We start from the raw sequence: 56955 nt of genomic DNA on the forward strand, positions 1-56955 counted from the left end.
ACAAAAGTAAAGGAAATAAGATAATAAATAGATAATTATACTTAACTACAAGTAAAAAAGACACTCTTTTATTTCCAAAAAAATAAAAAAGAGCCAACTTACTAAGTTGACTCCATTGAGCTACTCATTTAAAGTAGCTATTTCATCAATTCCTGTCCACTTTCCCAAGCTTGACCAACTTTCTCTCCAATAGCATAATATCTACTTTGGAATTGATCAAATACAAAAGCATTTAATTTGGTAGGATCAACTTTTCCGTTTTCATCAAGAACTTTTTCATCTGCTAGAACATTGACAATTTTAACTAAGACTCTAAAACCATAAACCGTATTTTGACATTCAACAACTTCACATTCTAAAGTTAATGGAAATTCTTCAATAACTGGAGCAGCGACTTTTTGACTGTAAATAGCTGTTAATCCACTTCTTTCAAACTTATCATCCATATTATTTCCTGAAGCTATACCAAAGAAATCGGCTTCTTTTAAATGTTCCACATCAGCAATACTTAAAGTAAAAGCCTGACGTGCTTTAATATTCTTAGCTGTTTTATGTCTTTCACTAATATTTAAAGCAACCATATCATGAGAACAAATACCACCCCATGCCATATTCATAACATCGACTTTATCATTTTCATCATAAGTTGCAATCATTAATACAGGCATTGGAAATACATATGGCTTGACTCCTAAATCTTTTAACATTATTTATTCTTCCTTTTGATTGTAGAATGACTATAATTTTATTATAATGCAGGTAGAAATAAAAACAAGTACCCACATTTATGTAAGGTACTATCTTAGGAGAAAGCTATGATTAAAAATTATATTGAAAATGCAAATTTTGAAGATACTGGATTTAGTTATACGTTATCATTTATATCAGGAAAGTATAAAATGATTATTTTATATTGTTTGATGGAATATAAAACAGTTAGATTTAATGAACTACAAAGATATATTAAAAAAATATCTGATAAAACATTAAGTCAGAATTTAAAGGAGTTAGAAAAAAATCAGCTTATACATAGAGAGGTTTACCCACAAATACCACCAAAGGTTGAATATTCACTAACAAAGCGTGGTCAATCTCTTATGAAAGTTTTAGATCAGTTATGTATTTGGGGAGAAGAACATCGTGATGAGAAGTCATTATGATGTTTTTTGTGTATTTTAGCCATCAAAAAAAGCAACTTATCTTTAAAAAATTGAAAATCATGAAAGAATTATTAATAATAAGTATAGAAAGAAGTGATCATATTGAAAGTTTATATTGAAAAAGGAAAAAGTGAAGAAACTGAGGTATATGTTTATTATAAGAAAATGGACAAAGAAACAAAGGACTTGATTGATTATGTCAATCAGCGCATACAGACGGTTGTGGGATATCAAAATGATCGTATACATCGCATCTTGATTAAAGATATTTATTATATTGAATATGTTGATGAAAAGACATTTCTTTATTTAGATCATGATGTATATTTGTCTCATAAGAAACTATACGAATGGGAAAAGCTGTTAGAAGAGAGTTCATTTATCAGAATTAATAAATCAACGATTTTAAATATTCACTATCTCAAGTCAGTTCGACCATTATTGAGTGGAAGAATGGAAGCAAAGCTTATGAACGGTGAACATCTGATTATTAATCGTCATTACTTATCAGCATTTAAGAAAAAGTTTGGCTTATAGGAGGAGTTGTATGAAAAATAAATTTATTCAGATGGTTTTGATTAATTGTATTTCTTATACAGTTTTATCTTTTATTATTTCAATATTATCTTTCTTTCCTGATAGGGTCATGGAAGCAAGTCACTGGACTTATTTATCATTTCTGATTGTCACAAGTGCTATTTCTATTTTAATTACATTGACTTCATTGATTCCTATAGATTCCTTTTGGTTTGAAAACTTTGTTATTCTTATCGACATTTTCATAGGAGTTTATGGGATTGGAGGAGGTCTCTTTCATTGGTTTCCATGGCAAATACTTTATATTATTGAAGTAGGTATGATTGCTTTGTTAGTAGGTATCGTAACAGGAATTTGTATGTATTTTCATGAAAAATCAATTGCTGATAAAATCAATAGGAAGCTGGAGGACATTCATCATGGAAATAATAGAAGTTAAAAATTTGAAGAAATCTTTTGGTAGTATAAATGCTGTCAAAGGCATAGATTTTCAGGTTCATCAAGGACAGTTGTTTGCATTTTTAGGTTGTAATGGAGCAGGAAAAAGTACAACCATTGATATGCTTTGTACCTTTTTAAAACCAGATGCAGGAGAAGTATGGATTCAGGGCCATCAACTACAACATGAAGATGAAGAAATTAGAAAGTCCATTGGAATTGTATTTCAAGATGGCTTATTAGATGATTTATTGACGATAGAAGAAAATATGAAAGTACGAGCTGCACTTTATGGACTGAAAGGAAAAGAATTACAAAAAGCCATAAACGATATCATGAACACAATGCATATTGAAAAATATGCTCATCGTTTATATGGAACATTATCGGGTGGTCAGAAGAGAAAATGTGATATAGCCAGAGCTTTTATACATCAGCCACAGATTTTATTTTTAGATGAACCAACAACAGGTTTAGATCCTCAAACACGCCAAGAGGTATGGAATACAATCTATAATTTACAGAAAAAATATCAGCTGACAATCTTTTTAACAACACATTATATGGAAGAAGCTATGTCAGCCGATTATGTCATCATCATGGATGAAGGAGAAATTGTTGCAAGAGGGACTCCTTTTCAATTACGCAAGCAATATACAAGAGATAAATTAACAATGATTTCTAATCATCATTTTATTCAAGAATGGTTAAAAGAGAAAAATATTCAATATATTCAAAATGGAACGGAAATCACAGCTTTTATTCAAAATACATTTGAAGCATTACCCATTTTAAATCATTGTCAAAAATATATTGAAGATTTTGAAGTTACAAGAGGAAGTATGGATGATGTCTTTATTCAAATAACTGGGAAGGAGCTTCATATATGATTATATTTGCATCAAGGGTTTTAAAAATCTATTTGAGAGATAAAACAGCGGTTTTCTTTTCATTATTATCATCATTTATCATTATTGGTCTTTATATTCTTTTTTTAGGAGAAACATATAGTTCTAGTTTTGAACAAATAGGAAATATCCATCAGTTGATGGATCAATGGGTTATGGCAGGATTGCTAGCAACAACTTCTGTTTCAACAAGTGTTGCGACATTGAGTGTCATGGTGGATGATCAATATCAAAAAAGACAAAAAGACTTTTATTGTACACCTATCAAGAAAACAGCATTAGCTGGTGGTTATTTTATGGCATCTTTGATCATTAGCTTTTTCCTTTCACTTATTACACTTTTCTTTGCTCAAATATATATTCTTATTAATAAAGGGAACTGGTTTTCATTTTCAGTTTATATGCAAATAATTGTTATTCTTTTATTGACAGTTCTTATGAATAGTAGCATGATGTTTTTTATATCATCTTTTTTTAAAAGTAATCATGCTTTTTCAACAGCAACATCAATTATGGGAACGTTGATTGGTTTTTTAACAGGTATTTATATTCCTATTGGAACTTTGCCAGAGATTATTCAATGGGTTATTAAGATTTTTCCAACGTCACATGGAGCAGTATTATTAAGGCAAACTATGATGAATTCAACGATGAATCAAAGTTTTCAACAGTTACCTCAAACAGCTGTAGTCGAATTTCAAAATATCTTAGGTATTACTTATCAATTTGAGAATATAACTTTAACTCCAATATGTCACTATTTTTATTTGATTATCTTTACTATTATCTTTTTTATAGGAGCAGTTTATATACATAGTCGCCAAAGACAATAATTGATTTGCCTATTAACATCAATCATTTTATAATAAGAATAAGAGAACAATAGGTAAGGAGAGAAGAAAATGAAAACATATTTAGCTTTAGATGTTGGTGGAAGTTCAATTAAATATGCTTTAATTCAGAAAGATTCAACAATTTTAGAAAAATCTAGTGTCCCAACACCAATGGATACAATGGATCATTTTGTAGAAACAATAGGTACCATTTATGATCAATACAAAGATCGTATTGAAGGTATGGCTATTTCTATGCCAGGTATTATCAATCCTGAAATAGGTTACGCTTTTACAGGTGGAGCATTACGATATATTGATAAGATGAATATCGTAGATATTTTAAAAGAAAGATGTCCAATCAATATAACGATTGGTAATGATGCAAAATGTGCAGCCAATGCAGAAATTGGATATGGGAATTTGCAGGATATACAAGATGGCGCTGTTGTTATTTTAGGAACAGGGATTGGAGGATGTCTGATTAAAGATCACAAAGTGCATACTGGAAGACATTTTAGTGCTGGAGAGTTTTCTTTTGTGAAAACAAATTGTTTAGATGGTATTAGTTGGGACTATGCATGGTCTACACGTAATGGTATTAAAGGACTATTGGAAAGAGTCCAGGAATCATTAGGAACTAATCAGGAATATACGGGTATAGAAATCTTTGATATGGCTAATCAAGGTAATGAGAAAGTCATTGAAGGTATTAGTCAATTTTGTAAAGAAGTGGCTACTCAAATCTTTAATGTGCATATTATTTTTGATTGTGAAAAAGTTGCGATTGGTGGAGGTATCAGTGCACAACCATTATTAATTGAGTTAATTAATAAACATTTTGATAATATTTTTGATCATTTAGGATTTGATGTTTATAAGCCAGAAATTGTTCCTTGTCATTATCGTAATGATGCCAATTTAATTGGAGCATTATATCAGCATATTCAAACATTTCAATAGATAAGAAAAGACAATGTTCATTTCACAAAGCATTGTCTTTTTTTATCGATATAATAAATCAGATATCCTAAACATAAACCAATAAAATTTGTGATAATGTCAGTAATATCAAAAGTTCTAAATCCAATACAAAATAAAGAAAATATCATCTGTAATGATTCAATACCTATGATTGTCATCAATCCTATGAGCGTTGTTTTTATAAATGAATATTGAAAAGACAAAGGGACAAGGAATCCAAAAGGTATAAACATAAATGTATTGAGAATAACATTTGTAATGGCACCACCATAATGATAAATAACATCACGAAAAGGAAAAGTGAAATTATGAACAGTAAAATGATGAAAATGATCAAATTGGGCATATTGAAAATCTAAAGGTAATAATGTGACAAATAAGATACCAATGATATATACATAGAGTAAAGTCCTATAAAAAAGGACTTTTTGTTTTTGATACTTTAAATATATAAAATAATAATAAATAGCTATAAAAATAATAATTTCAATAAAAAATTGAATCCAGATGGCAGATGTCCAGTTTCTTTGTGTTATTAACAAAAAATCACCTCATAAAAATATAATGAGAAGTTATATATAATATAAATATTTGATTTTATGGTTAATTATGTTAAATTATGTTAAAAAATAAAGAAATTAATTATATTTATGATATACTGAATATATAAGAACATATATTTATTACATAAAGGTGAAGGTTATGAAAAAAAATATTAAAATTTGCGGTTTGTTTATTTATGATTATGGGCGTTGTTGCTTGTGGAGGAACGTCAACTGAAAAACAGGAAACTGTAGTGAAGAACTTTTTTGATTATTTAAAAGCAGGAGATATTGAAAAGATTTCAACAATATGTACTGATGATAACAGTGACGTTGATGATTTACTTTCAATCATGGAAAGTTTAGAAGCGTACATGGATGTTGAAACATATGGTCAAACATTTGTAGACGAAGCGAATAAGTTTGTTGATCATGTTTTTGCCAATTATGTGACTTCATATGAAATTAATAGTGTAGAAGCAGATGGGGATAATTATTTGGTTATTGCTGATATTAAAATGAAAGATTACAATAATATAGATATTGATTCAGATACAACAACTATTATTAATAATTATCAGCAGGAACATTTAGACGAATTAAGTGAGCTAGCAGGTGATCAACAAGCGATGATGGAAAAAGTTTTTGCTGATTTAGCACCAGAAATCTTTGGAGCAATGACAAAGAAGATAGATGAAGCTGAAGCTATTGATACACAATTAAGATTTACTTTAGTTCCAGATGGAGAGAATTGGTTAATTTCTACAATTGAACAAAAAGAAGCATAAAACAACATAACTATAAAAGAAACTATTGAGGCTCTCAATAGTTTTTCTATGCCAGAAAAAGATTTCTCTTCATCAATGAAGTTGATATAATAATAAAACTAGGAGGATTCAGACATGATAAAATGCATTGTATGCGATTTAGATGGAACATTAATAAAAAAAGATGACGCTATTGAGGAACGAACTTGTCAGATATTAAAAAAATGTATTGAAAATGGGATAGAGTTTATTATAGCAACTGGTAGAGATATTAATATGGTCATTGATTTTTTAGAGCGTTATCAGTTAGATTGTGACTTGATCTTAAACAATGGAACACAATATTGTAATAAACAACAGACATTCAATGAAATTTATCCAATGGATAATCAAGCATTTCAAAAGATATCTACAATTTTATCATCATATGGTTATTTATTAGCGATACATACAAATCAAGGGAAATATTCTTTTGTAGATGCAGATGATTTTTGGGATTATCACTATAAATTATTGTTAGCTTCAAAGGATTATAAGGATTCATTACCAAAAAAGACTTTTACAACAAGAGAAGGATATTTAAGAGATTTTCATTATGCTAAGGATGCTCATGAGATCATTCAAAAGAATATTAAAGTTTTAAAAATAGATGCTAGACATTTGGATGCTTACTCTATTCAAGGGGTTAGACAACAACTAAATATAGATGGATTAGATATCTCATCATCTTTTGAAGATAATATTGAAATTACGAGTTCAATGAGTAATAAAGGTAAGTTATTAGAAAAAGTTATTGCAAAAAAGGGATATGCTTATGATGAAGTTGCTGTTTTTGGTGATGGAGAGAATGATCGACATATGTTACAAATGTTTCAATATTCTTTTGCACCTCAAAATGCATCTTCATCAGCTAAGAATGCTGCTCATTATTTGTTGACTTTAACAAATGAAGAAGGAGCTGTTTTTGAAGGATTAGAACAATTACAACAATTAGGTCTTTTAGCGATTTAAAGTTAAAAAATTTCAAGCAATAAAGTTGACGAAAAATGGAAAATTGATTATCATAAATATGGATAAATAAATCCATATTGAATAGGAGGAAAAAAAGTATGGCAAAATTTGTATGTACAGTTTGTGGTTATGTTTATGAAGGAGATGCAGCTCCAGAAAAATGCCCTGTTTGTGGTGTTGGTGCTGATAAATTCGTTGAACAAAGTGGTGAAATGACATGGGCTGCTGAACATGTTGTTGGTGTAGCACAAGGTGTTAGCGAAGATATTATTAAAGATTTACGTGCTAACTTTGAAGGTGAATGTTCAGAAGTTGGTATGTATTTAGCAATGGCTCGTGTAGCTCATCGTGAAGGATATCCTGAAGTTGGTTTATATTATGAAAAAGCAGCTTGGGAAGAAGCAGAACATGCAGCTAAATTTGCTGAATTATTAGGAGAAGTTGTGACTGATTCTACTAAGAAAAATCTTCAAATGCGTGTAGAAGCTGAAAATGGAGCAACTGCTGGTAAAGTTGATTTAGCTAAACGTGCTAAAGAAGCTAACTTAGATGCAATCCATGATACAGTTCATGAAATGGCTAGAGATGAAGCTAGACATGGAAAAGCATTTGCTGGATTATTAAAAAGATACTTTGGAGAATAAGCAAAGAAATCAGTATTGCTAAGCATTACTGATTTCTTTTTTTTTGAGAAATACAATGGAGATAGTTACAAAAGATATTATTAAAAGTGGATTAAGAGAATATAATCGTCAAAAATTCAACATGCTCACTCAAAAGATTTAGCTGTTTACTTAGTTGAACATGATCAAATTGTAGGAGGATTGATTGGATATACCCATGGAGATTAGCTTTTTATAAGGTGGTTATGGATTTCACCCTTATTAAGAAGACAAAATAAGGGAACAGAAGTATTATGAAAAGCAGAAGCAGTTGCGAAAGAGAGAGGCTGTCAATATAGTTTTCTAGATACATATGAATTTCAGGCATCAGATTTTTATATGAAATGAGGTTATCAGGAAATCTTCAGTATGCAAGAACATCCTGCAACAGGTAAACACTATTATATGAAAAAATCACTTATTTAAAATTTTTTTCAAGATATGTTATTTAGCTTGTGATTTGAATTCAATCTATCATATAATATACTTATCGAATAATTATAAATTAAGGGAGGAAATTATGTGAAAAAAAATGGAATTTTAGATGTTAAGTATTCTTTAACACAAATTCTTTACTTTGCATCATACAGTGCTCTTATGGGATATGCATCTGTATATCTATTAGATCGAGGTGTGTCGAATTCTTTAATTGGAACGACTTTGGCATTGGTTAGTATTATTGCAGTATTTACGCAACCTATGGCAGCCTCAGCAGCTGATAAAAAAGTGATTAGATTACAACCATTAATTATTGTGATATTAGCTTTAGCCGTCATATTGTCATTAGGTCTGTATTTCTTTAAATTACCAACAATAATATTATTATGTGTGTTTGTTGGAGTTGTCACATGTATGATGACAATTCAACCATTATTAAATTCATTAGCATTTCTTTTTGAAAAATATGGTATTGAAGTGAATTATGGATTAGCTAGAGGATTAGGAAGTGCTGCCTATGCCCTTGCATCTGCTGTGCTGGGTTATCTTGTAGAAGATTTTGGAACAAGCATGATTCCATTATTCTATATTATTGGAAATATCTTATTAATTGTCGTTGTCTATACATATGTTGTACCAAAGAATCAAGGACATGTTGTACATCGTGAAGAGAATCAGCATGAAGAAGTTAAACAGGAACAATTATCATTCTTTCAATTTTGTTCAATATATAAAAAATTTATGATTTTTGTTGTGGGTGTTATTTTAGTTTTCTTTACACATACAATTATTAATAATTTCTTTATTCAAGTCATTACTCCTATTGATGGAACTGAAAGTCAAATGGGAATCGCTGTATTTATTGCTGCAATTGTTGAATTACCAGCTATGGCTATGTTTAATGTTATGCGTAAGAAAATAGATTGTTCAACATTATTAAAAATATCTGTGATTATTTTTGGATTGAAACACTTATTAACTTTTTTAGCAACTAACGTCTTTATGGTTTATGTTGCACAAGTTTTACAAATTGGTGCTTATGCTATCTTTATCCCTGCTAGTGTTTATTATGTTAATGAGGTTATTTCTAAACCAGATCTTGTTAAAGGGCAATCTATGGTTACAGTTGGAATTACAGCCAGTGGTATTATTGCTAACCTTGCAGGTGGAATCTTATTGGATACTATTGGTGTTCATGATTTATTAATGATTGGTGTTGTTGTATCTGTTATTGGAGCTTTGATTGTTTTTATGTCTATTGAAAAGAAAAGAGCTTCTATTGAATAGATCATAACGAGCATAGAGAAATCTATGCTTTTTTTATGCTTGTTAAGCATTATAATGAATAGATTATAAGTATTAGACATTAAAAAAAGACTTTTATATAATAGAAAAGTCAAAGGATGGTGGGGATATGTTTTCAAATCGTGCATTAAAAGAAATGATTGTTCCACTTTTTTTCGAACAATTATTAGTTATGCTAGTAGGGATAGCAGATACTTTTGTTGTCAGCTTTGTGGGAGAGGCGGCTGTATCTGGTGTTTCTTTGGTCAATATGTTTAATACAATTTTTATTTATCTGTTTACAGCATTAGCCTCAGGTGGTGCTGTTATCATCAGTCAGTATATTGGCTGTGAAGATCAAAAAAATACAGTGAAGTCATCCAGCCAGTTGCTTATGTTTTCTACTGTGTTTTCTATTATTATAGCTATTATAACATTGATATTTAATCGTCCATTATTAACGCTTTTATTTGGAAAAGTTGAAAATTCTGTTATGGAGGCTTGTGTAACTTATTTAAGAATATCAGCCTATTCTTATCCAGCCCTGGCTATTTATAATGCTGGAGCTGCACTTTATCGCAGTATTGGAAAAACCAGTACAACGATGTATATTTCTTTGATTTCCAATTTTATTAATGTCATTGGAAATCTAATTGGCGTTTTTGTTTTGGATGCAGGCGTTGCTGGTGTTGCATATCCTTCTTTAATTGCCAGAACTTTTTCAGCAGTTGCGATTACAGTTCTCTGTTTTTCAAAAAGCCGTTTTGCTCATTACAGTAAAGAATGGATTTTGAAATGGGATGGACCTATGTTAAAAAGAATTTTAAATATTGCGATTCCTAATGGAATTGAAAACGGTATTTTCCAGCTTGTTAAAGTTGCATTAAGCAGTGTTGTCGCTTTATTTGGAACTTATCAGATTGCAGCAAATGGAATTGCTCAAAGTATTTGGTCATTAGCGGCACTGATTGGCTCAGCGATGGGACCAGTCTTTATAACTGTGATTGGACAGTGTATGGGAGCCAATCAGGTGGAAGAAGCAGATTATTATTTTTATAAACTGATGAAATTAACACTTGTGTTATCTATTATCTGGAATGTTCTTGTCTTTATCATTACACCTATTTTTATGCAATTTTATCAGGTTTCAGAAGAAACACGACAATTGGTTATTATCCTTGTCTTCATTCATAATGTTTTTAATACTGTTGCCTTTCCATTTTCAGGACCATTATCAAATGGACTCCGTGCTGCTGGTGATGTCAAATATACAATGGTTGTTTCCATTGCTTCAACAGTTTTAGGAAGATTAATTTTCTCATTGATCTTTGCGATAGGATTGAACCTAGGAGTCATTGGTATTGCCTTAGCCATGTGTCTTGACTGGTCAATGAGAGGGATTATCTTTTATATTCGCTTTCGTTCAAAAAAATGGACAAAGTTTAAAGTTATTTAAATCTTCTTGTGATGAGAAGATTTTTTTTATAAAATAAAGATAATAGAAAAGAGGCGATCATATGATCAAAGATATCGTAAAAGATCAATTTTTTTTACAACAAAAATCAATAGATGCCACAAAGGAAGATTTACCTGTTGTTCAGGATTTATTAGATACCATTCAGGCTCATGAAACTTGTGTTGGCATAGCAGCTAATATGATAGGTGAATTAAAAAATATTATCGTTGTCTATGATGGAAAACAATATCTTGTGTTGATCAATCCGCAGATGATACAGACACATAAACCACTCTATACCTGTCAGGAAGGATGTCTATGTCATGATGGTTTGAAAGAAACAAAACGTTATGAAAAAATAAAAGTGAAATATTTAGATCAGGACTTTCGTCCAAAAATCAAAACCTTTGATAAACAAACAGCCCAGATTATTCAACATGAAATAGATCATTGTCAGGGGATTTTAATCTAATGGAAAAGAAAAACTGGTTACATAGATTAAAAAATATTGGACCAGGAGCCATTGTTGTGGCTGCTTTTATTGGGCCAGGAACGATCACAGTTTGTTTTTCGACAGGGGCAAGTTATGGATATACTTTATTGTGGGTGTTATTATTTGCGACAATTGCAACAATTATTTTTCAGGAAATGGCAGCCAGATTAGGCATTGTTACAAAAATGGGACTTGGTGAAAACATTCGTGAGAAAATTTCTTCTCGCACAATCAAAGCCATAGTATCAGTCATTGTTGTGATGGCTATCTTTGTAGGGAATATTGCTTATGAAACAGGTAATATGACAGGAGGTGCTATGGGTATAGCAACATTGCTTCCTCATGTCCCTATTTCATCCATTGCCATTGTTATGGGAATTATTGCTATGATTTTATTGTTTTCTGGAAGTTATCAGTATATTGAAAAGTTTTTAACAGCTTTGGTTTTTGTGATGGCTTTTACTTTTATTTTAACGACTTTTTTATCAAAACCAGATTGGAGTCAAATCATTGCTGGTTTTATACCAAGTTTTTATGATGTAGACTGGTTAAGTGTTGTTGGCCTTGTTGGAACAACAGTTGTTCCTTATAATTTGTTTTTACATTCTTCAAGTGCTGCCCAACGTTGGCAGCATAAAGAAGATCTCAAAGATGCCAGATTAGATACTGTTTTGTCTATAGGATTAGGTGGGATTGTATCTATGTGTATTGTGATTGTTTCGGCAACCAATTGTGCAGGTATTGAGATAGAAAGTGCCAACGATTTATCATTAGCATTGCAGCCAGTCTTAGGAAATTTTGCAAGCTATTTAGTTAGTATTGGATTATTTGCAGCTGGGTTGACTTCAACGATTACTGCCCCACTAGCAACAGCGTATACCACATGTGGTATTTTAGGAATTGATCAAGATATGAAGTCTATACAATTCCGTAGTATCTGGTTTATAGTTATTGTATGTGGAATGTTTTTCATTCTTGTTAATCAGTCAACACCAACTGAATTAATATTGATTGCCCAAGTTGCCAATGCTATTATTTTACCCATTATGGCTATTTTCTTGATGTATTGTATGAATCATCCCCAACTTGGACAATATCGCAACCATCTTTTAAGTAACTTAGCTGGTATTATGGTATTGTTCATTACGATTGTTTTATGTATTCAAAATATTATCAAGATTATTTAAAAACATGTTATAAATTCTATAACATGTTTTTTTCTTGGATAAATTAATATAATTTTATTGGTGTTATTTGTATAATATTGTCGGCTTTAAAATAATAATGTTTCAAAAGCAATAATTGCTTCACCAAAGAAAGTATTAGGACGATTTAAATCATGTGAAAATGAGTCATATTGTTCAATAACGATTGGTAATGTAGAAAGCTGAATAATAGGGGATTGAGGATTACCAATAAAGCTAATAATAGGAACATGATTATGATAAGCCGTTTCAATCATTTCGTTTAAGCGTGGTGTTTTTCCTGAAAAAGATACAACAATAAAAATGGTATTATCAAAAAAGTGCTGACTAAACATTTCCATATGGACAACACACATTGTAGAATAACCTAAAAGGGTTAAGCGTTGTTGCATATATTCAGCAATAGGAGCAGAAAAGCCTAAACCAAAAACAATAATGCGTTTAGAATGATCTTGGAGTAAAGATTGGAATTGTTGATAAAAAGAACGATATTGTTCATGATAGTTGATAGTATGATTATCCTTGGTAGATGTCAGATGATAAATCATATCACTATAACCATCAAAACCAAACTTCTTACAAAGTTTATAAATAGTAGAAGTACTGGTATAGTTATCTTTTGCCATTTGACGTATACCAATTGACTTGAGTTCAATAAGATGTTCTTGGATATAACTCACAATTTGTTTCTCTAGATTATTTAATTCAAATTTTTCTGATAAATGCTCAATATTCATAAAAACACCTCCAAAACTATTATGTCATATTCAAAAGAAAGGAGCAAGAATTCATGGCTAAAAAAATGTATGACCCATGGTCAAAAATGACAACAAGAAATGGTTATGCTGGAGATGAAGTAATTTCTGCTTTACAGAAATCTATTCGTAGAGGTTTAGAAGAACAGGCGTGTATGTTTGCTTATGAACTCTATATTTCATCACCTCAATTAGAAGAAAAATTATGGAGAAGATTATTAACAATTTCAGTAGAAGATATTGGTATGGGAAATCCAATGGCATCTGTTGTTGTGAATAATTTATATCAGATGAGTAGAGAATTTGATTATGCTGATGGAGATAGACCTATCTATTTCATTCATGCCATTAGATATATGTGCCAATCTGAAAAAGATCGTTCAAGTGATTTATTGAAAAATATCTGTATCAAATCTTTTGCAATGGGGAAATTACCAGAAATTCCTGATTATGCATTAGATAAACATACACAACGTGGACAGGCAATGGGAAGAGATTCATTCCATTTCTTAAATGAAGCAAGTCGTGTTTATCCACAAAAAGAAGTTGATAATGACTATAAAGAAAGATATGCAAAGATTTTAGAAGAATATGATCCAGAAAATGTAGTAGATACAGCATTTACATTTAATGGATGGCAATTTTAAAAGGGAGAGTAAAAAATGATTAGTCGATTAGAACAATTATTATCACCGCTTGGAAATAAGTTAGGAAATCAAAGACATTTACAGGCTATTTCTAATGGGATGATGATGTCACTTGCATTGATTGTTGTAGGATCAATATTTTTAATTATCGCCAATCCACCAATTAATTTAGATATCGTGGATATGAATACAGGAAATATTTTCCTAAAAGCTATGATTGCCTGGAAGCAATGGGCTGTTGCTAATTACAATACAATTACAATACCTTATACCATGACAATGGGATTAATTGGTTTAGTCACAGCATTTGGAGTTGCTTATTGTTTGGCTGAAAGCTATCAAATGAAACCAGCAATTAATGGCATTATTTCTATGTGTGTATTCCTTATGATTTCTGCTCCTGTTACTGATGGACAATTATCAATGACTTATCTAGGAGCAGATGGTTTATTTGTCGCATTAATTATTGGTTTAATTTCAGTTGAAATTTGTCGTATTGTTGGAAATAAAATTGTCTTTACATTTCCAGAAAGTGTACCAACAGCAGTCACAAACTTTGTGAATTCATTATTACCATTAGCAGCTAACATTATTATTATCTATGGTTTAAATCTTGTTTTAATGGGTGTTAGTGGTCAATCATTACCACAGTTTGTTATGAGTATTTTAACACCAGCTATTTCAGGTGTTGATAATGTTTGGGCTTATATGGGAATCTTTGCCTTTTCAAATATTTTATGGTTATTTGGAATCAATGGATCATCTATCATTTTCCCAATTGTGTTCACATTAGGAATTACAAACTCAGGATTAAATGCAGAATTGATTAATGCTGGACAAAGTGCAGAACATATCATGAACTTACAGATGTATAGATATGCAGTTCTTGGTGGTGGAGGAAACACTTTAGGTCTTGTCTTGTTAATGTGTTTCTCTCATGTAAAACATTTAAAAACAATTGGTCGTTTAAGCCTAGTCCCAGGTATTTGCGGAATCAATGAACCCGTTATTTTTGGTGCTCCAATTGTATTAAATCCTATTTTAGCGATACCATTTGTTTTCATGCCATGTATTTCTATTGGTTTAGGATATCTTGTTCAAAGCATTGGTCTTGTAAGCATGGGATATATTGTTGATCCTTCATTTACACCATTCTTTGCACAAGGATTCTTATCAGCATTAGATATAAGAAATGTTATTTTCATGTGTGTATTGATTGTTATAAGTATGGTTGTGTATTATCCATTCTTTAAAGTCTATGAAAAATCAATAGCTCAAAAAGAAGGTATTGAAGAAAAATAATAAGAAAAGAGATTTCATTCATGATGCTCATGTTTGAAATCTCTTTTTCTATCATAATAGTTTATGACTGTTTTTGTAATTGTTTAATCATTTGAAATAATTCTTGAGGTGTTTCTTTTTTATCTGATAATATCCAATAATAACAGATTTGAAAATAAGGGATTGTATGATAAATCATAAAGTATTCTTTATATTGATGAATGAAAGGATTATTTGATTGTTCTAAACTATTTAAGATACAATGAGTATTATATTTTGCGATATAGGGAAGTAAATTCCACTTTTGTAATGCCAGTAAAAGGGCAGTATTTTTATCAAAGAATTGTATAAAATCTAAGATAGCCTCATCACTTGTAAAATAGGAAATATCAATATATTTATTTTGAAATGCTTTTTGATGAGCTTGTCGATAGGCTTCTTTTAAAACATCTTCAACAGATTGGTAATTATTATAAAAAGCATTTCTTGAAACATGAGCTTTTGTGACTAAAGATGTAATTGTGATATCCTCAATAGATGTCTTTTGTAATAAATCAATAAGTGCCTCAGTAATCTGTTGTTTAGGATAATTTGCTTTGTTCATGACAATCACCCATTTCATTATATCAAATAACAACAAAAATGCGAAGAATGTCCTTTTTGACTTATACTTATTGATAAAATATAAAGAAAGATTTATAGTGCATATAGGAGGATAGAAAAATGAAAGATTATTTTGGATATCAAGGACAAATCGCAGTTGTGACAGGTGCAGCTTCTGGGATGGGAAAAGCAACAACAGAAATGTTAGTGGACTTAGGAGCAAAAGTTTATGCATTAGATTGGCAGAAAGTAGAGGTAGATGGAATTGAAAAATATATACATGTTGATTTAAGTCAAAAAGAGTCTATAGATCAGGCATTTCAAAAGATTCCTGACCATATTCATGCTTTCTTTGGTATAGCAGGAGTTTCGGGAGCAAAAAATGATTTTATAACAACTTGTAAAATTGATTTATTATCTAATCAATATATTTGTGAAGAATATTTAATTCATAGAATGCAAAAAGGTGACGCTATTGCATTTATGACATCTACAGGTGGTAATGGATGGGAAAGAGAAGATAATAAAGATATTTATTTACCAGTTATTCAAGCATCTGGATGGGATGGAAAAGTTGCGGCTATAGAAAAAACAGGTATGAGTCAAATGCCTGGAACAATGGCATACCCATTTAGTAAATTAGCTATGAATTATTTAACAGTCTATTTACAATCTACATTTGCATCTCAAGGTATAAGAGTAAATGCTGTATTACCTGGGTCAACAGATACAGGTATGAAAGATGAATTTACACAAATGGCTGGTGGTGAAGAAGCTTTATTATCTCATTGTGGTTATGCAAAACGTCTGGCTACCAGTGAAGAAATGGCTATGCCTATCGTCTTTTTAAATAGTGTAATGGCTTCATATATTTCTGGTGAACATTTAATTGTTGATTTTAGTCAAACCAGTGAAGAAATTGCAGGAATTAAGCCAGTAGGACAAGTGATTTCTTTAAAAGGAATATTAGAATATATGAAAAATATGTAATCTTCATTTATAAATGTTATAATTGTAATGACAGTTATAGCATTTTATTTTTCGTTATATAAGTGAATGGTGATAATGATGATTATAGATAAGGTTAATGATATTATTAATGGACATACAAGTAAAAATTCATTATATGTTTTTTGTGTTTTTATTAAGGAAAATATTGCAAAGATTCCTGGAATGACTATTGAAGATATAGCAAAAGCATGTTATATATCAAAAGGACAAGTTTCAAAGTGTATTCGAAATCTAGATTATCAAAATTATGAGGAATTTATATATGAATGTTATTCATATTTAGATTCCTTAGAAAGAAGGCAGCTTTTCATTGATAAAAAATTATCTTTAAAGGAAAACATAAGCATTTTTTCTGATAATTTTCTTAAAAATATACAGTACACTCAAAAATATTTAGATTATACTCAAATAGAAGAACTTATTAAAAATATAAAAACTTCCCGTAAAATTTACTTATATGCTCAAGGGGATGCACGATCACTTATTTATAATATTCAAAGGGAATTGAATATATATCATATCAATACAATTATTTGTGACGTAGATTTAAAAAAAGAATATTCTTTTACAAATCAAGATTTACTTATTGTTATAAGCATAAATGGAGATACTTTTCACTATGATAAAAGAATTATTCAAAGACTAAGAAAAACAAAAGTTAATAAATGGTTGATTACATGTCAGAATGATATCAATTTCTGTGAAAATCAAATTTTTATACACTGTTTGCATTTTTCTTATCATGTATATATGATGAGATATATTATTGATATTATTCTTCTTGGTTTACAAATATGAGTTTCCTTTTTGGAAACTTTTTTTGATTGTGCTTATTTTTTTTATATGATGATTACAGGAGGATGTTATATGTATAAAATTTCAAGTGAATTACTCTATGTTTTCGCTATTTTGTTATTGGGGTTTGGTGTTAACTTAATGTCAATAGCTAATTGTGGCATGTCAATGATTGTTTGTCCAGCATATATTATTAGTCAAAAATATAATCATTTAACATATGGACAAGCAGAATATTTAGTTGCGGGATTTCTATTTGTTATTTTTTGTATCGTACTACGAAAGTTTCGATTAGCTTATTTAAGTTCGTTTATAACAGGTTTTTTATATGCAACTACGGCTGATATTTTAAAATTCATATTACCAATATTTCAGGTAACTATATCTTCTTTGGTAATACGTATGATTTGTTTCTTTTTGGGTATGATGATATCTGCTTTAGCAGTAGCTATGTTTTATGAAACATATTTTTATCCACAAATTTATGATTTCTTTTGTAAAGTATTATCTAAGAAATATAAAATATCATTGAAGTTATTCAAAACATGTTTTGATTGTACATTTTTAATGATTTCACTATTCATGTCTTTGATATTATTTAATGATTTTGTAGGTATAGGGTTAGGAACAATCATTATGGCAATATGCAATGGAGTATTGATACAATTTTTTCGTACAAAAGTTTTAAGTCATTTTATTTATATACCAAGATTTAAAAAATTATCATATTATTTAAACAATGCATAAAGGAGGAAAAGTTATGGGATTTAAAGAAGGATTTTTATGGGGTGGTGCAACAGCTGCCAATCAAGTTGAAGGTGGTATTTTCGAAGGTGGACGTGGTTTAGCTAATGTCGATTTGATGCCGTATGGTCAAGATCGTTATGCTATTGGAACAGGAGAAAAATGGATTAATCATATTGACAATCACTATTTTCCAAGTCATCAAGCTGTTGATTTTTATCATCATTATAAAGAAGATATTGCATTAATGGCAGAAATGGGATTTAAAGTTTTTAGAATATCCATTGCATGGACACGCATTTTTCCACATGGTGATGAAGAATCACCTAATGAAGAAGGATTAAAATTTTATGAAGATGTATTTAAAGAGTGTCATAAATATCATATTGAACCATTAGTGACAATAAATCATTTTGATTGTCCTATGTATTTGATCAACAAATATGGAGGATGGAGAGATAGAAGAATGATTGATTGTTATGTTAAATTAGCAAAGGTTCTATTGATAAGATATAAACATTTTGTAAAATATTGGCTAACTTTTAATGAAATCAATATGATACTTCATTTTCCGTTTGTTGCAGCAGGACTAAGATTTAAGGATGATGAAAATAAAATACAGGCTATGATTACCTGTGCGCATCATGAATTAGTTGCTAGTGCACTCGTCACAAAACTGGCTCATGAGATTAATCCACAAAATCAAATTGGATGCATGTTAGCAGCAGGGTCTTATTATCCAGCAACATGTAAACCTGAAGATTATTGGAAAGCTATATGCGATAATCGAGAAAGCTATATGTTTATTGATGTTCAATCAAGAGGCTATTATCCTCCATATGCTTTAAAATGGATAGAAAAGAATCAAGCTACCATTCCATTTATGAATGATGATAAGAATTTATTGATGGAAAATACTGTTGATTTTATAAGTTTTTCATATTATTCATCAAGAGTTTCTAGTTCGACTCCTGATAGTAGCTGTCAAACTGAAAGTAATATATTTGCATCTGTTATAAATCCATATTTGAAATCGAGTGAATGGGGATGGCAAATTGATCCTTTAGGTTTAAGAATTACTATGAATGAACTTTATGATCGTTATCAAAAACCATTATTTATTGTTGAAAATGGTTTGGGAGCTAAAGATATTGTAGAAGAAGATGGAACAATTCAAGATGATTATCGCATTCATTATTTAAGAGAACACATTAAAGCGATGAAAGATGCTGTTGACAAAGATGGTGTTGATTTAATGGGATACACAACATGGGGATGTATAGATTTGATTTCCAATGGGACTGGTGAAATGGAAAAAAGATATGGATTTATATATGTAGATAGAGATAACAGGGGAAAGGGAACGTTCAAAAGGTTAAAGAAAAAATCGTTTGAATGGTATAAAAAAGTCATTGCTACAAATGGGGAATTATTATAAAAAAACATGTCACTAGTACATGTTTTTTAATTATATAAAATACTTTGATAATATTCTTTTGTCTTTTGTTCAAAAGATTGATTCATATCCATTTGTTTTTCAATGATTTGTGATTCCATCTGTTGAATTTGATCTTCTTGAGGAGCATGGTCACTGGCAATGACGCTCACTGTAGATATTGTTGCTTGAGGAAATTGTTCTTGGAGATGACGAATCATTTCATTGATTTGATTTTGAATTGTACTTTTAACATCATTGAGTAAATTATCAATAATCAGTAAAATCATATGTATAAAAGGATAATCCTTATCCACCACAACATAAGCACCTAATGCTTGTTGGTGATTCATAGAATTTAATGGGAATTGTTGTGTCATGTCTATTTTTTCAACAAAGTATAATGGGCTATAAAAAACGTGGTCTTCTTTTCGTGTTAAAAATGGTTGATCTTGATCTGGCTGAAGAAATAACATGTCTTTATATAATGAAAAAATAACATTATCATTATAGATAGGTGTTAATTGCTTAAAATCCTCTATTCCTTTGGATAGAGTTGTGTACATATCATTGCTGTATTTCATTTTTTCAACATAATCATGTATATCTTCTTGAGAAATCATATCAAGATATTCATAAAGTCTTTTCATAACCTCACCTCAATCATGGAGTATAGCATAAAAGTCATGTATATGAAAGAAGAAAACAGATATAAATTTTAAAAAATAATGATTGACTCTAAACTTCACTTTAGGGTTATGATAGAATAGAATAACAAGGAGGTTTTATCGTGAAAACAAAGAAATTAACATTTGGTGCTATGTGTTTAGCTATATCTTTATTATTACCACAAGTCTTTCATATCATTGGTATGCAACAGGCTGGTTCTGTTTTTCTTCCAATGCATTTACCTGTTTTTATTGGTGGAATGTTACTTGGACCTATCTATGGCTTATTTTTAGGAATCTTTGCTCCATTGACGAGCTTTGTTGTGACAGGAATGCCTTCTGCTGATCGTGTTCTTTTTATGATGAGTGAACTGGCAACTTATGGGACAGTCAGTGGTCTGTTGTTTCATCAGTTCCATTTCTCTAAACAGAAATTTGGTTCTTTGTCTGCCTTAGTTCTTTCCATGATTGCTGGTAGAGTTGTTTATGGTATTATGATTTCTATAGCAACATACATTTTTGGCATTCCTCTTGGTGGTATTCCAGCTGTCATTGCAGCAACAACAACGGGTATTCCAGGTATTATTATTCAATTGATTTTTGTACCAACTATTGTCATGGCGATTGTTAAGGGAGGATATTTTGATGAAGTTGCAGCAACTGCAAAAAAAGCTTAATGAAGAAGGATTATCATTAATTGCTGATAGACAGGGAGAACTCTATACATCAAAGCTTCATGGCATAGGACCTATTATAAATCCTATGAAGGAAGATATATATTATTTTGAAGATGCAATCGTAGTTGATAAAGTCATTGGAAAAGCAACTGCAATGTTACTGATTTTATCAAAAGTGAAATACATTTATGCCTATGTCTTAAGTGAAAAAGCCAAAGAAATATTGGAATATTATCATATCAGTTATGATTGTGAAAAAGTTGTTCCTTATATTATCAATAGAACACATGATGGTATGTGTCCTATGGAAAAGACTGTTTATGATATGAATGATTTAGATGAAGCTTTTATAGCTTTAAAACATAAACAAAGTGAATTAATGAAACAATAATGTAAAAGCATCGCATTTGGATGCTTTTTTCATATAGACGACATCACTCATAGTAAGCTTTCACGTCATGATAATTATCCTTTGTGAATAATATCGTATAAAATGATTTCAGACAAAACATATCTATTATATAATAGAAATATAAAGGAGTTGTTTCATATGAAAAATAAATATGACTATCCTCGTCCACAATTATATCGAGAAAGCTTTCAATCATTAGATGGAGAATGGTTATTAAACCATCAGACTATCCAAGTTCCTTATCCACCACAAGCTCCTTTGTCTTGTTATCAAGGGGAAATAGGTGAACATCTTCATTATCAAAAGACATTTATATTAGATGATCATATGCTTGGAAAAGAAAAAAGTATTCATTTGCATTTTGGTGCTGTGGATCAAATCGCAAAAGTCTTTATAAACTATCAATGTGTAGGAGAACATCAAGGTGGATATTTGCCATTCTGGTTTGACATTACATCGTTTATTCAAGATGGAGAAAACCTTTTAGAAGTTCAAGTCACTGATCAGCTATCTGATCTTTATCCTTATGGCAAACAAAAGGAAAAATCAGGTGGTATGTGGTATACACCAGTATCAGGTATTTGGCAATCTGTCTGGCTTGAAGCTGTACAATCACATTACATAAAAGATTTAAAAATAACCCCATCTTTAGATCAGATACATCTACATATTGAAACAACTGCTGATCACTATCAAGTCAGTATTGTCGCAGATGAATTATTTTTAAAAGAAACATTTCATGATAAAGATATTGATATAGACATACCATCTTCATATCGTCATTTATGGACTCCGGAAAATCCATACCTATATAAAATATTTATAGATACGGATAATGATCATGTAGAAAGTTATTTTGCTTTAAGAACAGTAGAGGTTAAAAATCAGGATATTCTATTAAATGGAAAGCCTATATTTATACATGGGGTTTTAGATCAGGGCTATTTCCATGATGGACTATATTTGCCTCATCAAATGAATGAGTATGAAAAAGATATTTTAAGAATGAAAGAATTAGGATTTAATTGTCTAAGAAAACATATTAAAGTTGAACCTGAAGCTTTTTACTTTGCCTGTGATCAACTTGGAATGTTAGTCATACAAGATCATGTTAATAATGGGCAATATCATTATATCAGAGATACAGTTTTACCAAACTTAGGATTCAAATATCGCTTGGATCGTGTAAGAGGGAAACAACTTCAAAAATATATATTTCAAAAACATATGTTGGACACATTGAAGCATTTATATAATCATCCTTGTATTATTGGATATACTATTTTTAATGAAGGATGGGGTCAAATTCAAGCTGATGACATGTATCAATTATGTCAAGACTATGATTCATCTCGTTTTTATGATGCCACTTCTGGCTGGTTTCATCAAAAATTAAGTGATGTTCAAAGTGAACATGTTTATTTTAGAAACAAGGTATTAAAAAATAAACAAAATCGACCTATATTATTAAGTGAATGTGGTGGTTATACAAGAATTGTCGATCAGCATGTCTATTCTTCTCGTCATTATGGTTATGGAACAACCCATAGTGAAGAAGAATTAACGAATCAGATGATAAAAATGTATGAAGAAATGGTGTTACCATCTATTGATCATGGCTTATGTGGATGTATTTATACACAATTATCAGATATAGAAGATGAAATCAATGGTTTATATACATATGATCGTCAAGTATGTAAAGTCAATAAACAGCGTTTATTGAAGCTACAAAAACAAATTCAAAAAACATTTGAGGAAAAGAAAAGAATATAATGATGTTTATTCATTATATTCTGATACATTTTCCTTTTTTTCATTTTGAATATAATATTGAGTATCTTTGATAATATCTGCGAGTGTGATGCTTTTCAATTCATTTTCTAAAGCTTTTTGAACTTGTATTAATTTGTTATCCAATATATGATGAATATTTCTACCTACTGGACATTGTGGATTAGGATTTTCATGAAAATGAAATAATTCACCATTTTCAATACAGTCAACAGCATGATAAATATCTAAAAATGTAATATCTTTTGGATCTTTAGCTATTGAGGCACCTCCACTACCACGTTGCACATGAACAAGACCAGCATTTCGTAACTGAGATAATATTTTTCTAATAATCACTGGATTTACATTGACACTTTCAGCTAAAAAATCACTTGTTATTTTGGTATCTTTTTCAAAAGTATCGATACAAGAAAAAATATGTACAGCAATAGTAAAACGACTTGAAATTTGCATATCTACTCCCTCTTTCTTTTCTGTTTTGATTATATAGGGCATTTGATGTAATGTCAATGTTTACAATTACAATATTTGTTCCATCATGATTTTTAAAGGCGTCATACCACATTTTTCATAGAATTTCATTGCTGATTCATTTAAACACCAGACATTTAACGTCACATGATAATAATGTTGCGTTTTCGCATAGTTTAAAACATATTCATAAAGCTGTTTTCCAATATGCTGACCACGACATTTTTCATCTACACATAAATCATCAATATAAAGTGTTTTTTTATTTTCATAATGATGTTGTTTTATACAAAAGACGTATCCAAGTATTTGATGAAGATGATCTTCATAAACAAAGATTGGTCTTGTATCATCTTGTATGACTTGGATAAGTTGTTCATCTGTATATTTTTTACTTCCATGTTGGAATAAATCAGGTCGTCCATCAGCGTGTACATTATTAACTTGAAATAATAAATGATTAAGACTTGCTAAGTCTTGTATTGTTGCTTCTCTAATCATAAAAATCCTCCAATCTTTATTTCTATTTGTCAATATGATATTATGATTATTAATAAAAATCAAGGAGGTATCATATGTTACATCAAGGAACAAAGCGATTAGAGAGTCAGCGTTTTATTTTACGTCCGTTTCAAAAAGATGATGCCAAAGCAATGTTTGAACGTTGGGCAAGTGATGAAGAAGTGACACATTTTTTAACTTGGAAACCACATCAGAATATTCAAGTCACACAACAGATTTTAGACGATTGGATTAAACAATATCAGAATTTGAATTATTATAATTGGGCTATTATTATCAAGGATTATGACCATTTACCTGTTGGCAATATATCAGTTGTAGAAGTGAATGAGAAAACTCATTTAGCTGTTATTGGATATTGTCTTTCACGCCAATATTGGCATCAGGGAGTCATGAGTGAGGTTCTGGATAGAGTCATTGATTTTCTTTTCAATGAAGTAGGCTTTGAATGTATTCAATCTCATCATGATCCTTTAAATCCGCATTCTGGACAAGTTATGTTGAAATGTGGAATGACATATGAAGGAACTTTGAGACATAGTGACTGGAATAATCAAGGGATTGTAGATGCATGTTATTATTCCATTTTAAAAGATGAGTATAAAAAGAAAGGTTAGACTTTCTTTTTATATAAAGTCAATATCATATAAATAGTAAAGGTTTATCCTTAGTGTTATAAAAAAACACCAATGATGATATCTTTAACATTGATGTGAGTATGAGTTGGAATATTTATTTAGAAAAAAGAAATTAAAAACACAGAAATACTACTTCTGTGTATAAATATGATGATTTTCATATAAATGAATATGTGCCGGTAAAGAATGATTAAGGACTCTTTTGACATTGAGGCCATCAGAATTTTCATAAAATTGTTTAGCTAAATGATAAGGAGTACCACCCATCATTTTACGTTGAATCAAGCGTTTCTTTAGCTCTTGAATAGGAGCTTCAATAAAAAGAGAATCGTCAAATAAAGTATGAATATCTCTCCATTTCTCCTCATTGAGTAATAAGTAATTACCTTCTAAAAGAACTATTTTTTGACAGATATGAATTTGATCTTCAACAGGATTATGCAAAACTCTGTCATATATAGGAAAATCAATATCATTTGTTTGCATATCTTTTATCTTATTAATGAGTCTATCCACATCAAAAGTTTCTGGACAACCTTTGACATCTTTCATGCATATTTTTTGTTGATCTTTAATGATATAATGCGTATCCAAATAATCCTGATAACGATGAAAGCCATCCATGCCTAAAGCCTGTAAAGGTGTCACATTAGAAATATTTTGTGATAAATATTCAAGAAATAGTGAAAGTGTTGTTTTTCCAGTTCCAGGCGGAGCAGCTAAAAGAATCAATAATCTTTGATTCTTTTCTTTTTGCATTTGTGTCCATTTTTTCAATAAAGGAATAAATATATTTTGAATGTTCTGTTCATCAAATTGAGCCTTTATAAGATGTCCATTGACATTAAGTTCATAAGTTTTCATAAGTCCTCCTAAGGAATAATAATTTTTCTTCTCTTTTTATGACAAGTTTTTTCATAAAGTAAAGATTGTATATTCATCTTGATGAGTTCATTACGACGAAAAGATAATGAATGGATTGTCTGTTTTTGAATATCAAAACAATAAAGTTTTGTGACACAATTGATAAAAAGATAATGATAGAAATCATGAGGAACATCTTTTTGGATTAAAAATGTTTTTAAGCTTTCTTGAGATAAATTATGACAGTGAGAAAAAATATAAAGTCCATTATGCAAATATCTTTCATACTTTTTACACTTGATAAGTTTACGTTCAATAGCATCATCTATTTTTTCAAAAACAAAATAAATGTTTTGATCATCATGATCAAAGGGTGTCATATCCAATGTTTTATATAAAGGTTTTTTCATATCAGCAACCGCTTCTTCAGGTGTTAAAGCCTGAGTGACTTCTATGCCATGATGATAAAGAGGAATACGCAAATCAGGACGATCTGATAATAAGATGTCTTTTTCATCAATATCAAAGAAAGCAGCTAATGTTAAGGCAGCATATTTTTCAAAATAATTTTTACTATAAGTTTCACTCATTTGGACACCATCCTTTCTTCTATTATCTCATAGAATACAGGAAAACTCTAGAATCTATGCTATAATAAAAAAAGATGGGAGATAAAAATATGTGTGGAAGATATTATTTAATCAAAAGGATATATGAAGTTTTAAAAGATATGGAGATGGATGTTGCTTCATCATTACAAGTGACAGGAGATTGTAGGCCTCATCAGATGTTGCCAGTCATCATTCAAGAAGGAAATCATTGTCAAATAAAAATGATGCAATGGGGTTATACAATCAATTCAAAACTGATTATTAATGCCCGTAGTGAAACGATTTTAGATAAGACATTATTTCGAGAAGATATTCAAAATCGTCGTTGTCTTATTATAGCGAAAGGATTTTATGAGTGGGATATTCATAAACATCAGATATCTTTTGAACCAATGGAAGATATTTTATTGATGGCAGGCTGTTATAATAAACAAGGAGAATTTGTTATTATAACAAAAGAGGCTAATGATGTGATGCAACCTGTTCATTCGCGAATGCCAGTTATGTTATCACCTTATCAGATCAATAGTTGGTTTGATCAACAAAGCTATCAAAAATATCTTCAGTGTGAAATACCTTTTCATATTGTATCAGGCATCTTACAGCAATCTTTATTTTAAGCAAATGGATTGCATTTTCATAGCAGAGGTATTATGATGAAACAAAGGAGTGAAGGAAAGATGTTAGAAGTTGGAACAATGGCCCCAGATTTTACTTTATTAAATCAAAATGGTGAAGAAATATCATTAAGTCAATATCGAGGACAGAAGGTTATTTTATATTTTTATCCAAAAGATAATACACCTGGATGTACAAAACAGGCTTGTGGATTTGCACAATTATATCCTGATTTTGTCAAAAAAGGAGCTGTTATTTTAGGTGTCAGTAAAGACAGTGTCAAATCTCATAAAAAGTTTGAAGAAAAATATCAGTTACCATTTACATTGTTATCAGATCCAGATTTGGTAGCTATACAAGCTTATGATGTATGGAAAGAAAAAAATATGTATGGTAAAAAGGTTATGGGAGTTGTTAGAACAACATACTTGATTAATGAAGAAGGGATTATTGAAAAGGCATATACAAAAGTCAAAGCAGCTCAAAATCCAAATGATATGTTAGAAGTTTTAAACGCATCTTTATAGATGTGCTTTTTTTGTTATAGACTAGAAACAAGACTTGAATTTCTTTATAATAAAGCATATAAGGGGAGGAAGACAAATGATTCGATTAATTGCGACGGATATGGATGGCACTTTTTTAGATTCACAAAAAAAGTTTGATAAATCTTTTATAGATTTGTTTTATCAAATGAAAGAGAAAAATATAAAGTTTGTTATAGCGAGTGGAAATCAATATTATCGCCTATATCAAAAATTTTTACCTCTTAGTGATCAGATGTATTTTATTGCTGAAAATGGAAGTTATATTGCAAAAGGAACAACAGAATTGCATTGCGATGTGATTTCATATCAAAAAGTGAAAGAAATGGTACATATTTTATCACAATACCAACGTATTTTTATCATTCTATGTGGGAGAAAAGGTGCTTATATTTTAAAAGATTATTTTGCATATAAAAATGAAGTCAAAAAATATTATTGTGCTTATTCATTTATAGATTCTTATGATGAGATTCATGATGATATTATGAAGATTGCCATCTATGATAAAGAACAGCATATTCAGGATTTGTTGGATGAGATTCGTCAACAGTTACCAGATGGCGTTAAGATTGTTACATCAGGAAATGAATGGATGGATATTCAAAATCAGCACATGCATAAAGGGGTAGGTATCAAATTTTTACAAGATACATACCAGATTAATCCAGATGAATGTGCAGCCTTTGGAGATCAAATGAACGATTATGAAATGTTGCAGGAAGTCAAATATGCTTATGCTATGTCAAATGCAGTAGAACCTATTAAAAATATTGCTTATGAGGTCATTGGATCAAATGATGAGCAAGCTGTGCTCAAGAAGATTCATGATATTTTAGAAGAAACTGAGGGAAAAATGAAGAAAGTAGAATTTGAACGTATGCAATCCGTTACAGTTGGATTTGGTGGAATAAAAGGAAGTAAATATCAGTTTGAAGGCATTGAAGAAAAAGTTAAGCAACGTATCTTGGATGGCTGGACTTATCTGGGGTATGTTCCAATCATAACGAGATCAACAAGAGATGTTGAAACAATTTCTCTTATTTTTGAAAAAGAGGAGACAGCATGAGTCAACGTATTCTAGATCGATTAAATGAAAACTATCATTTAAGTGAAAATGATCAGGTCATTGTCACATATCTGCTGGAACATTTAGAAGAAATTCCACAGCTTTCATCAAGAGAACTCGCCAAAAGAACTTATACCAGTGCAACAACAATCATTCGTTTTATTAAAAAATTAGGATATAAAAATTATAGTGATTTTAAATATCATATCGTTTTGATGTTGAAAAATATGAACTTAGATAATTATGATATCTTTTCTGGTGAAGATATACTTTCTATTTCACAGAAAGTAAGCCAATTAGAAAATGATACGATTCAAAAAACGAAAGATTCTTTAAATCAAAAGGATTTACAGGATATTGTTTCATCTATTGAATCATAAAAATATGTTGATATTTATGCTAATGATACAAATTCAACGATTTGTTATTATGCTGCGCATATTTTCAGTCGTCTTGGTATCTTTGTTCAAGTTTATAAAGATACAGATTTACAGATTAATCATGCTTTAAACATAAAAAATAATTATGTGATTATGATTGTGAGTAAGCATTCTCGAAATCCTTATCCCATTGATTTATGTCAAACTTTATTACACAGACATATTCCATTTATCGTTTTTACAGGACAAAATCAAAATCGTTTATCCCAAAATGCAACATATACGATTCATACACCTTTTGATCCACAATCATCCAGTATTCAAGAGTGGGTTTTTTATACATCTTTAAAATATATTTTTGATTTGATTTATAGTCTTTTATATTCTATGTCTTATGAAAAAACAAAAAAATACGAACAACTTTATGATCAAATCTTTTTTAAGAATCTGTAACATTGTTGCAGATTTTTTATGTTTATTTAATGAAATTGGTTGACAATGTTCCTCAATCATGAACAGGTCTTGTATTTAAAAATGAAAGACTTTATAGTGGAACTATCAAAAGAAGGAGGAATCAAAATGTTGAGGATTTTACTAGCATGTGCAGGTGGTATGTCGACAAGTCTGCTGATGAATAAGATGAAAGAAGAAGCAGAGCAAAGAGGTATTGAAGTCAGTGTGGATGCTGTAGGTGAAAAAACAATTGGTAATCACATAGGTAATTTTGATGTTTTATTGTTAGGTCCACAAGTCAGATATGTTTTAAAGAACGTCCAAGATGTTGTTGGTGACAAGGCTCCATTTGATGTGATTGATATGCGTGATTATGGAACAATGAATGGTGCAAAAGTTTTAGATCAGGCAATCAAGATGTATGAATCATTTTATCATAAGAAAGTGGGGAAATAAGATGTCTTTACCAAAGGATTTTTTATGGGGTGGCGCAACTGCGGCACATCAGTTTGAAGGCGGTTATTTAGAAGATGGAAAAGGGTTATGTAGTGGAGATGTTGTCACAAGTGGAGATGGTAGAAATGGTATTCAAAGACGAGTCACTTATACTTTACCAGATGGTGAATATGGTTCACAATTTGTCTTTCCTTATCAGAATTTACCACAAGATGCAAAATTATCTTGTCATGAAGATGAGTTTTATCCAACACATGAAGCCAGTGACTTTTATCATCATTATAAGGAAGATATTGCCCTTATGGCGGAAATGGGATTCAAATGTTATCGTATGTCCATCAATTGGGCAAGAATATTACCAAATGATGATGATGAAATTCCAAATGAAAAAGGTTTAGAATTCTATGACCGTGTCTTTGATGAATGTTTGAAATATCATATCGAACCAGTCGGGACTTTGTTACATTTTGAAACACCAGTTTCGCTCATCAATAGATATGGAGCATGGATTGATCGTCGTTGTGTTGATGCATTTGTCAAATACTGTGAATTTGTGATGAAAAGATATCAGCATAAAGTCAAATATTGGATGACATTTAATGAGATTAATAATATGGAAATTCTACCTCTTTATGCTGGAGGATTATTAAAAAATGATGATCAGTCTAAAGCCACTGCGACTTATCATCAATTCATTGCAAGTGCAAAAGTTGTGAAAATGGCTCATGAAATTAATCCTGAAATGAAAGTTGGCATGATGATTGCTTATACAGCAGCATATGCTTTGACTTGTCATCCACGTGATGAATTGAAATTGATGAAAGACAATCAGATAAGACATTTCTATTGTGATGTACAATGCCGTGGTCATTATCCACAATATAAGTTAAAAGAATATCAAAGAAATGGAATTCATTTGCCTGTTTTAGAAGGGGATCAACAAATTTTAAAAGAAGGGACAGTTGATTATATTGGATTGAGTTATTATTCAAGTTCGTGTGTCAGTGGTGATGAAAAGCAGGAAACGACATCTGGTAATATGACAACTTCCATCATCAATCCATATTTAAAAACAAGTGAATGGGGTTGGCTGGTTGATCCTGTTGGATTGCGTATTGCCTTAAATCAGCTCTATGAAAGATATGAATTACCATTATTTATTGTAGAAAATGGTTTAGGTGCTATTGATCATATGGAAAACGGACAAATCCACGATACTTATCGTATTGAATATTTAAAAGAACATATTTATGAAATGAAAAAAGCAATAGAAGAAGATGGTGTAGATTTAATGGGGTATACACCATGGGGATGTATTGATGTGATTTCTGCTGGAACAGGAGAGATGAGAAAAAGATATGGTTTTGTATATGTGGATAAAGATGATAGTGGAAATGGAACAATGAAGCGTTATAAAAAAGATTCATTTTATTGGTATCAAAAAGTTATACAGTCAAATGGAGAAGAAATATAAGATAAAGGAGATGTGTGAAAATGGCAAAAGTTAAAGTGACAGTTATTGATAAGAAATGTTATCCAGAATTACAGAAGAAATATTGTATGGATCCAGATGTAGGACTATGTCCAATGTTTGAAGTTGGACAAGAATTTATCATTGAAAAGGGAAATGGAAAAGATGATTTCTGGCATATGCTAGATGGCAAATTTTGTAGTGAAGCATGGGATTGTGTCAGTCGTTATATTTATGCTGGACTTCAGGGTGGTTCTATTATGAAAGATTGGATGAGACATGAAAACGAAATGATTGCCTGTTGTAATGATGGGACTAGACCAGTCATTTTTAAAATAGAAAGAATAGATGAATAAGCACTCTGTAGTGCTTATTTTCATAATATGAAAGGGTTTTTAACGATAAATATTTGGTATTTGATTTTGAAAGTATTATAATGATAGTAATAGAAAAGGAGGTTGGTTTATATGTTTAGTCTTTTTGATATTAATCATCATTTACAGAAATTGACTTTAAAAAGAATCAAGCAAATGTGTACTTCTAATAAAACTGACATTGATGATCAAAATCTCAAAGTCATTTTAAAAATTATTAAAGATAATCCACATGCTGTAATTGATGAAGATTATCATCCTTTGTTATTGGTAGAGATTAGTAAAGAAACCAACCTAGAGGTTTCCAACCGATTTAAGCCAATATTAGAAAACTATATAATGCGTGAAATTAAGTAGGATATTAAGCTCAGAAATGAGCTTTTTTCTTTTGGCTTAAAAGCAATAATTCATTATATTATTTATTCTAAAGGTTTCTGGTAAAATTGTCCTTTAATATCTTTTGAACAAATAATGTTGATAAAAACAGAAGAATCAAGTTTTTTACATAGATGACTGACATGTCTAACTTCATCAGCACCTATGACAGTATATAAAATAGTTTTTTGTTCGTGTGAATAACATCCTTCTCCTTGAATTAATGTAACGCCATGATGTGTTTGTTCCATTAATTTTTGACTTAAAAGATTAGGCTTTTGTGTAATGATAATAAGAGTAATCTTATGATCCTTTTGGTGAAACTTTTCAATGATCTGAGTCGAAACAAATTGAAAAATAATAGAATACATTGCAGCTTCAAAGCCAAATAGAAATCCAGCAATAATCAATATCAGCATATTAAAAATAAAAATGAAATTCCATGATGGCTTTTTAAGTTTATATGATAGATAGATGGCTACAAAGTCTGTCCCACCACTAGAAGCACCACCATATAAAGCAATCACAATAGCGATACCATTCATAATACCTCCAAATACAGAGACAAGTAATGAATCATAAGTTATAGGTGTACTTGGAATTATATCAACAAGAAAAGAATTAAAAATGATCATTAAAATAGAATAGCCTGTGAATTTTTTACCTATAAAATAAAAGCCAATAAGAGCAGGAAATACATTTAAAGATATATTGATAATAAAGTAAGGAATATTAATTTCAAAGAATTGATAAAAGGTTCTTTGCAACAATAAGGATAATCCATTAAAACCGCTTGGAATGAGACCAACAGCATTGACAAAAGTTTTAATATTAAAAGACATTATAAGTGATGCAAACAAAACACATAGAAAACAAAAAAGATGTTTTTTTAGAAAGTTATACATTTTATTGATTTAAATATTTTTTAGGGATTGGACATACGTATTCTTGATTTTGAGTACGTTTTTTTTGTTCATGTTTTGCTTGCAAAATAATATTTGTGTCTTCAAATAAACGAATGCATGTTTGATAAAGTACTTCACTGGCATATAACATCCCCTTAATCGCATAACTAGATGTCCCTTGTGCGACTTGAATCCAAGAATGAGGTTGTGTTCCTAAACAAAAACAGGCGCAATGAAGTTGGATAAGAGGAACTATTTGACTCACATCACCCATGTCTGAAGAAGCAGTTTCAATAACATCTTGTGGAGAATAGGGAAGAATAAAGTCTCCGTATGGATGATCTTGACATAATTTTTGTCTGTCATCTAATTGAAAAGCGGGGATTAATCCTAAATCTTGATACCAATCATCACCAATGATTTTACGATAATTATTAATATATTGTTTTTCTTCAGTGTTATATTGAGGTAAAGGAACCGTCTGCATAACATTATAAACAAGAGTTGCTAAAGTATCATTAGGAATAACATTGCTGACGGCTTTATCGAAAACAATATCAACAGTTGTATCAGTCATAAGAGCAGCACCCTTTGCAATATTTGAGACTCTTTCAAAAAGTTTTTGAACACTTTGATTATTTCGACTACGAATGAGATAGAGAACTTCAGCTTCTGATTGAACAACATTTGGAGATATTCCACCAGTATTTGTTATAGCGTAATGAATACGATCTGTCATCTCCATATGCTCTCTTAAATAATTAACTCCAATATCCATAAGTTCAACAGCATCTAGGGCACTTCTTCCTTTTTCAGGAGCCGCACCAGCATGACTACTTAATCCATGGAAACGAAAGTAATATTGACAATTAGCTAGCATGCTTCCCACCATAACAGTGTTCATAGTACTTGGATGCCATGTTAAAGCAACATCAATTTGATCAAAAACACCAGCTCCGGCTAAATAAGTTTTACCAGCTCCATTTTCTTCAGCTGGACAACCAAAAATAACGATTGATCCACAATCAGGATGAAGGTCAATATATTCTTTTATTAATAGAGCTGAGCCCACTATACCTGTTCCTATTAAATGATGCCCACAACCATGACCATTATGTGTTTCCTCTCTAGGACAATATTTTAAATAATCAGCTTTTTGACTTAGACCACTTAATGCATCGTATTCAGCCAATAAGCCAATAACTGGTTTTTGGTGACCATAAGTAGCTTTAAACGCAGTCGCTATACCAGCAATATTTTTCTCTATTTTAAAACCATATGAAGCTAAAGTTCTTGTCAATAATTTAACGGTCTGAAATTCCTGATAACCTATTTCAGAAAAAGACCAAATTTGAGAATTGATAGACTGTAATAAATGTTTATATTGGTGAATACTCATAGAATCAACCTCCTATATTAAAAAGAAATAAACAAGTAAAGGAATAGTAATAACGGAAAGCAATGTAGAAATAAAAATTGTTTGTACAGCTAATTGTTCATTTTGATGATAAGTTTTAGCATATAATGCTGCACTGTTTGCTACAGGCATAGCCAATATAATTAATGCAATACCTTTAACAATATTATTCTGAATGAATTGAAATAAAGGCATAAAACAAATTGGTAATATAAAGTTAATAAAGATACAAAATAGATAAACACGGCCTTCAAATAACATTTGTTTAAGATGATATTGTGACATAGTAAGACCAATTATGAACATGGATAATGGAGTTGTCATATTTCCAATATTTGTACAAAAGTTAGCAATAGGCGAAGGAATGGTAATTGAGAAGGCATATATGAATAAAGCTAATAAGGAGGAAATAATACCTGGAGTTATTATTTTTTGAAAAGAAAAATGAAATTCATGCTTATTTTGATAGTTCATCATAAATATACCAATAGAAAATAAAGAAATATTAAAACCGATATTAATAATAGCAGTATATAGTAAAGCACCTTGTCCATAAATAGATTGAATTAAAGGAAAACCCATAAAACCCACATTAGGGTAACTTATCATAAACATATGTAAGGATGCATCTTTTTGGATATGGAATACTTTGATGATAATATAGGCAATAATAGGTAATAGAATAACTAATAAAAAACTAGCATAGAGAATATCTAAAATAGGCAATTGATCAAAATGAGATGTTGTTACAGAAGATAAAATCAAAAAAGGCATAGTGATATTCAAAACAAATTTTGTTAAATCATTAGAAAAATGATGATGAAAAAGGTGGCATTTACCAATGACAAATCCTAAACAGATCATCATTAATAATTGAAGCAATTGTAAGCAAATGATAGTTATACTCATATACGTAATTCCCAATCAACATATTGAAGAATCAATGCCATAGCAACTTGAAACCCAATAGGAATACTGTTAATGTCAATCCATTCATGATAAGTATGAGCATCACCGCCAATAATTGTTCCTATCGTATTTGCACAAATACCATATGATAGTGGGATATTGGAATCAGTAGAATTTTCACATAAAATAATATTCTTTTTATAAAAATGTTGAATTATATTAAGATTTCTACTTGTAAATTTTCTCATTTTTTCTTGTGATAAAGGTCCATTACCAGGACGCTCTCCTAATACTTTGATTTGAATATCAATATGTTTATCATTTATATTATTAATGATTTTTTGAAACGATTGTTCCATAATATTTAGGCATTGTTGACTTGATGAACGAAATTCATATGTTACAGAGGCATGATTAGCAATAACATTAATAGCACTTCCACCTTCTATTTTTCCAAAATTAAAAGTTGTTTTTGCTTCAGTTGGTAAAGAAATTTGATTTAATTGTGTAATAATCTTTGCAATCCAGGCAATTGCGTTTTCTTGACCAAAATTAACATAAGAATGCCCTCCATGTGTTTTTACATCAATCTGATAACGTTTTGAGCCAACTGCACAATAAGTACATTCATTGAGATAGCCATCCAAAGAAATAAATTCCTTAATCTTTGAATGATATTTTTCTATAATCTGACGGCAACCCATAGAATTACCTAATCCTTCTTCTCCTGAATTGATGACAAATAAGATTTGATATTTTGGTTGAAGTCTCATCTTGATAATATATTGTATGGTCATTAACATATTGACCATATTAGCCGTATCATCTCCAATACCAGGAGCAAAAAGTTTGTTATCAACTTGTTTGACTTGAATATTCTGAATATCAGGAAAAGCAATATCATTATGAGCCATAATAATGATTAATGTTTCATTATTTTCCCCATTAATTGGACAAATAACATTATTAACATTATCCATATAAGCATTCGCACCTATTGATTGCAGCCAATTCAAGCAAAAAGTAGCACGTTTTTTTTCATGAAAAGTAGGTGAAGGAATTTCTGTCAGTGTTTTTAATAATTGAATATTCTCTTCAAGATGTTGTTGAACATATTTTATTTCATTATGTGTTAAATAATCCATAAGCGACTCCTTATTGAATTTCTGTTTTAGCTAATTGATCATACAATGCAATGTGATTTCTATGACAAAGTATATAAATAATCATAACGAAAGATAAAATAAAAACGAAAGTGTTTATATAAGGTGTTAATGAAATGGAAGAAAATAAAGAGATAAACTGAATGATTAAAGATGTAAGAGAAGTTAAGCAAACCATATATATACATTGTCTAATACATAATGATGAAAAAGATGAGTAACAAATTTTATATTTCATAATTTTCTTTCCAATCGTTTGTCCATGAAAGAAATATGGGATAACTAGAAAATATAGGATTAATGCAAATATACTTAATAAGAGTAAAATAGAAGATATAGGTTTAGAAAATAACGTGATATCTTGAGATATTTGATGAAATTGATAATAAGTAGTAAGAGAAATAGGAATTGTAGATAAAAGTGTACCTAAATATAAATCAATCATATAGGCAATAGCTCTTTTTATAAGTGATATATTATTCATTTTTTTATTCCTCCTGTGAAAAAAGGCATACTTTTCATGCCTTTTGTTTTATTGTTTTGTGGCAAGCTCTTCATTATCGTATTCTTGTTTATCTTGCATTTTAAAGAATGGATAGTAGATAGCCATACTCACAAGAATAAGAACAATTTGTAAAACAGCACCTTGCCAACCACATAATAAGAATCCTGAAATAATAGGTGGAGTTGTCCATGGAACTTCGACACCAATACTTACTGGAACTAATCCAAAGAATGTGGCAGCATAAGTTACTATAGCAACAGCAATATTAGCAACAATAAATGGAATAGCCATAATTGGATTGAGAACAATTGGTAATCCAAAGACAATTGGCTCATTAATATTGAATAAAGCAGGGACAATAGATAATTTTCCTAATGCTTTATATTGAGATGATTTAGCTGTGAGAAGAATAACAATAGCTAAACCTAAAGTTGCAGCAGTTCCTCCGATTTTGACAAAGTTAGCAATAAATTGATAATTAACAATATTAGTAGCAGCTTGTCCTAGTTCAAGTGCAGCAGCATTTTCTGCAGAGAGTGATCTCCAAATTGGATTCATAACAGCAGAAACAATAGAAGAACCATGTAAACCAAAACACCATAAAATAGCTTCAATGAATAAAACAATACAAGTTGCTGGTAAAGTACTACCAAGAGATTGTAAAGGTTGTTGTAACATTGTAAAGATAAAGTTTTGTGCACTACCAAAATCAGTATTTACAAAAATTAAACGAATAATATTAAAGATAATAAAGATAAAAGCAACTGGAATTAAAGCTTCAAATGGCTTAGCTACGTTTTGTGGAACAGCATCAGGAAGTTTGATTGTCCATCCTCTCTTTAAGATAAAACGATATATTTCAACTGCTAAACAAGATGAAATAATAGCTAAAAACAAACCAGAAGCACCGAAATTATCAATTGGTAAACCTTTAGCATTGTCTGCATCTACAATCAAAGGAGTTAACATAAAATAAGAGACGAAAGCAACGATGATAGATTCACGACTTCCTATTTGATAGTGATTTGCTAAAGACTTAGCAATCCCTACGACAACATATAGTGACATGAGTCCATAACTGATACGATATGGAAACATAAAGATATCATTCCAATTTTCTCCTAATATACCTGCCATAAACTCTTCATAACCATTTATTGGAATGCTTGTAAGTAGTAGGAATATAGATCCTACAATAATAATTGGCATAACACCGAAAAAGCCTTCTTTAATAGCTGTCAAATATCTATTACTACTAATTTTCATAGCAATAGGGACAAGCTTTTCGTTCATTTTTTCAAACACATTATTCATTTTTTTACCCTCTTTCCTTAATCGAATTTTGTTTGACCATTTGTTTCAATGACTTTCTTATACCAATAAAAAGATTTCTTTAAGTAACGTTTTAATGTTCCTTTTCCTTCATCATCTTTATCAACATAAATAAAACCATAACGTTTTCTCATTTCACCTGTTCCTACTGAAACAATATCAATAGGTCCCCAACAAGTATATCCAATCACATCTACATCATCTTCTTCAATAGCCTTTTTCAAAGCTTCAATATGACTTGCTAAATATTCAATACGATAATCATCTTGAATAGAGCCATCTTCTTCAATATGATCAATAGCTCCTAAACCATTTTCAACAACGAATAAAGGTAATTGATAGCGATCATACAGCTCATTTAATGCAACTCTAAGTCCGGTTGGGTCGATTGGCCAATCCCAATCATTACGTTGAAGATATGGATTAGAACGTTCAACAATAAGTTCCTTACCATCAGGACTTGAAGCAATTGAAGAAAAATAATAACTAAAGGCAATAAAATCAACTTTTCCTTCCTTTAGGATGTCTTTATCTCCTTCTTCCATAGAAAGAGTTGCACCCATACGTTTTAATTGAGCTGTACATGTATTAGAATAATAGCCTTTACACATAACATCTCCATAATAGAAATTCGGCATCATATGATATCTTCTTGCAAGAATATCATTTGGATGACAAGTTTTTGGATATGTTGTTGGATATTGGAACATACATCCTACTTTTAAAGTGGGATCAATACGATGAGCCAATATAACTGCTTTTGCACTTGCTACCATCATATTGTGAGAAACAAGTACTTTTACATCAGCTGGATTTTCATTATCTTGATAAATAATACCTGCTTGATGATAAGGTTGTTTTTGATTCATAGTTTCATTGATTTCATTAAAAGTCATCCAATATTTGACTTTGTGATGATATCTACGGAAAATAACATCACAATAATGTTCAAAGAAATCAATCAACTTTCTATTTCTCCATGAACCATATTTCTGAACAAGATATAATGGTGTTTCATAATGAGAAATTGTGACGATAGGTTGAATACCATATTTAAGTAATTCATCAAAAACTTGATCATAAAAAGCTAAACCTTTTTCGTTAGGTGTCTTTTCATCACCATGTGGGAAGATTCTTGGCCAATTAATTGACATACGAAAACATTTGAATCCCATTTTTGCAAATAAAGCAATATCTTCTTTATAATGATGATAGAAATCAACACCTTCATGACTTGGATAATAGCAATCCTCATGAACATAGCTATGGATTTCTCTTGGAACACCATGACGGGCTCCCATTTCCACATCAGCAATGCTTAAACCTTTTCCATCTTCTAAATAAGCACCTTCATACTGATTCGCTGCTGTGGCTCCTCCCCATAAGAAATTGTCTCTTATTTTCATAAAAAAACCTCCTTGCATGTTTAAATATACATGCAAAGAGGCTTGAAAAAAATATTTATTGAACAACATTTAACACTGTTAAAAAATTTGTCAAAAAATTGAAATATAAAACTGAACAGTGTTATTTTTTATGAGTATTATCAATTAAGATAGGATTAGTAGAACTACGCTTATTTTCAAATTTATGAGTAACATTCATTTTATATTCAAGATTGTCCATATAATTTAATGAAAAGTAAGTAGCGTATAAAATGTCTAAAAGAAAGAAAATTGATAAATTACTATTAAAATTTGCGATATTATGAGTTAATCGTTCTCTGGTAGAAATAAAGAGATTGATATCACTCATTTGACTTAATGTATTTTCTCCAAAAGATGTCATAGAAATAAAGGGAATCTTTTTTATAATACAGGTTTGGGCCATATCAATAATATTTCCTGTCTCACCAGAATATGAAATAAAGATCACACAATCACGATTGGTAATACAATTCATTTCATATCTTTGATAATTTAAATTGTTGGTGATATAAACATTTTTTTCTATTTTCATCATTTTTTCTTTAAACGATTCTGCAATATTAAGTGCGGTTCCAAAAGAGTAAATATGAATATTTTGAGCTTTGGATAATGTAAGGACAGCTTTTTGTAAGGAATCATGTTGTAATAAGGATAAAGTATCTTTAATAGTCTCTTCATATAGAGTTCCCATTTTATTAGCAATCATAAAAAAAGTATCATTTTCATGAAAAGGAATATTAGGATCAACGGTTCCAAACTGCTGATCAAGATATTGTATTTCTTTTAAATATGCACTTTTAAAATGATCAAATCCTTTAACACCAACTTTTTCACATAGATTTAAAACTGTTCCTGGGGAAGTATATGTTTCTCTTGCGATTTTTCTGGCTGAAATATCTTTGATATCTTCACCAAGATTAATAATATAATCAGCGATAATCATTTCACTTTTTGAAAAATTATCTTTTTGAATTAATTTATCAACTAAAAGCATAGCCTCACACTCCTTATATCATTATTGTAACATATTATTCTCAAAGAAATCATGTGATTTCAAGACTTATTATTTAGAGATATTTCAATTATTCATTTTGATAAGGAGAGATATCTTGTAAGTTATTCTTTTTTCTATTAAATAATAGATTTTATATAAATGGGGCTAAATATATGGGCATAAACTGTATACCATTTTCCTGTTTGTAGTCTTTTTGCGAAAAGATATAACAATTTTTTATATGTTTTGAATATTTTTTTTCAAATTCACATATAGAATCATGTTTACCCAAACCTGAAGATTTGACCTCAATAGCTGAAATTTTACTACCTTCAGAAATTAAAAAGTCTATCTCATAATAATGAGTGCTATTTTCTTTTTGCCATGTATGATAATATAATTCTCTATCTTTTGAAGCTAATAATTGTGCCATTAAGTTTTCATATAAATATCCTAAATTTGCTGGTAATTTATCAGAAAGAAGTTTAGCATATATTTCATTTTCTGTAATAGGTCGGTCTATAAACATAAGTGTTACGAATAATCCCGTATCAGATAAATAGAGTTTATAGCTATTTAAATCTTTCGTTGAAGTCAAACTCACTTTAGGATCGGTTGAATTGTAGCAGGGTAATACAGTTTTAGAATCAAATAAATCAAATAATAATTCTTCTTCTTTAATCGTCGTTCTCTTTTTTAGCGCAGTGGACATACGGTATTTCTTTTGATCTTTAGCTAATTGAGCGGGGATTGAATGATAAAGCGCAGATATTTTTCCTGATGGATCTATTTTTTTGAAATCTTCTTCATAAAGATGAATAATTTGACGCTTTACATTATCTATAGTGGAAAAATTATTCCCATTCACATATGCTTCAACAGCTTGAGGCATACCACCGACTGCCATATATATCCTAATATCTCTCATGAGTTTTCTATTCACTTCTTGACCAATTGCTCTTTTCATATCAAACAATTGCTTTATTAAATTATAATTATTTCCTGTGGCATTGCAGAATTCTTCATAATCCATAGGATAGACTTCAATTTTCATTTCTTCAGAAGGGATTAAGATATCTTTCACATTTTTTTTAATGGATATTAAAGAACCAGTTTCAATATAATGATATCGTCCATCTTTTACCAAGTGCTTAATTGCTTGTCTGGCTTTAGGAAATAACTGTACTTCATCAAAAATAATAACTGACTCATGTTCATATAAATTAATTCCAGTGATTGCCTGTAACCTTAAAAAAAACATATCCAAATTATTAATATCATCAAAGCAGGATAATATATCAGCTGAAGCAATTGAAAAATCTATCAAAATGTATGATTTATACTCATTTTCAGCAAATAATTTAGCTATTGTTGATTTTCCTACACGTCTTGCACCTTCTAACAAAACAGCATAGTTATCAGCATAATTTGATTTCCAATCTATTAATTTATCGTAAGCTTTTCTTTTGAAATACACTGCCATCACTCCTTTTTACATTTCTTCAATATTGTTTTGTTCTAAATCATACATTTCTTCAATATTATTTTATGCCAAATCATACATTTCTTCAATATTATTTTATGCCAAATCATACATTTCTTCAAAATTATAGGTTATGAGATTGGGTATTAATATGTAATGTATATTTTATATTATGATTGATGAGATTATAATTATTCATTAATATAGGATTTTGAGTTATATTTTATAATTGATTTCAACTCATATATCTATGTATAAAATGAATATATCGTTTACTCAAATACTCACTCATGATGTCGAGTAGAACCGTTTTATATTAATCATAACAATAATATTTGTTTATTATTGTAAAGCTACGAATATAGAATGCTTTTTAGAAAATCTTTCATAATTTTTTTCATTATTCTTCTTTTTTTTATGTATAGTGAAGATAGGAAAGGTGATATTATGAAAGTTTTATTATATTTTGAAAATCAGAATATGATTAGAAAATCTGGTATCGGAAGAGCACTTAAACATCAAATCATAGCATTGCAATCTCAAGGAATAGAATATACTTTAGATCCTCGAGAATCCTTTGATATTGCACATATCAACACAGTTGGACTTCAGAGTCAGTGGCTCATACATCGTTGTCATCAAATGCACAAAAAAGTCATTGTTCATGCGCATAGTACGGAAGAGGATTTTAAAAATTCATTTATTTTATCAAATCAGATGTCATCTCTATTTAGAAAACGATTAATGACAATCTATTCAAAAGCGGATTGTCTTATTACACCAACAGCATATTCAAAGAAACTTATTAGTCATTATGTCAATAAAGATATACCTATATATGCTATAAGTAATGGTGTTGATATTGAAGAATATAATGATAATGAAGAGAGAATTCAATTGTTTAAACAATATTTTCATCTTACTTCACAACAAAAAGTTATTATCTGTGTTGGCTTGTTTTTCCAAAGAAAAGGAATATTAGATTTTATTGAAATCGCTCAAAAACTCCCCCAATATACTTTTATATGGTTTGGAGATATCTCTTTATATACCATACCTCAACAAATTCGAAATGTGATTAAACATCATCCATCCAATGTGATTTTTCCTGGTTATATAACCGGTGATATTATTAAAGGTGCTTATTGTGGGGCAGATGCGTTTTTCTTCCCTAGTTATGAAGAAACAGAAGGAATAGTTGTTTTAGAAGCGTTGTCATCTTATCAACAGGTTATTTTGAGAGATATACCTGTTTATGAAGGTTGGCTTATACATGGAAAGAATTGTTATAAAGGAAAAGATAATGATGAGTTTATAGAATTGATACAAAATGTTGTAGAAAAGAAGCTTCCGTATTTAGGGAAAGAAGGGAGAAAAGTAGCTGAAGAACGTTCACTTGAAAGAGTAGGAAAACAACTAAAAACAGTATATCACTCACTTCTTTGATGTGCTTAGGCACATCTTTTTGATTAAGGGTTGCATTTTGGATTTTACCCATTGTACAATGGTTAGAAGAGGGAGGAAAACGATGAAAAATATAGATATGATTGTGATGGATATGGATGGGACATTGTTAACATCTCAACAAAAAATACTCCCATATACAAAAGAGATTTTAATGCACTTACAAAAACAAGGCGTAGCTCTTGTTTTAGCAAGTGGCAGAGATGTCAGTAGCTTAGAGTATTATGGAAAACAGTTAGATATGGATCAATATCCTCAAAGTGGTTATATTGTTTTAAACGGATTAGAAATTTATAATTCAAAAAAAGAATGTTTGCATCGAGAACAAAGACTAACAAAAGATGATTTAATGATTTTGAATGAAATAGCACAAACATCTTTCTTTGATATGATTATTTTCTTTGAAACATGTTTATATATTTTTGATTATGGGCATACAGGGATTATGGAAGAACATTTTATTGATAGAGAAAAACATATGGTTCATGATATTTATGAAATACCAGAACATCTTTTTTCTACAATAAAGAAAGTTGCATTTGTGCAAAGTGAAACAATGATGAGTGAAAAAATACCAATTCTTCAAAAACAGATGTCTTCACGTTTTAGTATATGTAGAGTAGAAAAAGATTGGGTAGAAATTAATCCAGTTCATGCTTCAAAAGGACAGGCTCTTTTGAAGTTAACACAAATTAAAAATATATCATTAGATAATGTTATTGCTTTTGGAAATGGTGAAAACGATATAGATATGTTAAAAATAGCAGGAACTGGCATAGCTATGGATAACTCTTTTGATACAGTAAAAGAAGTTGCAGATGCCATTTGTGAAGATAATGAACATGATGGAATTGGAAAATATTTAGAGGGAGAAATAAAATGTTAGATCAAGAGAATATTTGTTTATCAGTAGAAAAAAAACAAAGAGACTATAAGAGTGTTGCGCCTGAGATTGTGCAAACATCTTCATTTCAATTTGATGATTTTCAACACTATGTTGATGTTAATATGAATAAGAAAAGTGCTTATACATATACAAGGGGAGAAAACCCAACATTAACAATTCTAGAAGAGAAATTAGCTCAATTAGAAAAAGGAGAATGTGCTAAAGTTTTTGCTTCAGGAATGGGAGCAATCAGCGCCACAATATTGAGCTTGGTTCAACAAAAGGATCATATTGTCATTGTGAATACTGTGTATGGATCAACTGTCAAATTCATTCAAAATCTTGAACGTTTTGGTGTTGAAAGTACAAAAATTGATGTATCTTCTACTGAAGATATATTTGCTTTTGTTAAGGAGAATACAAAAATGATTTATTTTGAAAGTCCTTCTTCTCAAAAGTTTGAAATGCTTGATTTAGAGATGATCAGTCAATTTGCGAAACAAAGAAATATTATCACAGTTATTGATAATACATGGGCAACACCATTATTTCAAAATCCTTTGGTGCATGGAATTGATATTGTTATACATTCTTGTTCAAAATATATTGGAGGACATAGTGATTTGGTTGGTGGCGTTGTCATTTCTAATCAAAAATATATACATGAAATCAATGAATTTGGTCAAATCTTTTTAGGAGCAACAATGTCCCCAATGAATGCCTGGTTAGCATTAAGAGGATTACGAACATTGCCTGTTCGTTTAAAATCTCAAGAACAAAGTGTTAAACAAGTGATACAATTTTTACAACAAAGTCTATATGTTAAAAAAATATATCATCCTATGGTTCATACATCTACTGATTTAACAGATAAGTATTTAAAGGGATATGGAAGTTTATTAAGTTTTGTATTAAAAGATGCAACCCCAGATGTTATTGAAAGATTTGTTGATTCTTTAAAACATTTTACTTTGGCCTATAGTTGGGGTGGCTTTGAAAGTTTAGTCATGCCTGTATGGAAAGGAAGCAACGAGGAAGAATTGAAAAAAAGAGGCTTAGATATTGGACATATCAGAATGTATATTGGATTAGAAGAAGTAGAACTTCTTATAGAAGATTTACAAAATGCTTTCAATCATGCCTACAAATAAATATCTTTGTTATATGATATAGAAAAGGAATTGAAATAAACTAATTGCGTATTTCAATTCCTTTTTCTATTGAATGTTAATAATATCTAAATCATCAGGAATCCATATATTTCCCTGGAAATATTGTTTGGCTTCTTTCATGTAGAGAGAATGACGTTGTTTGATATTTTTATCTTCAGTGTGATACAAAAGAAGATTTTGAATATTTAAAGACTGAGCTAATTGACAGGCATCTTTCACTGTCGAATGATGTTTTTCATAAGGATGAAAAATATCAGCTTCACTATGTAAACAAAAAGCTTCATGAAGTAACCAATCACTATTTTGAATATAAGCTTCATTGATTTGATGACATGGTTCATCTCCACAACAAGATAACTTTTTATTGTGATCTAATTGCATTTGAAAACCAAATTGTTTTGTTTTTGTAGAATGGATATCAAAAAAAGTGACTTGATGATTGATAATCATATGACTATCATGATCTTGAATTTCAATCAAGTGAATGCGTTTGTTAATAAATTGTGTATGCTTTGCTTCTAAAACCAGATGAATCATTTGCATGATAATATCAATAAGTTCTTTATGAGCATATATACGCACTTCACCTTGATATTTTCCTTGACTCATATGTTGACCAATCATACGAATCATCCAGATAATTCCCATCAGATGATCAATATGTTTATGTGTGACAAAGATATCTTTAATATCCTGCCAATTAATATGCGCTTTTTCTAGCTGTGATAAAAGGGTATTTCCGCCACCACCATCAACTAAGAAATATTGATTTTGATTTTCAAATACAAAACAGGTATTATAACAGTTTGTTACTAAAGCATTACCTGTACCTAGCATAATTAATTTCATAGAAAACCTCCATTTCTTTTTTGATTGTACATAAATGAGAATCTTGAATCAAGATATTTTTCGTTGGATTTATATGGATTTTCAAAGAAGAGAAATGATATAATGATGGCAAGGAGAATGATAAAATGAAAATAGTTTTCTTTGATATTGATGGAACTTTAATAAATGCTCAAGAAGGTATGATGCAACCTCGTCATCAAACAAAACAGGTTTTAAAAGATTTTCAGAAACAAGGCAATAAGATCGTTATTGCTTCAGCAAGAGGGGCTATCCCTGAAGGATTAAAAGATATTCCATTTGATGGTTATGTTTTATGTGATGGACATTATATCATTTATAATAATGAGATTCTGGTTGATGAAGTTTTAACAACTCCAGAAATACAAAAACAAATGGAAGTTTATCAAAAATATCAAGGGCGACCTATGTTTTATGGACATCATGGAGAATGGTGTGATTGTTTGGATGATGAATTGATCGTTAAACATCGTGTAATGTTTCAGGGAACAGATCAAAGACCTGCGAATGTAGTAGAAAGATATGAGGCTCAGGATGTAGATGCTATCAGTTGCTGTGTTTTGTTTGAAACAGTGGAACAAATGTGGAAAGCATATCATGAATTAGAAAATGACATGACAATTGTTGCTTATGATCATGGATTGATTCGTATGGATGTTTATCATAAGGGATTTAAAAAAGGAACAGCCTGTAAGTATTTATATCAAAAATTAGGAATTGATCAAAAAGATACTTATGCTTTTGGTGATGGTGTGAATGATATGGAAATGTTTGAGTTGGTTGGACATGGTATTGCGATGGGAAATGCAGTAGATCGTTTAAAAAACATTGCAGAATTTGTTACTGATTATGTTGATTGTGCGGGTATTGACAAAGCATTTTATAAATATTTTGGAAAGGATTTATCATAATGGCATTAGTACAAGTTGATTTTTTCTCAGAAAAGTTAATGCGCACAGTCACAATTAATGCTATTATTCCTGTTGATAAAAAGTTAAACCAGCCAAATAAAAAATTCAAAACATTATACTTATTACATGGAATTTTTGGAAATTATACAGATTGGGTATGTGGTACACGTATTCAAAGGTGGGCACAGGATCATGATTTAGCTGTCATTATGCCTTCAGGAGAGAATAAATTTTATGTTGATAATGAAAACTCCCATGAATATTATTCACAATTTATTGGTGAAGAACTTGTTTCTATCACAAGAGCCATGTTCCCTTTATCACAACGTCGAGAAGATACATTTATTGCAGGGTTGTCTATGGGTGGATATGGAGCTATTATTAATGGACTCAAATATTATCAGACATTTGGTTATATTGCCGCATTGTCTTCAGCATTATTGATTGACACTTTTATTAATGCTAAGGATGGTGACGACGTAACTTATATGTATAAAAGAAGTTATTTAACTTCTGTTTTTGGTGATTTACATAAGTTAAAAGGAAGTGACAAAGACTATAAGGCACTGATTCAAAATATGGCTATAAAAGATGTGCCTGCGATATATATGGCATGTGGCACTGATGATTCACTGATTAAAGAAAATCGTGATTACCGTGATTTTTTACTTCAACAGGGAATCAATGTCACTTATGAAGAAGGACCAGGTGCGCATGAATGGGATTTTTGGGATCGTTATATTGAACGTGTTTTAGAATGGTTACCACTTGATAAGAAGAATGAAGGAATCAGCAGTGGTCATATAGAATAAGATGAAGAAAGGTGATCCTTTCTTTTTTCTTGACCTAAAGTTAACTTTAGGGTGTATAATAAATAATCGAGTAGGAGGAAATGATATGACAAAGAAATTAGGTTTTGGATTAATGAGATTACCATCACTTGATGAAAACGATCCTTCAAAGATTGATATTGAACAAGTGAAACAAATGGTAGATACTTTTATAGAAAATGGATTTACTTATTTTGATACAGCGTGGATGTATTGTGGATTTAATAGTGAAAATGCAGCGAGAGAGGCATTAGTGAAACGTCATGATCGTCAGACTTATACACTTGCTACAAAATTACATTCAGGTTTTATTCAGACAAAAGAAGATAGAGATAAAATCTTTAATGAACAGTTAAAGAAAACTGGGGTAGAATACTTTGATTATTATCTTTTACACGATATTAATACACATAGTATTGAAACATATGAAAAGCTTGATTGTTTTACATGGATTCAAGAAAAGAAAAAACAAGGATTGGTTAAAACTATTGGATTTTCATTCCATGATGGACCAGAATTATTAGAAAAAGTATTACAGGAACATCCAGAATTTGAATTTGTTCAATTACAAATTAATTATTTAGATTGGGATAGTGTAGGTGTTCAATCTCGTCAATGTTATGAGGTGGCAACAAAATATCATAAACCTGTTATTGTGATGGAACCTGTTAAAGGTGGAACATTAGCGAAAGTTCCTGAAAAAGTTGAAAATATGTATAAAGAATATCATCCAGATATGTCAGTACCTTCATGGGCTATTCGTTTTGCGGCAAGTCTTGATAATGTCATGATGGTATTAAGTGGGATGTCTAATATGGCTCAATTAGAAGATAATATAAGCTATATGAAAGATATGCAGCCACTTCATGATGATGAATATCAATTAATTCGTCAGGCTGTTGATATTATTAATTCTACGATTGCTATTCCATGTACAGGATGTTCATATTGTACAGAAGGATGTCCAATGCATATAGCTATTCCTAAATATTTCTCATTATATAATGCTGATTTACAGGAAGTAGAAGAAAAAGGATGGACACCTCAAGGTGAATACTACAATAACTTGACAAAGACTTTTGGTAAAGCAAGTGAATGTATTGGATGTGGGCAATGTGAAAATGTATGTCCACAACATTTACCAATTATTGAAGACTTACAAAAAGTAGCACAGCATTTTGAAAAATAAAAGTCAGCATTAGCTGGCTTTTTGCATGTATTCATATTCAAATAAAAAGTGAATAAGATATTGTAAATCATATTTATGTATAAGATATGATTTTTATGATATATTGAATTGATATAAAAGAAGAAAGGAGAAAAGTATGAAAAAGAGAATTGGAATAACATGCAGTGAAGAACTACAAAATGATAAATATATACATTTTATTAAACAAGATTATTTACAGGCTATTATTGCAGCACAAGGAATCCCAGTTTTATTGCCGCCTGTTCCTATTGAAGATATAGAGATGCAATTAGATATGATTGATGGTTTAATGATTATTGGTGGTTGTGATGTCAATCCATTACTCTATCATGAAAATCCATTACCCTTATTAGGTGAAACAGATTATCCTAGAGATTTATATGAGATTGCCTTGATAAAAAAAGCAACACAAAAAAATATACCTATTTTCGGTGTATGTCGAGGACTTCAAGTGATTAATGTAGCTTTTGGTGGAACGCTTTATCAAGATTTATCTTATGCTCCACAGAAAATACTTTTACATTCTCAAAAAGAAAGAAGAGAATGTGCAAGTCATACAATAAACATTCAAGAAAATAGTTTTTTATATCCTATCTTTCAAGATAGAGGATATGTGAACAGTTTTCATCATCAAGCTATTGATCATTTAGGAAAGGGATTAAAAGCTGTCGCATACAGTGAAGATCAGATGATTGAAGCTATTGAACATATATCTTTACCGATTACAGCAGTTCAATTTCATCCTGAAGATATGTGTAAAACTGATCAAAAAATGCAGGAGATTTTTAATCAGTTTGTCGCCAAATGTTAATGCTTTTTAAGCATTGTTGATAATAAAAAATAGGTATTAGATATTTTTGTTTGGTAGATATATAATAGAAGCAGATAGGAGGTTAGAAGAGTATGAAAGATGTTAAAACATTATTTCCCGTTGGAGAAGAAAATACAGCGTTTGCTCAATATTTTATTGGTCAAAGTTATTTACAGCCCCTTGCTGAAAGTTTACCAGTAAGTCATGTCACATTCGAACCAGGTTGTCGCAATAATTGGCATATTCATCATAAAGGTGGACAAATTCTACTGGTTACTGATGGTAGAGGATGGTATCAGGAATGGGGGAAACCTGCTAGAGAATTAAAAGCAGGTGATACTGTGGATATTCCTCCAGAAGTGAAACATTGGCATGGTGCTGCTAAAGATAGCTGGTTTGCCCATATTGCCATTTCTGTACCAGCAGAAGGTGCTTCTAATGAATGGTTAGAACCAGTAAGTGACGAAGAATACAATAAGTTAAAATAAATATGATATTGAAAAGGATGAAATGAATTCCGTTATTTGGGAACTATTTCATCCTTTTTTATAGATGATATAATAAAGTTCTTAATTGAGATTCGTTTTCTCTAAGATACCAGCAGTAGAACGTCGCATGTGACTGGGCATCTGAAATAGGAATAATCACTCTATTTTGAGGCATGATTTCAGTTTTCATAACATAGTCAGATGTAAATGAAGGTAATGTAGACAGTTCTACCAAATCATAGAAAACAGAACGATCGTTTTGAATCAGAAATTTTGTATGGGGCATTGTTTTTTTATGCATATCATTCCAAAAACCAATATTTGACATTAATAACATTTTCTCTCCATTCATTTCCTTTAATGAGATGGATTTTTTATGAGCTAAAGGGTGATTTAAAGGTAAAGAAAAAAATAATTGTTCGTCCATAAATGGAATACTTTCAATCTGTTCATCTTCTATGTCATAAGGCATGATAATGATTGTATAGTCTTTTTCCTTTAGACCTTTGATTAAGATATGCATATCTTTAATTTCTGTTAATAATGTTCTTTGAGGATAGAACTGTGAAAATTTACGACTTAAATAAGATAATGGTGCTGGCGCACATGAACCAATCGCAAAAGTATGTAGCTTTCTATCAAAATCTACAAGTTGTTTTTTCATATCTTTTGTATCATCTAAAATACGTTTTGCTAGAGAAACAGCTAATAGACCTGTTTCATTAAAAGCAATTTTATTTTTAGTTCTGTTAAATAAATTGACTTCTAAATCTTCTTCTAATTTTTGCATAGAACGTGTTAAAACAGGTTGTGATATATGAAGCTGTTTAGCTGCCTTGGATAATGTCTGACATTCTTGAAATGTAACTAAATGTTGTAGTTGTTCTAATTCTATCATATGAGGACCTCACTATTCTATTTCATTATAGCAGATTTCCATATTGATATTGTACAAAAACAGTAAAAATGCTTACAATATCATTGGAAAGAAGGTAGAAACATGATATTTTATTATACGGCAACAGGAAACTGTTTATATGTAGCAAGACAGATTGAAGAAGATCTTTACAGTATTCCACAGGAATTGAAAAAAGAAGATTTACGATATAAAGCTGATAAGATTGGGATTGTCGCTCCTATTTATGCTGGAGAGCTTCCTCAAACTGTTAGACGTTTTTTAGCAAAAGCCAAATTTGATACACCTTATTTTTATATGTTATTGACTTATGGAAATAGAGATACAGTAGCTGGTGTATGGAGTGAAAACTTTTGTAAAGAGCATGGAATACATGTTGATTTTATTCAAACAATTAAAATGGTTGATAATTATTTACCTTCATTCGATATGGAAGAACAGATGGCTATCAATAAGCATGTAGATGAGCAAATTCAAGAAGCGAAAGCTAGACTTGAAGCTCAAGAAAAGGATATACCTCAACCAACGAAAGAAAGCCAGGAAGTTTACCAAATGGTGACAAAAAGATTTACGGATCATCCTGAATTGAATAATGGAGAAACAATTCAAATAACAGATCAGTGTGCGGGATGTACAATATGTGAGCAAGTCTGCCCTATTGGTAATATTCAGATGGTTAATGGAAAAGCTCAAAGAAAGTCAAAAACATGTGATTTTTGTTTGGCATGTGTACAAAACTGCCCATTTCATGCGATTGCGTTGAAGTTTGATAAGAATCCAAATGCAAGATATCGTCATCCAAAAATCACATTAAAAGATATAGTGAAATCAAATCATCAGGGAGGAATAGAAAAATGAAAAAAACACTTTATTTAATGCGACATGGACAAACTTTATTTAATGTTCAACACAAGATACAAGGATGGTGTGATGCCCCTTTAACAGAACTTGGGATTAAACAAGCAAAGATTGCAGGTGAATATTTTAAAAATAATCATATTACATTTGATCATGCTTATTCTTCTACATCAGAAAGAGCTTGTGACACTTTAGAAATCGTTACTGATTATCAGATGCCTTATACAAGAGTGAAAGGTTTAAAAGAATGGAATTTTGGTGTTTTTGAAGGAAAAGATGAATGTTTGAATCCACCTTTACCATATGGAGATTTTTTCAAAGGATTTGGTGGAGATGGTGAAATGGAACTAAGAGAAAGAATGTCAAAGACATTAACTGAAATCATGAATAAAGAAGATCATGAAGTCGTTTTAGCCGTTTCTCATGGTGGGGCTTGTGCTCAGTTCTATCGTGCATGGGAAGAATATGCAAAAGTAAAGAAAACAGAAAGATTTTATAACTGCTGTATTTTAAAATATGAATACGAAGATGGAATTTTTACATTAGTAGAAATTATCAATCGTAATGTGACTGAATAGAGGTAGACATATGGAAGGTGCAAAAAGAAAAAGCTTTTTTCAGGCTGATGTTGATCTGATTCATGGACCTATATTTCAATCATTGATTACTTTTGCTCTTCCATTACTTGTTTCTAATGTGTTCCAACAATTATATAATACTGTCGATACAATGGTTGTTGGAAATTATTTAGGTGATGTATCATTAGCTGCCATTGGATCATGTACATCTATTTATGACTTGTTAGTAGGGTTTGCATTAGGAATAGGTAATGGATTGGCAATTGTTACAGCCAGAAGTTTTGGATCACAAGATCGAGAACTGTTAAAAAAATCAGTAGCAAGTTCTATTGTTATTGGATTGATTGTTTCTATCGCTTTAACAACAATAGGAATGATATGCTTACATCCTTTACTTGAATTATTAAATACACCAGTAGATATTATTCAGGAAGCATATAGTTATATTTCAGTTATTGTTTTATTCATTGTTGTTATGTTTGCTTATAATCTCTGTGCTGGTTTAATGAGAGCCATTGGAAATAGTGTGATGCCACTTGTTTTCCTTATCGTTTCGTCTTTATTAAATATTGTATTAGATATTTTCTTTATTACACAACTCAATATGGGAATTCAAGGAGCAGCTGTCGCAACGGTTATTTCTCAAGGTGTATCAGTTATATTATGTATTATTTATATTTTCAAAAAGACACAGATCTTATTACCATCAAAAAAACATTTTGTAGTCGATAAAGAATTATATAAAGAATTATTAGGACAAGGTTTTTCAATGGGATTTATGAGCAGTATTGTTTCTGCAGGATCAGTCATTCTTCAGTATGGAATCAACAATTTAGGATATCTGATTATTGCAGGACATACAGCAGCCAGAAAACTCTACATGTTCTTTAATATGCCTTTTACAGCTATGGCGCTTGCAATCTCAACATTTGTCTCACAAAATAGAGGAGCAAATCAGCGCGAAAGAATTCAAAAAGCGATGAAATATGCTTATATTTATGATGTTGTTATGGCAGCTATTGTGACTATCATTATTCTATTATTTGGGTCATCACTTGTAAAATTAATTTCAGGTTCTAGTGAAAGTGCAGTTTTAGATAATGGAACACTTTATTTAACAATTGTGGGACCATTCTATGCAGTATTAGGAGTTTTGATGCAAACACGTTATGCATTGCAAGGATTAGGACAGAAATTATTACCGTTGATATCAAGTATTATTGAATTTGTAGGAAAAATTATATTTGTATTTATTTTTATCCCTCAATTCCAATATATGGCAGTTATATTCTGTGAACCCGTTATATGGTGTGTGATGTGTTTACAATTAGTGTATTCATTATATACAAATCCTTATATGAAAGGACAACAAGAATAAAAAATATCGAATTTACATCATGTAGATTCGATATTTTTTATAAAAGTTTAATGATTTCATCTTCAATTTCATATGGTGTGACCAAAGGTTCAAATCTTTCAACAACATGTCCATTTTGATCAAGCAGAAACTTTGTAAAGTTCCATTCAATGCGTTTGGATAATTCAGGTTTTTGATGTTCTTTTAAATATGTGTATACAGGAGATTCTTGAGGACCATTCACATCAATTTTCGCAAATTGTGGAAAACTCACACCATAAGTATCGGCACAAAAAGACATAATTTCTTCCATTGTGCCCGGAGCCTGTTCACCAAATTGGTTACATGGAAAATCAAGAATAGTAAATCCCTGCTCATGATATTTTTCATATAAATCTTCTAAATGATCATATTGTTCTGTAAACTCACATTCCGTAGCCGTATTGACAATGAGTAAAACATGTCCCTGATATTTTGATAATTTTATTTTTTGATTATGACTATCTAAGACTTCAATATCATATAAATTCATTTTCATCACCATTCATACTATAACAACTCATTAAAGAAAAGTCAAAAAAAGTGACTAAAGAAATCATGTTGGAGTATATAAAGAAAAAAATGTTTCATTTTAATTTTTAATGAAATATTAACTTTCATTTTACGTGTTATTGATTTAGCTACATTAAAATTATGCTAAGATGTTCATGTCATTAAGATAAGGGAGGAAAAAGAGTATGAAAAAATCAATGACACAATCACAGAAATTAATGACTTTTGTTTTAAGTATGTCTTTATATGGATTATCAACTTTATTTACAGAGTTAATACCATCTTTTCAAATTGGTATCGTGGAATTATCAGTAGAATATTTTATTTTTATTCCACTCATCTTAGCTATGTTATTTGATCCATTGTCAGCGGCATTAGGTGCAGCTACTGGTGAATTAGTTTTTAGTGAAATCATGTTAGGGCAATTTGGTGGTTTAGGAGAACTTGAAAAGTTTTTAACTTTAACAATTGGTATTTATGTTGCTGGACGTCTTGTTAAAAATCCAAAAAGTATCAAGAGTGTTGCCATCGCTTCTATTTTAGCTGTTATTATTCAACAGTCACTGGGATGCATTGTTGATATTTTAAAAGTTCAGTTTGCTGTAGAAGATTTTGAAGCAGTTGCAGGTTTACCAGAATCAGTATTCTTTACAGAAGGTTTTGCTTGTTTAAATGATATTCTATTTTCAGGAATCTTATTTTCTTTATTACCATGTATGTATTTAGTTCCAAAACTTTATGGGAAAATTGAACCATTATTAGGTGTCGCACCTCGTGATGAAAATACTGTTGTGGGTGATGGAGAAAAAATGGGAATCAAAACATTTGTATTATGTGCTATTGCTTTTGTCGTTGCAATTGGTGGAGAATTTATGGCAGAAAACGGACTTGCCATTATTGATTGGGAAGCTGCATGGGCAGGAAATAGCACAGCTATGATTGTCAGTGGAGTGATTGCAGTGCTTGTTATTGTTCTTGCATTTTTGAAAATTAAAAATAGAAAAGAGGCAGCCATGTGATTGAAATCAATGATTTATCATTCACATATCCAGGAGCAAAGCAGCCAACATTAAAAAATATTCATTTAACAATTGAAAAAGGAGATTTTGTCGCAATTATTGGAAACAATGGTTGTGGCAAATCGACTTTATGTAAAACTCTAAATGGTTTGATTCCACGTTTTATTATGGGTGAACTGCAAGGGAAATTGTATTTTGATGGAAAAGATGCTTTAACTTTGGATATTAGTGAAATTGCTAAAAAAGTGGGTTATGTGTATCAAGATTTTGAAAATCAAATCGTATGTCCCACAGTCTATGAAGATGCTTCTTTTGCATGTATGAATTATGGATTGGAAAATTATGAAGACAATGTTATGAATATTCTTAAGGTTTGTGACTTATATTCAAAACGAAATGATTATATCTGGCAATTATCTGGGGGACAATTGCATTTATTAGCTTTAGCAGGTTCTACTGCGTTATCACCAGAAATTCTTATTTTAGATGAACCCATTGCTCAATTAGATCC

Annotated in this window: 66 protein-coding genes (1 of these 66 only partly in view); 45 read left to right on the forward strand and 21 right to left on the reverse strand. The window is 30.4% G+C overall.

Annotated elements, in window-relative coordinates:
- Positions 1 to 137: 137 nt before the first annotated feature.
- On the reverse strand, positions 138 to 707 hold the full coding sequence (locus B5G32_RS03855; RefSeq protein WP_087935896.1) for a flavin reductase family protein: 570 nt from the start codon (positions 705 to 707) through the stop codon (positions 138 to 140).
- 108 nt (positions 708 to 815) lie between these two features.
- On the opposite strand from B5G32_RS03855, the gene B5G32_RS03860 reads away from it, so the two are divergent.
- The 6 genes from B5G32_RS03860 (at position 816) to B5G32_RS03885 (ending at position 4839) form a co-directional block, all read left to right on the forward strand.
- A complete protein-coding gene (locus tag B5G32_RS03860) occupies positions 816 to 1160 on the forward strand; it encodes a winged helix-turn-helix transcriptional regulator (protein ID WP_087935897.1) in 345 nt (114 codons plus the stop codon).
- Between the two features lie 102 nt (positions 1161 to 1262).
- A complete protein-coding gene (locus tag B5G32_RS03865) occupies positions 1263 to 1697 on the forward strand; it encodes a LytTR family DNA-binding domain-containing protein (RefSeq protein ID WP_087935898.1) in 435 nt (144 codons plus the stop codon).
- Between the two features lie 10 nt (positions 1698 to 1707).
- Positions 1708 to 2136: a DUF3021 family protein gene (locus B5G32_RS03870; RefSeq protein ID WP_087935899.1), complete on the forward strand. Its 429-nt coding sequence runs from the start codon at positions 1708 to 1710 to the stop codon at positions 2134 to 2136.
- The gene (locus B5G32_RS03875) at positions 2117 to 3025 is read left to right on the forward strand and encodes an ABC transporter ATP-binding protein (protein WP_204209621.1); all 909 of its coding nucleotides are present in this window, start codon (positions 2117 to 2119) and stop codon (positions 3023 to 3025) included. The genes B5G32_RS03870 and B5G32_RS03875 overlap by 20 nt, the downstream gene beginning before the upstream one ends.
- Entirely contained in the window at positions 3022 to 3876 is an 855-nt protein-coding gene (locus tag B5G32_RS03880) for an ABC transporter permease (RefSeq protein WP_087935900.1), read from the forward strand. The genes B5G32_RS03875 and B5G32_RS03880 overlap by 4 nt, the downstream gene beginning before the upstream one ends.
- Before the next feature lie 69 nt (positions 3877 to 3945).
- A complete protein-coding gene (locus B5G32_RS03885) occupies positions 3946 to 4839 on the forward strand; it encodes an ROK family protein (RefSeq protein ID WP_087935901.1) in 894 nt (297 codons plus the stop codon).
- Between the two features lie 17 nt (positions 4840 to 4856).
- Here the strand turns inward: B5G32_RS03885 and B5G32_RS03890 are convergent, their stop codons facing one another.
- Positions 4857 to 5402 (reverse strand): VanZ family protein, encoded by a 546-nt coding sequence (locus tag B5G32_RS03890; RefSeq protein WP_087935902.1) that lies wholly within the window; start codon positions 5400 to 5402, stop codon positions 4857 to 4859.
- Positions 5403 to 5599: 197 nt separating this feature from the next.
- Between B5G32_RS03890 and B5G32_RS03895 the strand changes: the two genes are divergently transcribed.
- The 7 genes from B5G32_RS03895 (at position 5600) to B5G32_RS03930 (ending at position 12700) form a co-directional block, all read left to right on the forward strand.
- Positions 5600 to 6190: a hypothetical protein gene (locus tag B5G32_RS03895; RefSeq protein WP_087935903.1), complete on the forward strand. Its 591-nt coding sequence runs from the start codon at positions 5600 to 5602 to the stop codon at positions 6188 to 6190.
- A 114-nt stretch (positions 6191 to 6304) separates the two neighbouring features.
- Positions 6305 to 7180, forward strand: coding sequence for a Cof-type HAD-IIB family hydrolase (locus B5G32_RS03900; RefSeq protein ID WP_087935904.1), 876 nt, complete (start codon positions 6305 to 6307; stop codon positions 7178 to 7180).
- Between the two features lie 98 nt (positions 7181 to 7278).
- Complete coding sequence (locus B5G32_RS03905) at positions 7279 to 7824, forward strand: rubredoxin-like domain-containing protein (protein ID WP_087245789.1); 546 nt, start codon at positions 7279 to 7281, stop codon at positions 7822 to 7824.
- A 540-nt stretch (positions 7825 to 8364) separates the two neighbouring features.
- Positions 8365 to 9567 (forward strand): MFS transporter, encoded by a 1203-nt coding sequence (locus tag B5G32_RS03915; protein WP_239386185.1) that lies wholly within the window; start codon positions 8365 to 8367, stop codon positions 9565 to 9567.
- A 127-nt stretch (positions 9568 to 9694) separates the two neighbouring features.
- The gene (locus B5G32_RS03920) at positions 9695 to 11020 is read left to right on the forward strand and encodes an MATE family efflux transporter (RefSeq protein WP_087935905.1); all 1326 of its coding nucleotides are present in this window, start codon (positions 9695 to 9697) and stop codon (positions 11018 to 11020) included.
- 61 nt (positions 11021 to 11081) lie between these two features.
- Positions 11082 to 11492: a peptide deformylase gene (locus B5G32_RS03925; RefSeq protein ID WP_087298352.1), complete on the forward strand. Its 411-nt coding sequence runs from the start codon at positions 11082 to 11084 to the stop codon at positions 11490 to 11492.
- Complete coding sequence (locus B5G32_RS03930; RefSeq protein WP_087935906.1) at positions 11492 to 12700, forward strand: Nramp family divalent metal transporter; 1209 nt, start codon at positions 11492 to 11494, stop codon at positions 12698 to 12700. The genes B5G32_RS03925 and B5G32_RS03930 overlap by 1 nt, the downstream gene beginning before the upstream one ends.
- Before the next feature lie 86 nt (positions 12701 to 12786).
- Here B5G32_RS03930 and B5G32_RS03935 read toward each other — a convergent pair whose 3' ends face one another.
- Positions 12787 to 13455, reverse strand: a complete 669-nt coding sequence (locus tag B5G32_RS03935) for a MurR/RpiR family transcriptional regulator (protein ID WP_087935907.1) — start codon at positions 13453 to 13455, stop codon at positions 12787 to 12789.
- A gap of 53 nt (positions 13456 to 13508) precedes the next feature.
- Here B5G32_RS03935 and B5G32_RS03940 point away from each other — a divergent pair, with 53 nt between their 5' ends.
- Together B5G32_RS03940 and B5G32_RS03945 are read left to right on the forward strand one after the other, a co-directional pair.
- Entirely contained in the window at positions 13509 to 14120 is a 612-nt protein-coding gene (locus tag B5G32_RS03940) for an AAA family ATPase (protein WP_087935908.1), read from the forward strand.
- A gap of 15 nt (positions 14121 to 14135) precedes the next feature.
- Entirely contained in the window at positions 14136 to 15422 is a 1287-nt protein-coding gene (locus tag B5G32_RS03945; protein ID WP_087935909.1) for a PTS sugar transporter subunit IIC, read from the forward strand.
- 61 nt (positions 15423 to 15483) lie between these two features.
- On the opposite strand, the gene B5G32_RS03950 is transcribed toward B5G32_RS03945, so the two are convergent.
- Positions 15484 to 16005 (reverse strand): TetR/AcrR family transcriptional regulator, encoded by a 522-nt coding sequence (locus tag B5G32_RS03950; RefSeq protein ID WP_087935910.1) that lies wholly within the window; start codon positions 16003 to 16005, stop codon positions 15484 to 15486.
- Between the two features lie 119 nt (positions 16006 to 16124).
- Here B5G32_RS03950 and B5G32_RS03955 point away from each other — a divergent pair, with 119 nt between their 5' ends.
- From B5G32_RS03955 to B5G32_RS03970, 4 genes are all read left to right on the forward strand, one after another.
- Positions 16125 to 16994 (forward strand): SDR family oxidoreductase, encoded by an 870-nt coding sequence (locus tag B5G32_RS03955; protein WP_087935911.1) that lies wholly within the window; start codon positions 16125 to 16127, stop codon positions 16992 to 16994.
- A 78-nt stretch (positions 16995 to 17072) separates the two neighbouring features.
- Positions 17073 to 17813, forward strand: coding sequence for a MurR/RpiR family transcriptional regulator (locus tag B5G32_RS03960; RefSeq protein ID WP_087935912.1), 741 nt, complete (start codon positions 17073 to 17075; stop codon positions 17811 to 17813).
- Between the two features lie 69 nt (positions 17814 to 17882).
- The gene (locus tag B5G32_RS03965) at positions 17883 to 18557 is read left to right on the forward strand and encodes a DUF6198 family protein (RefSeq protein ID WP_087935913.1); all 675 of its coding nucleotides are present in this window, start codon (positions 17883 to 17885) and stop codon (positions 18555 to 18557) included.
- A gap of 13 nt (positions 18558 to 18570) precedes the next feature.
- The gene (locus B5G32_RS03970; protein WP_087243612.1) at positions 18571 to 19992 is read left to right on the forward strand and encodes a 6-phospho-beta-glucosidase; all 1422 of its coding nucleotides are present in this window, start codon (positions 18571 to 18573) and stop codon (positions 19990 to 19992) included.
- Between the two features lie 26 nt (positions 19993 to 20018).
- Here the strand turns inward: B5G32_RS03970 and B5G32_RS03975 are convergent, their stop codons facing one another.
- Entirely contained in the window at positions 20019 to 20639 is a 621-nt protein-coding gene (locus B5G32_RS03975) for a hypothetical protein (protein ID WP_087243613.1), read from the reverse strand.
- A gap of 140 nt (positions 20640 to 20779) precedes the next feature.
- On the opposite strand from B5G32_RS03975, the gene B5G32_RS03980 reads away from it, so the two are divergent.
- The 3 genes from B5G32_RS03980 to B5G32_RS03990 all read left to right on the forward strand — a co-directional run bounded on the left by B5G32_RS03980 (position 20780) and on the right by B5G32_RS03990 (position 23522).
- Entirely contained in the window at positions 20780 to 21334 is a 555-nt protein-coding gene (locus B5G32_RS03980; protein ID WP_087935914.1) for an ECF transporter S component, read from the forward strand.
- Positions 21303 to 21725: a DUF1893 domain-containing protein gene (locus tag B5G32_RS03985; RefSeq protein WP_087243615.1), complete on the forward strand. Its 423-nt coding sequence runs from the start codon at positions 21303 to 21305 to the stop codon at positions 21723 to 21725. Before B5G32_RS03980 ends, B5G32_RS03985 begins: the two co-directional genes overlap by 32 nt.
- A 159-nt stretch (positions 21726 to 21884) precedes the next feature.
- Positions 21885 to 23522 (forward strand): glycoside hydrolase family 2 protein, encoded by a 1638-nt coding sequence (locus B5G32_RS03990; RefSeq protein WP_087935915.1) that lies wholly within the window; start codon positions 21885 to 21887, stop codon positions 23520 to 23522.
- A gap of 6 nt (positions 23523 to 23528) precedes the next feature.
- Here B5G32_RS03990 and B5G32_RS03995 read toward each other — a convergent pair whose 3' ends face one another.
- Positions 23529 to 23996, reverse strand: coding sequence for an Rrf2 family transcriptional regulator (locus B5G32_RS03995; protein ID WP_087304399.1), 468 nt, complete (start codon positions 23994 to 23996; stop codon positions 23529 to 23531).
- A 66-nt stretch (positions 23997 to 24062) separates the two neighbouring features.
- A complete protein-coding gene (locus tag B5G32_RS04000) occupies positions 24063 to 24515 on the reverse strand; it encodes a GNAT family N-acetyltransferase (RefSeq protein WP_087935916.1) in 453 nt (150 codons plus the stop codon).
- 74 nt (positions 24516 to 24589) lie between these two features.
- Between B5G32_RS04000 and B5G32_RS04005 the strand changes: the two genes are divergently transcribed.
- Positions 24590 to 25153, forward strand: a complete 564-nt coding sequence (locus B5G32_RS04005; protein WP_087297643.1) for a GNAT family N-acetyltransferase — start codon at positions 24590 to 24592, stop codon at positions 25151 to 25153.
- 150 nt (positions 25154 to 25303) lie between these two features.
- Here the strand turns inward: B5G32_RS04005 and B5G32_RS04010 are convergent, their stop codons facing one another.
- Both B5G32_RS04010 and B5G32_RS04015 read right to left on the reverse strand, forming a co-directional pair.
- Positions 25304 to 26038: a nucleoside/nucleotide kinase family protein gene (locus B5G32_RS04010; protein WP_087935917.1), complete on the reverse strand. Its 735-nt coding sequence runs from the start codon at positions 26036 to 26038 to the stop codon at positions 25304 to 25306.
- Between the two features lie 8 nt (positions 26039 to 26046).
- Positions 26047 to 26628 (reverse strand): hypothetical protein, encoded by a 582-nt coding sequence (locus B5G32_RS04015; RefSeq protein WP_087935918.1) that lies wholly within the window; start codon positions 26626 to 26628, stop codon positions 26047 to 26049.
- A gap of 89 nt (positions 26629 to 26717) precedes the next feature.
- Here B5G32_RS04015 and B5G32_RS04020 point away from each other — a divergent pair, with 89 nt between their 5' ends.
- The 9 genes from B5G32_RS04020 to B5G32_RS04060 all read left to right on the forward strand — a co-directional run bounded on the left by B5G32_RS04020 (position 26718) and on the right by B5G32_RS04060 (position 32372).
- Positions 26718 to 27269: an SOS response-associated peptidase family protein gene (locus B5G32_RS04020; protein WP_087297640.1), complete on the forward strand. Its 552-nt coding sequence runs from the start codon at positions 26718 to 26720 to the stop codon at positions 27267 to 27269.
- Positions 27270 to 27329: 60 nt separating this feature from the next.
- The gene (gene bcp, locus B5G32_RS04025; protein WP_087297639.1) at positions 27330 to 27794 is read left to right on the forward strand and encodes a thioredoxin-dependent thiol peroxidase; all 465 of its coding nucleotides are present in this window, start codon (positions 27330 to 27332) and stop codon (positions 27792 to 27794) included.
- Positions 27795 to 27870: 76 nt separating this feature from the next.
- On the forward strand, positions 27871 to 28881 hold the full coding sequence (locus tag B5G32_RS04030) for a Cof-type HAD-IIB family hydrolase (RefSeq protein ID WP_087935920.1): 1011 nt from the start codon (positions 27871 to 27873) through the stop codon (positions 28879 to 28881).
- Positions 28878 to 29261, forward strand: coding sequence for a MurR/RpiR family transcriptional regulator (locus tag B5G32_RS04035; RefSeq protein WP_087935921.1), 384 nt, complete (start codon positions 28878 to 28880; stop codon positions 29259 to 29261). Before B5G32_RS04030 ends, B5G32_RS04035 begins: the two co-directional genes overlap by 4 nt.
- 12 nt (positions 29262 to 29273) lie before the next feature.
- The gene (locus tag B5G32_RS04040) at positions 29274 to 29714 is read left to right on the forward strand and encodes an SIS domain-containing protein (protein WP_087935922.1); all 441 of its coding nucleotides are present in this window, start codon (positions 29274 to 29276) and stop codon (positions 29712 to 29714) included.
- Between the two features lie 126 nt (positions 29715 to 29840).
- Positions 29841 to 30170 carry a PTS sugar transporter subunit IIB gene (locus tag B5G32_RS04045; RefSeq protein ID WP_087935923.1) on the forward strand — a complete coding sequence of 110 codons (330 nt, stop codon included), beginning with the start codon at positions 29841 to 29843 and terminating at the stop codon, positions 30168 to 30170.
- 1 nt (position 30171) lies between these two features.
- On the forward strand, positions 30172 to 31644 hold the full coding sequence (locus B5G32_RS04050) for a family 1 glycosylhydrolase (RefSeq protein WP_087935924.1): 1473 nt from the start codon (positions 30172 to 30174) through the stop codon (positions 31642 to 31644).
- Between the two features lie 20 nt (positions 31645 to 31664).
- Complete coding sequence (locus B5G32_RS04055) at positions 31665 to 31997, forward strand: TIGR04076 family protein (protein WP_087243629.1); 333 nt, start codon at positions 31665 to 31667, stop codon at positions 31995 to 31997.
- A gap of 111 nt (positions 31998 to 32108) precedes the next feature.
- Positions 32109 to 32372 (forward strand): hypothetical protein, encoded by a 264-nt coding sequence (locus B5G32_RS04060; protein WP_087243630.1) that lies wholly within the window; start codon positions 32109 to 32111, stop codon positions 32370 to 32372.
- Positions 32373 to 32434: 62 nt separating this feature from the next.
- On the opposite strand, the gene B5G32_RS04065 is transcribed toward B5G32_RS04060, so the two are convergent.
- From B5G32_RS04065 to B5G32_RS04105, 9 genes are all read right to left on the reverse strand, one after another.
- Positions 32435 to 33295, reverse strand: a complete 861-nt coding sequence (locus tag B5G32_RS04065) for a YitT family protein (protein ID WP_087243631.1) — start codon at positions 33293 to 33295, stop codon at positions 32435 to 32437.
- Position 33296: 1 nt separating this feature from the next.
- A complete protein-coding gene (locus B5G32_RS04070) occupies positions 33297 to 34694 on the reverse strand; it encodes an amidohydrolase (protein ID WP_087243632.1) in 1398 nt (465 codons plus the stop codon).
- A 12-nt stretch (positions 34695 to 34706) separates the two neighbouring features.
- Positions 34707 to 35621: an AEC family transporter gene (locus B5G32_RS04075; protein ID WP_087243633.1), complete on the reverse strand. Its 915-nt coding sequence runs from the start codon at positions 35619 to 35621 to the stop codon at positions 34707 to 34709.
- Positions 35618 to 36766: a M20/M25/M40 family metallo-hydrolase gene (locus tag B5G32_RS04080; RefSeq protein ID WP_087243634.1), complete on the reverse strand. Its 1149-nt coding sequence runs from the start codon at positions 36764 to 36766 to the stop codon at positions 35618 to 35620. The genes B5G32_RS04075 and B5G32_RS04080 overlap by 4 nt, the downstream gene beginning before the upstream one ends.
- A gap of 10 nt (positions 36767 to 36776) precedes the next feature.
- On the reverse strand, positions 36777 to 37268 hold the full coding sequence (locus tag B5G32_RS04085; protein WP_087243635.1) for an RDD family protein: 492 nt from the start codon (positions 37266 to 37268) through the stop codon (positions 36777 to 36779).
- A 48-nt stretch (positions 37269 to 37316) separates the two neighbouring features.
- Positions 37317 to 38603: a PTS sugar transporter subunit IIC gene (locus B5G32_RS04090; protein WP_087243636.1), complete on the reverse strand. Its 1287-nt coding sequence runs from the start codon at positions 38601 to 38603 to the stop codon at positions 37317 to 37319.
- A 17-nt stretch (positions 38604 to 38620) separates the two neighbouring features.
- Positions 38621 to 40027, reverse strand: coding sequence for a 6-phospho-beta-glucosidase (locus tag B5G32_RS04095; RefSeq protein WP_087243637.1), 1407 nt, complete (start codon positions 40025 to 40027; stop codon positions 38621 to 38623).
- Between the two features lie 121 nt (positions 40028 to 40148).
- The gene (locus tag B5G32_RS04100; RefSeq protein WP_087935925.1) at positions 40149 to 41042 is read right to left on the reverse strand and encodes a MurR/RpiR family transcriptional regulator; all 894 of its coding nucleotides are present in this window, start codon (positions 41040 to 41042) and stop codon (positions 40149 to 40151) included.
- A 151-nt stretch (positions 41043 to 41193) separates the two neighbouring features.
- Positions 41194 to 42519 (reverse strand): ATP-binding protein, encoded by a 1326-nt coding sequence (locus B5G32_RS04105; protein ID WP_087243639.1) that lies wholly within the window; start codon positions 42517 to 42519, stop codon positions 41194 to 41196.
- 453 nt (positions 42520 to 42972) lie between these two features.
- Here B5G32_RS04105 and B5G32_RS04110 point away from each other — a divergent pair, with 453 nt between their 5' ends.
- From B5G32_RS04110 to B5G32_RS04120, 3 genes are all read left to right on the forward strand, one after another.
- On the forward strand, positions 42973 to 43971 hold the full coding sequence (locus tag B5G32_RS04110) for an LTA glycolipid anchor biosynthesis glycosyltransferase, IagA/BgsA family (RefSeq protein ID WP_087243640.1): 999 nt from the start codon (positions 42973 to 42975) through the stop codon (positions 43969 to 43971).
- An 82-nt stretch (positions 43972 to 44053) separates the two neighbouring features.
- The gene (locus tag B5G32_RS04115) at positions 44054 to 44875 is read left to right on the forward strand and encodes a Cof-type HAD-IIB family hydrolase (RefSeq protein WP_087935926.1); all 822 of its coding nucleotides are present in this window, start codon (positions 44054 to 44056) and stop codon (positions 44873 to 44875) included.
- Entirely contained in the window at positions 44869 to 46026 is a 1158-nt protein-coding gene (locus tag B5G32_RS04120; protein ID WP_087935927.1) for a trans-sulfuration enzyme family protein, read from the forward strand. Before B5G32_RS04115 ends, B5G32_RS04120 begins: the two co-directional genes overlap by 7 nt.
- A gap of 66 nt (positions 46027 to 46092) precedes the next feature.
- Here B5G32_RS04120 and B5G32_RS04125 read toward each other — a convergent pair whose 3' ends face one another.
- A complete protein-coding gene (locus tag B5G32_RS04125; RefSeq protein ID WP_087935928.1) occupies positions 46093 to 46896 on the reverse strand; it encodes an MBL fold metallo-hydrolase in 804 nt (267 codons plus the stop codon).
- Between the two features lie 125 nt (positions 46897 to 47021).
- Here B5G32_RS04125 and B5G32_RS04130 point away from each other — a divergent pair, with 125 nt between their 5' ends.
- The 5 genes from B5G32_RS04130 (at position 47022) to B5G32_RS04150 (ending at position 51164) form a co-directional block, all read left to right on the forward strand.
- On the forward strand, positions 47022 to 47825 hold the full coding sequence (locus tag B5G32_RS04130; protein WP_087935929.1) for a Cof-type HAD-IIB family hydrolase: 804 nt from the start codon (positions 47022 to 47024) through the stop codon (positions 47823 to 47825).
- On the forward strand, positions 47825 to 48637 hold the full coding sequence (locus B5G32_RS04135; protein WP_087935930.1) for an alpha/beta hydrolase: 813 nt from the start codon (positions 47825 to 47827) through the stop codon (positions 48635 to 48637). The genes B5G32_RS04130 and B5G32_RS04135 overlap by 1 nt, the downstream gene beginning before the upstream one ends.
- 85 nt (positions 48638 to 48722) lie before the next feature.
- Positions 48723 to 49844, forward strand: a complete 1122-nt coding sequence (locus tag B5G32_RS04140) for an aldo/keto reductase (protein ID WP_087243646.1) — start codon at positions 48723 to 48725, stop codon at positions 49842 to 49844.
- 136 nt (positions 49845 to 49980) lie between these two features.
- Complete coding sequence (locus B5G32_RS04145; protein WP_087935931.1) at positions 49981 to 50676, forward strand: gamma-glutamyl-gamma-aminobutyrate hydrolase family protein; 696 nt, start codon at positions 49981 to 49983, stop codon at positions 50674 to 50676.
- 92 nt (positions 50677 to 50768) lie between these two features.
- The gene (locus B5G32_RS04150) at positions 50769 to 51164 is read left to right on the forward strand and encodes a cupin domain-containing protein (RefSeq protein ID WP_087304416.1); all 396 of its coding nucleotides are present in this window, start codon (positions 50769 to 50771) and stop codon (positions 51162 to 51164) included.
- 58 nt (positions 51165 to 51222) lie between these two features.
- Here B5G32_RS04150 and B5G32_RS04155 read toward each other — a convergent pair whose 3' ends face one another.
- The gene (locus tag B5G32_RS04155) at positions 51223 to 52062 is read right to left on the reverse strand and encodes a LysR family transcriptional regulator (RefSeq protein WP_087935932.1); all 840 of its coding nucleotides are present in this window, start codon (positions 52060 to 52062) and stop codon (positions 51223 to 51225) included.
- Positions 52063 to 52164: 102 nt separating this feature from the next.
- Between B5G32_RS04155 and B5G32_RS04160 the strand changes: the two genes are divergently transcribed.
- Genes B5G32_RS04160 through B5G32_RS04170 form a run of 3 tightly spaced genes read left to right on the forward strand, consistent with a single transcriptional unit; the run spans position 52165 to position 54894 of the window.
- Complete coding sequence (locus B5G32_RS04160; protein WP_087935933.1) at positions 52165 to 52938, forward strand: EFR1 family ferrodoxin; 774 nt, start codon at positions 52165 to 52167, stop codon at positions 52936 to 52938.
- A complete protein-coding gene (locus B5G32_RS04165) occupies positions 52935 to 53516 on the forward strand; it encodes a histidine phosphatase family protein (protein WP_087243651.1) in 582 nt (193 codons plus the stop codon). Before B5G32_RS04160 ends, B5G32_RS04165 begins: the two co-directional genes overlap by 4 nt.
- A 10-nt stretch (positions 53517 to 53526) precedes the next feature.
- On the forward strand, positions 53527 to 54894 hold the full coding sequence (locus B5G32_RS04170; protein WP_087243652.1) for an MATE family efflux transporter: 1368 nt from the start codon (positions 53527 to 53529) through the stop codon (positions 54892 to 54894).
- 37 nt (positions 54895 to 54931) lie between these two features.
- On the opposite strand, the gene B5G32_RS04175 is transcribed toward B5G32_RS04170, so the two are convergent.
- Positions 54932 to 55405, reverse strand: coding sequence for a glutathione peroxidase (locus B5G32_RS04175; RefSeq protein ID WP_087243653.1), 474 nt, complete (start codon positions 55403 to 55405; stop codon positions 54932 to 54934).
- Positions 55406 to 55610: 205 nt separating this feature from the next.
- Here B5G32_RS04175 and B5G32_RS04180 point away from each other — a divergent pair, with 205 nt between their 5' ends.
- Together B5G32_RS04180 and B5G32_RS04185 are read left to right on the forward strand one after the other, a co-directional pair.
- Positions 55611 to 56444: a DUF8171 family membrane protein gene (locus tag B5G32_RS04180; RefSeq protein WP_087243654.1), complete on the forward strand. Its 834-nt coding sequence runs from the start codon at positions 55611 to 55613 to the stop codon at positions 56442 to 56444.
- Positions 56441 to 56955: the start of an ABC transporter ATP-binding protein gene (locus B5G32_RS04185; RefSeq protein ID WP_087935934.1), read on the forward strand. It continues 1174 nt past the right edge of the window; the window shows 515 of its 1689 coding nt (coding positions 1-515); its start codon is at positions 56441 to 56443; its stop codon lies beyond the right edge, outside the window. Before B5G32_RS04180 ends, B5G32_RS04185 begins: the two co-directional genes overlap by 4 nt.

Origin of the sequence: Massilimicrobiota sp. An80 (assembly GCF_002159255.1) — a bacterium.
Taxonomy (GTDB): Bacteria; Bacillota_I; Bacilli_A; order Erysipelotrichales; family Coprobacillaceae; genus Allocoprobacillus; species Allocoprobacillus merdigallinarum.

Excerpts from the sequence above, each read along its gene's own strand:
- B5G32_RS03930 (WP_087935906.1), top strand. The coding sequence starts at position 11,492 with ATGGAAAAGAAAAACTGGTTACATAGATTAAAAAATATTGGACCAGGA.
- B5G32_RS04050 (WP_087935924.1), top strand. The coding sequence starts at position 30,172 with ATGTCTTTACCAAAGGATTTTTTATGGGGTGGCGCAACTGCGGCACAT.
- B5G32_RS03955 (WP_087935911.1), top strand. The coding sequence starts at position 16,125 with ATGAAAGATTATTTTGGATATCAAGGACAAATCGCAGTTGTGACAGGT.
- B5G32_RS03895 (WP_087935903.1), top strand. The coding sequence starts at position 5,600 with ATGATTATGGGCGTTGTTGCTTGTGGAGGAACGTCAACTGAAAAACAG.
- B5G32_RS04095 (WP_087243637.1), bottom strand. The coding sequence starts at position 40,027 with ATGAAAATAAGAGACAATTTCTTATGGGGAGGAGCCACAGCAGCGAAT.
- B5G32_RS04170 (WP_087243652.1), top strand. The coding sequence starts at position 53,527 with ATGGAAGGTGCAAAAAGAAAAAGCTTTTTTCAGGCTGATGTTGATCTG.
- B5G32_RS04020 (WP_087297640.1), top strand. The coding sequence starts at position 26,718 with ATGTGTGGAAGATATTATTTAATCAAAAGGATATATGAAGTTTTAAAA.
- B5G32_RS03920 (WP_087935905.1), top strand. The coding sequence starts at position 9,695 with ATGTTTTCAAATCGTGCATTAAAAGAAATGATTGTTCCACTTTTTTTC.
- B5G32_RS04035 (WP_087935921.1), top strand. The coding sequence starts at position 28,878 with ATGAGTCAACGTATTCTAGATCGATTAAATGAAAACTATCATTTAAGT.
- B5G32_RS04080 (WP_087243634.1), bottom strand. The coding sequence starts at position 36,766 with ATGGATTATTTAACACATAATGAAATAAAATATGTTCAACAACATCTT.
- B5G32_RS04070 (WP_087243632.1), bottom strand. The coding sequence starts at position 34,694 with ATGAGTATTCACCAATATAAACATTTATTACAGTCTATCAATTCTCAA.
- B5G32_RS04065 (WP_087243631.1), bottom strand. The coding sequence starts at position 33,295 with ATGTATAACTTTCTAAAAAAACATCTTTTTTGTTTTCTATGTGTTTTG.
- B5G32_RS03860 (WP_087935897.1), top strand. The coding sequence starts at position 816 with ATGATTAAAAATTATATTGAAAATGCAAATTTTGAAGATACTGGATTT.
- B5G32_RS04015 (WP_087935918.1), bottom strand. The coding sequence starts at position 26,628 with ATGAGTGAAACTTATAGTAAAAATTATTTTGAAAAATATGCTGCCTTA.
- B5G32_RS03905 (WP_087245789.1), top strand. The coding sequence starts at position 7,279 with ATGGCAAAATTTGTATGTACAGTTTGTGGTTATGTTTATGAAGGAGAT.
- B5G32_RS03855 (WP_087935896.1), bottom strand. The coding sequence starts at position 707 with ATGTTAAAAGATTTAGGAGTCAAGCCATATGTATTTCCAATGCCTGTA.
- B5G32_RS04045 (WP_087935923.1), top strand. The coding sequence starts at position 29,841 with ATGTTGAGGATTTTACTAGCATGTGCAGGTGGTATGTCGACAAGTCTG.
- B5G32_RS03995 (WP_087304399.1), bottom strand. The coding sequence starts at position 23,996 with ATGCAAATTTCAAGTCGTTTTACTATTGCTGTACATATTTTTTCTTGT.
- B5G32_RS04135 (WP_087935930.1), top strand. The coding sequence starts at position 47,825 with ATGGCATTAGTACAAGTTGATTTTTTCTCAGAAAAGTTAATGCGCACA.
- B5G32_RS03975 (WP_087243613.1), bottom strand. The coding sequence starts at position 20,639 with ATGAAAAGACTTTATGAATATCTTGATATGATTTCTCAAGAAGATATA.
- B5G32_RS04150 (WP_087304416.1), top strand. The coding sequence starts at position 50,769 with ATGAAAGATGTTAAAACATTATTTCCCGTTGGAGAAGAAAATACAGCG.
- B5G32_RS04175 (WP_087243653.1), bottom strand. The coding sequence starts at position 55,405 with ATGAATTTATATGATATTGAAGTCTTAGATAGTCATAATCAAAAAATA.
- B5G32_RS04060 (WP_087243630.1), top strand. The coding sequence starts at position 32,109 with ATGTTTAGTCTTTTTGATATTAATCATCATTTACAGAAATTGACTTTA.
- B5G32_RS04005 (WP_087297643.1), top strand. The coding sequence starts at position 24,590 with ATGTTACATCAAGGAACAAAGCGATTAGAGAGTCAGCGTTTTATTTTA.
- B5G32_RS03970 (WP_087243612.1), top strand. The coding sequence starts at position 18,571 with ATGGGATTTAAAGAAGGATTTTTATGGGGTGGTGCAACAGCTGCCAAT.
- B5G32_RS03875 (WP_204209621.1), top strand. The coding sequence starts at position 2,117 with ATGGAAATAATAGAAGTTAAAAATTTGAAGAAATCTTTTGGTAGTATA.
- B5G32_RS04000 (WP_087935916.1), bottom strand. The coding sequence starts at position 24,515 with ATGATTAGAGAAGCAACAATACAAGACTTAGCAAGTCTTAATCATTTA.
- B5G32_RS03965 (WP_087935913.1), top strand. The coding sequence starts at position 17,883 with ATGTATAAAATTTCAAGTGAATTACTCTATGTTTTCGCTATTTTGTTA.
- B5G32_RS04090 (WP_087243636.1), bottom strand. The coding sequence starts at position 38,603 with ATGAATAATGTGTTTGAAAAAATGAACGAAAAGCTTGTCCCTATTGCT.
- bcp (WP_087297639.1), top strand. The coding sequence starts at position 27,330 with ATGTTAGAAGTTGGAACAATGGCCCCAGATTTTACTTTATTAAATCAA.
- B5G32_RS04140 (WP_087243646.1), top strand. The coding sequence starts at position 48,723 with ATGACAAAGAAATTAGGTTTTGGATTAATGAGATTACCATCACTTGAT.
- B5G32_RS03985 (WP_087243615.1), top strand. The coding sequence starts at position 21,303 with ATGAAGTTGCAGCAACTGCAAAAAAAGCTTAATGAAGAAGGATTATCA.
- B5G32_RS04100 (WP_087935925.1), bottom strand. The coding sequence starts at position 41,042 with ATGCTTTTAGTTGATAAATTAATTCAAAAAGATAATTTTTCAAAAAGT.
- B5G32_RS03900 (WP_087935904.1), top strand. The coding sequence starts at position 6,305 with ATGATAAAATGCATTGTATGCGATTTAGATGGAACATTAATAAAAAAA.
- B5G32_RS04160 (WP_087935933.1), top strand. The coding sequence starts at position 52,165 with ATGATATTTTATTATACGGCAACAGGAAACTGTTTATATGTAGCAAGA.
- B5G32_RS04180 (WP_087243654.1), top strand. The coding sequence starts at position 55,611 with ATGAAAAAATCAATGACACAATCACAGAAATTAATGACTTTTGTTTTA.
- B5G32_RS03960 (WP_087935912.1), top strand. The coding sequence starts at position 17,073 with ATGATTATAGATAAGGTTAATGATATTATTAATGGACATACAAGTAAA.
- B5G32_RS04030 (WP_087935920.1), top strand. The coding sequence starts at position 27,871 with ATGATTCGATTAATTGCGACGGATATGGATGGCACTTTTTTAGATTCA.
- B5G32_RS03870 (WP_087935899.1), top strand. The coding sequence starts at position 1,708 with ATGAAAAATAAATTTATTCAGATGGTTTTGATTAATTGTATTTCTTAT.
- B5G32_RS04155 (WP_087935932.1), bottom strand. The coding sequence starts at position 52,062 with ATGATAGAATTAGAACAACTACAACATTTAGTTACATTTCAAGAATGT.
- B5G32_RS04115 (WP_087935926.1), top strand. The coding sequence starts at position 44,054 with ATGAAAAATATAGATATGATTGTGATGGATATGGATGGGACATTGTTA.
- B5G32_RS04085 (WP_087243635.1), bottom strand. The coding sequence starts at position 37,268 with ATGAATAATATATCACTTATAAAAAGAGCTATTGCCTATATGATTGAT.
- B5G32_RS04110 (WP_087243640.1), top strand. The coding sequence starts at position 42,973 with ATGAAAGTTTTATTATATTTTGAAAATCAGAATATGATTAGAAAATCT.
- B5G32_RS03935 (WP_087935907.1), bottom strand. The coding sequence starts at position 13,455 with ATGAATATTGAGCATTTATCAGAAAAATTTGAATTAAATAATCTAGAG.
- B5G32_RS04075 (WP_087243633.1), bottom strand. The coding sequence starts at position 35,621 with ATGAGTATAACTATCATTTGCTTACAATTGCTTCAATTATTAATGATG.
- B5G32_RS04130 (WP_087935929.1), top strand. The coding sequence starts at position 47,022 with ATGAAAATAGTTTTCTTTGATATTGATGGAACTTTAATAAATGCTCAA.
- B5G32_RS03940 (WP_087935908.1), top strand. The coding sequence starts at position 13,509 with ATGGCTAAAAAAATGTATGACCCATGGTCAAAAATGACAACAAGAAAT.
- B5G32_RS04145 (WP_087935931.1), top strand. The coding sequence starts at position 49,981 with ATGAAAAAGAGAATTGGAATAACATGCAGTGAAGAACTACAAAATGAT.
- B5G32_RS04120 (WP_087935927.1), top strand. The coding sequence starts at position 44,869 with ATGTTAGATCAAGAGAATATTTGTTTATCAGTAGAAAAAAAACAAAGA.
- B5G32_RS03950 (WP_087935910.1), bottom strand. The coding sequence starts at position 16,005 with ATGAACAAAGCAAATTATCCTAAACAACAGATTACTGAGGCACTTATT.
- B5G32_RS03990 (WP_087935915.1), top strand. The coding sequence starts at position 21,885 with ATGAAAAATAAATATGACTATCCTCGTCCACAATTATATCGAGAAAGC.
- B5G32_RS04165 (WP_087243651.1), top strand. The coding sequence starts at position 52,935 with ATGAAAAAAACACTTTATTTAATGCGACATGGACAAACTTTATTTAAT.
- B5G32_RS04055 (WP_087243629.1), top strand. The coding sequence starts at position 31,665 with ATGGCAAAAGTTAAAGTGACAGTTATTGATAAGAAATGTTATCCAGAA.
- B5G32_RS03925 (WP_087298352.1), top strand. The coding sequence starts at position 11,082 with ATGATCAAAGATATCGTAAAAGATCAATTTTTTTTACAACAAAAATCA.
- B5G32_RS03945 (WP_087935909.1), top strand. The coding sequence starts at position 14,136 with ATGATTAGTCGATTAGAACAATTATTATCACCGCTTGGAAATAAGTTA.
- B5G32_RS04125 (WP_087935928.1), bottom strand. The coding sequence starts at position 46,896 with ATGAAATTAATTATGCTAGGTACAGGTAATGCTTTAGTAACAAACTGT.
- B5G32_RS03880 (WP_087935900.1), top strand. The coding sequence starts at position 3,022 with ATGATTATATTTGCATCAAGGGTTTTAAAAATCTATTTGAGAGATAAA.
- B5G32_RS04010 (WP_087935917.1), bottom strand. The coding sequence starts at position 26,038 with ATGAAAACTTATGAACTTAATGTCAATGGACATCTTATAAAGGCTCAA.
- B5G32_RS03885 (WP_087935901.1), top strand. The coding sequence starts at position 3,946 with ATGAAAACATATTTAGCTTTAGATGTTGGTGGAAGTTCAATTAAATAT.